Below are 57,671 nucleotides of genomic sequence, written 5' to 3'. Positions count from 1 at the left end.
AAGGAAGACGCGCCCATTGTTCATGACACGATCCGGCCGGCCGGAAGCTTTGCAGATTTAAAGTCGCTGTTGCCGAAAAGCGGAAGTAACATTTGTCTTCATTATAAATTAAGACACGGTGATATTGAGAAAGGCTTTGAAGAAGCAGATCATATTTTTGAAGATACGTTTACGACACCGGCGGCGGTTCATCTACCGATGGAGCAGCATGTCGCACTCGCCTATCTCGATGCCGAAGAGAGAATGAACATTTGGACAGCCAATCAAAGTCCATCGTTTGTCAGAAGTGAGGTCTCTCATGTATTGAAGCTTCCTGAAAGTAAGGTGAGAGTCCGTGTCCCTTATTTAGGTGGCGGGTTTGGCACGAAGCTCTATGTGAAAATTGAAGCGTTGACGGCCGTGTTAGCGCTCATTGTGAAAAAGCCGGTTAAACTGGCGCTGACGATGGATGAAGTGTTTATTACGCTAACGAAGCATGCGACGGTTTTCACGTTGAAGACGGGAGTGACGAATGACGGCAAAATTGTCGCCAGAAAATGTACCGTTGCCTGGGATACAGGCGCCTATGCTGACATCGGCCCGCGCATTACGCAAAAATCAGGCTTCACAGCAGCCGGTCCCTACGACATCCCGCATGTGCAGATCGACTCGTACTGCGTTTATACAAATAACGCACCAGCCGGGGCGTTCCGTGGCTTCGGCATCCCGCAATTAGTCTGGGCCTATGAATCGCAGATGGATATTATCGCCGACAAGATGGGCTGGGATCCGCTCGAATTTCGCAAATCGCAAGTGCTAATCGAAGGAAAAGAGCACGCAACCGGGCAAATTATGAACTCGATTGGCTTCGGCGAAATTTTAGAAAAAATTGATGACCGGCTTGATTGGAAAACGTACCGTAGCACAGCGAAGCAACCGGATCAGCAAAACCCAAGAATCCGTGGCCGTGGGATGGCGATCGGACTGAAGGCCGTACTTACGCCATCGATTTCAGGAGCAGTGGTAACATTGTTTGCTGATGGAAGCGCCTCTGTTTATTCCAGCACGGTTGATATGGGGCAAGGCTCTGATACGATCCTCGGGCAAATTGCCGCAGAAGTACTCGGACTTCCGAGTGATAAGGTGCGCGTCGTTCATCCGGATACGGATGTGACGCCATACGATACGATCACCGCTGCGAGCCGTTCAACTTTTTATATGGGAAATGCGATTCAAAAAGCGGCGGAAGATGTCAAACGTCAATTGTTTGAGTTCGTGAGCGAATATTACGAAGTAAGTTCAGAAGAGTTGGAATTGAAGGACGAAGCTATATTTGTCCGCAACGAGCCGGATAAAAAGCTGGCCATTACCGAAGTGATTAAGAAAATATTTAAGATGCCTGCCGGAAGCATTATCGGGCGCTATGTATTTGAAAGCCACTATCAAAGCCCTGATCCGGAAACCGGTCAATCTGATGATGTGGCGATCTTCTGGTTTGCCGGTGGAACTGCGGTAGAAATCGAAGTTGACCGCGAGACGGGCAAAATTGACATTTTGAATATGGTATCGCTCGGTGATGTCGGAAAGGCGATTAATCCGTTTCAAGTTCATCAGCAATTGTATGGAGCGGCGATTATGCAAATCGGCCAGGCGCTGTTCGAGGAATGTAAATATGATCATGGACAGATGATCAATGCAAGCATGGCAGATTATAAAGTTCCTACTTTCAAAGATTTGCCGGCCCGGTCTGAAACGATTATTGTCGAAGACCCGCATCCGGAAGGCCCGTTTGGCGCAAAAGGGGTGGGAGAAACGGCTTCTTTTGGTGTCCAGCCGGCGATTGCCAATGCACTCCACGATGCTCTCGGGGTGCGGATTAAAGATATGCCGCTCACGCCTGAAAGAGTGCTGGCGGCGATAAAAGAAGCGGAAGAAAGCAGCAACAGCCGTCAGAAGGTCAGTGTGACTAATGAAGCGAAGGGTGAGCGTTAATGAAAAGACAAATACAGTTTACGTTGAATGGAAAGCCTGTGACAGCGGATGTCGCTCCGCATGAAACATTGCTTGATCTATTGCGCGATACATTTCAATTAACGGGAGCAAAGGAGACATGCGGCTTGGGACTTTGCGGCGTTTGTACCGTCCTTGTGTCCGGCAAGCCGGTAAGCGGCTGCCTCCATTTCGCTTCTTCGATTGACGGGGAAGAGATCGTTACGATTGAGGGACTGGAAACCGAAGAAGGGCTTCATCCGATTCAGGAAGCCTTCTATGAACAAAAAGCATTCCAATGCGGGTACTGTACGCCCGGGATGATTTTAATGGCGAAAAAGCTCTTGGAAGAAAATCCAAACCCGACAGAAGACGAAATAAAAGACTATATGGTCGGAAATATTTGCCGCTGTGCCAGCTATGCACAAATTTTCGCAGCGATTCAGGAAGCGGCTTCCCTCCTGAAACAGGAGAAAGTGAAGCTGTGATAGAGAAGGATGTGGGAAGATGATCAAGAAACAGGAAGGCAATCCGCTCGATTTACGCCACTGGTTAGAGGAGATTGAGGCAGAGGGAGAGCTGACGAAAGTCGATGGAGCTGACTGGAATTTAGAAATTGGCGCCATCAGTGAATTGAACGTAAAAAAAGCGCAAAATTCCGCTCTATTATTCGATCAAATTACCGGTTATCGAGAAGGCTTCAGGGTGCTGACCTGCAGCACGAGCAGCCCGAAGCGGTTAGCCTCGATTTTACGGCTCGATGTCGACAGCACGCATAAAAGCCTCGTAACAGGATTAAGAGGCAAGCCGAAACAATGGGAAAAGGAATCTGTTGACTACGAGCCTGTTTATACAGAGGACGGTCCGATTTTTGAAAACGTACAAAGCGGGGAAGAGGTCGATCTTTTTACTTTTCCTTCTCCTTTATGGCATGAAAAGGACGGCGGTCGTTATATCGGCACCGGCTGTTCAGTCGTCACAAAGGATTATGACTCGGACTGGATCAACGTCGGTACCTATCGGGTGATGATTCATGATAAAAACCATGTTGGACTCGATATGGTGCCCGGCAAGCATGGTCATATTCAATATGAAAAATACGAGAAAGCCGGCAAGCCTTTTCCGGTAGCGATTGTCATTGGCGCAGATCCGCTTCATTATCTTATTTCCGGAATTGAGGTTCCTTTTGGAAAATGCGAATATCATTACATCGGTTCGATTTTAAAGGAACCTGTCTCGGTCGTACAGACGCAATTGACTGGACTTCCGGTACCAAGCGCCTCGGAAATCGTGATCGAAGGCTGGATTCATCCCGGGGAGACGAAAATAGAAGGGCCGTTTGGCGAATTCCACGGCTATTATCCTGCCGCGGCCTCGCCGGCTCCTGTTGTCAAAATCGAACGGATTTACTACCGCGACAACCCGATTATTATGGGAAGTCCTCCGGCGAAGCCGCCTAATGATTATTCCTATTCAAAAGCGGTCATGCGCTCAGCGCTGCTGTTCGATGCGGTCGAAGCGGCCGGGATTCCGGACGTAAAGGGAGTATGGGCCCATGAAATCGGCGGCTCCCGCATGTTTACGGTGATTTCGATCAAACAGCGGTATGCAGGTCATGCCCGCCAGGCCGGTCATGTGCTCAGTCAGTGCGGCGTGGGATCCTATTTAGGAAGATATTCGATCGTCGTTGATGAGGATATTGATCCTGCGAATCTGGCTGAAGTGATGTGGGCTGTTTCGACGAGAACGGATCCGGAGCTTGATATCGATATTATTAAAAGAGCGATGGGATCGAAAAATGATCCGATGAAGATTGCTTATCCATATAAAGCGCCCTTCAGCTCAAGAGCAATTATCGATGCATGCCGGCCATATGATTATATAAACGAATTTCCGGAAGTCGCCGAAGCGAGCAAGGAGCTGCAAGAAAGCACGTTAAAAAAATGGGCCCATTTATTTTAGGAGGAGAGCGATGAAAGGAACTATCGGATTTGGCTATAACGAAAAAGTGAAGCGTACCCCGCCTGCCCTGCTTAAACAGCTGGAAGGGGTTGCTTCTTCCACTATTACCGATGCGCAGCGCCGGACAGGAACGATGCATCCGCGAATCAAGCCGATCGCCAAGGGGAGCAGGATCGTCGGGAACGCCCTTACGGTGGAACTGCCACCGGGGGATAATTTCATGCTTTATGTCGCATTAAAGCTTGCTGAACCAGGTGACATTCTCGTCGTCACGACACAAGGGAATCAAACAAAGGCCGTGTGGGGGGAGTTAATGACGCAATCTGCGCAGGCGCTTCGTCTTGGCGGGATTGTGATTGACGGTTTCATCCGCGATAAAACGGCCAATCAGGAAAGAGACCTTCCTATTTTTTGCCAGGGAACGGTTCCGGTCAGCGTTGAAAAAAATGGTCCCGGCTTCGTCAATGGTGAAATCAGCTGCGGGGACGTAACGGTCCGCCCCGGTGATGTGATTGTCGGTGATGATGATGGCATCGTTGTCATCAAGCAGGAAAATGTCGCCGCCGTAATCGAACAGCTTGGCGCGATTGAGAAACGGGAAGAGCAACGGGTAGCGGAGATTGCGGCCGGTCAGGTTCTCCCGGCATGGGTAGAGGATAAAATGAAGGAAGTGGATTTGGTCACGGGAAAGCGAGTTCTTGAGTGAAGGGAGGAATACGGATGAATGAGCTCCGTGGATTGCTGAAGCAGCTGGATGAATGGAAGGAGCAGGGCGAGCGCGTCGCGATGGCTACTGTCGTCGCGATTAACGGCTCGGCCTACCGGCGACCGGGAGCCCGTCTGCTTATTGCGGAGAATGGTCAATCGGCCGGAATGATCGGCGGCGGCTGCTTTGATCAGGATGTGATCGAGGTTGCGCTGCAAGTGATTCAAACTGGGAAGCCGCGCCTGCACTTGTATCACTTAAGTGACACGAGCGTCTGGGGACTCGGCCTCGGCTGTAATGGCAGCGTCTTCATCTTGATTGAGTCACTGGAAACAGCCGAGGGCCGGGAATGGAGAAACGAAGTCACGCAGGCGCTCACGACAAAGCGTGCATTGACCATCAGCCACGCATTTTCAAAGGAGCTTACCTTTTCCCGTCCTTTTATTAATGAAGAAGTGGCGTTTGCGAGGTCGTATCACGCTGGTGAAGCAAAACCGACGCCAGGCGGGTTCTGTGAAAAAATCAATCCGGACGCCCGACTGGTCATCTTCGGTGCCGGACAGGACGCGGTGCCGGTCGTTGATTTGGCCGGCCAATGCGGTTTTGAAGTCGTCGTTGTTGATCACCGGGAGAGCGCTTTGACGAAGGAGCGCTTTCCGAAAGCCGCTGAGCTAATTCTTGCCCGGTCAGAAGACTATCGGCAGAAGATCGTAGCTGAAAAAAATGACTATGTTTTATTTATGACGCACCGCATTGATCACGATGCGCTTGCCTTTGATTTTTATCGAAGCTGTGCACCGGGCTATCTCGGCTTTTTAGGTCCGAAACGAAGAATGGAGCAAATCGCCGGAGAGATTCTTGGTTTAGATAAGACCGAGATGGAAAGGCTATCGCCGTATATCCATGCCCCGGTTGGCCTTGATCTCGGAGCTGAAACACCGGAACAAGTCGCTCTGAGCATTCTGTCAGAAATCATGATCCGAAAAAACAACAGACAGTTGCAATTTCTAAAAGATAAAGCAGGTCCGATTCATGCTGCTGAACAGCTTTCACTACAGACGACAAAATGAGAAGAGAGGGAGTAATCAGGTGTGGGCTTTTTGATTGCGGGTTTGTCAGCGGTCTTTTATTCGTTGAGCAATGTTCTGATGAAAAAAGGAATGAGGCACTCAGCAACAGACAATGGAATGCTGATTACCCTCTGTATCAATATTTGCTTGCTCGGTTCATTGCTCGGGATTTCCCGCTGGTTGGCTCCGGTGAACGGAAACACAGGCGATGAAATGGGACTTTGGTTATTTTTGGCTGCTGGATTTTTAACCGCTTTTTTAGGGAGAATGATGCTTTTTAACGGCATTCGAAAAATAGGATCATCACGGGCGGCGGGGATTAAAAACTCAGCCCCTATTTTTACCGTGATGTTTGCAATTATCATATTAGATGAAACGATTATCGGTGTGACCTGGCTCGGGATTGGATTGATCTTTCTCGGGCTGTTTGTGCAAGGGTATGTGCTGTTTCATAATGAAGGAAGCAAAGTCGATCAATTTGGTTTTCTGATTTCCCTGGGGGCCGCGCTTGGATTCGGGATTGGGCAAGGAGTTCGCAAGCAGGCGCTTGATTACTTTCCCGATCCTTTTGCCGGCGCTTTTTTTGGCGCTTTGGCAGCATTAATCAGCTTTGTGTTGATCACGGCGTTCAAAAGGGAGCTTTTGCAAACGATCAAAAACAATGTTACCTTGCCGAATCGCTACTATATTCTTGGCGGTATTTTCACCAGTCTTGCGCTTTTATCATTTTTTATTTCGATTTCCTTCATCCAGGTCGCCTATGCGGGGGCGATTTTGGCGATTGAACCGATTGTGACGATTATGCTCAGTAAAGTGATGCTCGGTTCTGAAGAAAAGGTGACGGTTCCGCTGCTCGTCTGTGCATGTTTGATCTTTCTTGGCGCCGGAATGATCTCTCTTACAGCCTGAACCGGAAGAAAGAGAAAATGCTGTTTTTCCGGCTGTTTAGTATCTCGTCTATTAAAAAAATGGTAAAATAGAAGCTACATTTAGAATTTTGGAAAAGGAGCTTTGCCATGTCAGTATCTGAGCATAAACAAGAAGCGCCGAAGACGGTAAACTGTTTCGTTCTGACTGTGTCTGATACACGGACGAAGGAGACGGACAAGAGTGGAGCGTTAATGAAGCAATTGCTGGAGGAAGGGCAGTATTGTGTTACCGGCTATGAGATTGTCAAAGATAGTGAACAGGAGATTCAGGCGGTGATTAAGGAGGCGGCCGGACGGGAGGATGTCGAAGCGATCTTAATCAATGGCGGAACGGGGATCGCTTCGCGCGACCGGACATATGAGGCGGTATCTCAGCTGTTGGAAAAAGAGATGCCCGGTTTTGGTGATCTGTTTCGTTATTTGAGCTATGTCGAGGATATCGGCTCGGCGGCGATGCTCAGCCGGGCTGTCGCCGGAATTTACCAGGATAAAGCGATCTTTTCAACGCCCGGCTCATCGGGAGCGGTTCGCCTGGCAATGACGAAGCTGATCGTTCCTGAGCTTGGACATGTAATGAGAGAAATCTACAAGGATGCCAAGGCTCGCTAAAGAACGATAAAAATGAGGCCACTGAAAAAAGCTAGTGAATAAGAATAAAGCGTCCTTTTTCGTAACGTGAAGAAAAGCTAGTGAAAAAGAGTGAAAAACGTCCTTTTTCGTAACACGAAGAAGAGTAATGGCTCCGCGCGTTGCGCGCCATGCTTCGAGAAACCCACTCGTAGCAAGGCTTTCAAAATCGGGCAACGGCTACGCTCATTAATAAAGGCTGCTGAAAAAGTGAAAAACGTCCTTTTTCAGCAGCCTTATGAAAATGGGGTTTTGCTGGAGTGATCTCGCTATTTGGTGCTACAATGAATATAAAGAGGGCTTATCACAGCCTGGGCAGCATCGGCGGAGAGCGCCGGGCTGCTGATTGCTCGTAAATGAGAGAAAGTGAGATGGATGATGGAGTTCACACATTTTAACAGTCAAGGACGGGCGAAAATGGTCGATGTTTCAGAGAAAAAAGAAACGAAAAGAACGGCGGTGGCGCGAAGTGAAATCAAAGTCGCCCCGCTTGTCCTTGAGAAAATAGAGAAGCAGGAAATCGGCAAAGGGGATGTGTTTGCGGTGGCGCAAATTGCCGGAGTGATGGCGGCGAAAAATACAGCGCAGATCATCCCGATGTGCCACCCCTTGCCGCTGACGGGAATTGATATTACCTTCCGTCCCCAACGTTTTGACACCTATGCGGTTGTTATAATTGAAGCAACTGTCAAAACGACAGGAAAAACCGGTGTTGAAATGGAAGCGTTGACGGCAGCCAGTGTCGCGGCACTGACGATCTATGATATGTGCAAAGCTGTCGATAAAGAAATGGAAATCGGTCAGACGTATGTTATGAGAAAAACAGGTGGAAAAAGCGGGGATTATGAAAGACAGTCAGATAAGTAAGCTATCAGGAGGAAGGGTGATCGTATGAAAAAACATATTGTGGATAAGCTGAATCGTCCTCTCCATGATTTACGGATATCGGTTACAGATCGCTGCAATTTTCGCTGCGGCTACTGTATGCCTGCCGAGATTTTTGATAATGATTATCCCTTTTTGACAAACAGCGAGCTGCTGAGCTTTGAGGAAATGGTGCGGCTCATTCGTTCTTTTGCGGAGCTGGGTGTCAACAAAATCCGGATTACAGGGGGAGAGCCTCTGCTGCGCAAAGGAATTGCCGGTCTTATTTCGGATATTGAGCAAATAGACGGCATCACCGATATCGCCCTGACGACAAATGGCGTGCTATTAAAAAAGCATGCCACAGCGCTGAAAAAAGCCGGCTTGAAGCGGGTAAATGTCAGCCTCGACAGCCTTGATGACGAGTTGTTTGGCCGGATGAACGGCCGCGGTTTTCGAACAGGCCCGGTGCTGGAAGGGATTGAAGCAGCGGCTGAAGCAGGACTTGAGGTCAAAATTAATATGGTCGTGCAAAAAGGGGTGAATGACCAGGAAATTATGCCGATGGCCCGCTATTTCCGCGAAAAGGGCCATACGCTGCGTTTTATCGAATTCATGGATGTCGGCAATTCAAACGGCTGGAAGCTGGATCAAGTCGTGCCGAGCCGGGAAATCGTCGAAATGATCAACCGCGAGCATCCGCTTGAAGCGGTCGGCCCTGAGTATTACGGCGAAGTCGCCAAGCGCTACCGTTATGCTGGAACGACGACGGAAATCGGCCTGATCACGTCGGTGACGAACGCGTTTTGCTCGACCTGTTCCCGCGCCCGGGTGTCGGCCGACGGCAAAATGTACAATTGTTTATTTGCCGCCAAGGGCCATGATCTGTTACCGGCTTTACGAGAACAAGCCGATGATGAGCGGGTAAAGGAGCGGATTCGCGAGATTTGGAACGGGCGAACAGACCGTTATTCAGAGGAGCGTTTAAGCCAAACGAAAAAAAGAAAGAAAAAAGTCGAAATGTCACGAATTGGCGGATAAGCTTTGCCAGGAAGAGACAGCAGAGGAGGTTTATCTTTGACAACATCTTTATTTGAGATTACAGCAGAACCAATCTCGATTGAGGCCGTTGTGGCAAAGGTTGTGCACGCCAACGCCGGAGCGGTGAATACGTTTATTGGAACCGTTCGTGAACTGACAAAAGGAAAAAAGACATTATATTTAATTTATGAGGCCTATGAAGCGATGGCGGTCAAACAGCTGCAAAAGGTCGGAGCTGAAATCAAGGAAAAATGGCCGGGAGCAGAAGTGGCGATCTCGCATCGTGTCGGCCGGCTTGAGATTTCAGATATTGCCGTCGTCATTGCCGTCGCGACTCCGCACCGGGCGGAATCATTTGAAGCGAGCCGCTACGCGATTGAGCGCATCAAGGAAATTGTTCCAATTTGGAAAAAAGAGCATTGGGAAAACGGGGAATTTTGGGTTGGTGACCAAAAAGAAACAACCTATTACAAAACTGGGCAGCCGGAGGTGGAATAATGGCAAGTTTATTGCTATTTGCATCATTAAAAGAAAAGCTGGAGACAGATGCTTTAACGATTGATCCGGAGCTGAACACAATCGCCGAAGTGCGTGAATGGCTGATTGAACAGCATCCTGAAGTAAGCGCTGATCTGGAGCAGGTGATCTGGGCGAAAAATGAGGAATATGCCGAGTTGAGCGAAACATTCAGTGATGACGATACACTTGCCATCATTTCGCCGGTAAGCGGCGGGTAAAGGAGCGGGAAGATGGTAGAAATTCGGCAGAGCATTCCTGTAGATGAAGCAATTAGACGGATTATGGAGCGTGTCAAGACAGGAGCGACAGAGCGTATTTCGCTCGCGGAGGCGCAAGGACGATCTCTCGCGGAGGATATCGTCGCCTCGCATGATGTGCCTTTTTTCGATCGTTCGCCGGTTGACGGCTTTGCGATTAAAGCGCAAGATACGAAGGGCGCAGAACCGGATACGCCGCGGCGGCTTGTGGTTGTCGAAACGCTCGGCGCCGGCTATGTCGCCACCCAGCCGGTGGTCGGTGGAAAAGCGGTGCGGATTATGACCGGAGCGCCGATCCCGGAAGGCGCCGATGCGGTGATTATGCTGGAGCATGTGACCGAAACGCTGGAAGGGGACCAGCCGGTGATTGAGGTCACTTCACCGGTGGCGGCGGGAGAAAACATTATCCGGCGCGGCGAGGATATGAAGGAGGGCACGGTTCTGCTTGAAGCCGGCAGACAAATGGCAGCGGGAGAAATCGCCTTGCTGGCGACATTTGGCTACGGCGAAATCAACGTCTTTCAGCAGCCGGTGATCGGTGTGTTTGCGACGGGAAGCGAGCTTGTTTCCGTCGATGAACCGCTTGCTCCGGGGAAGATCCGAAACAGCAATTCACCGATGCTTGAGGCGCAGATTCGGCAGGCAGGCGCGATTCCGCGCTATTACGGGATTCTCGTCGATGACTTCGATCAAAGCTACGCGGCGGTTGTCGGGGCGCTGAAAGAAGTCGACTATGTCATCACCACCGGCGGCGTGTCAGTCGGCGATTTTGATTATGTGCCGGCGATTTTGGACAAGCTTCAGGCCGAAGTGCTGTTTAATAAAGTTGAAATGCGGCCCGGCAGTGTCACGACGGTAGCGACAGTTGGCGATAAATGGTTTTTCGGCTTGTCCGGCAATCCATCGGCCTGCTTTGTCGGCTTTGAACTGTTTGTCCGTCCGATTGTCAAAACCTATTTAGGTTCATCAACACCACATCTTCGCAAAGCAGCAGCGCTGTTGACAACGGATCTCGGCCGGCCGAACGAGTTTGCCCGCTTTGTCCGGGCAAGGTTGACGCTGGAGGACGCGACGCTTTCTGTCACGCCGGTTGGGCTGGAAAAGTCGGGGATCGTGTCGTCTCTCGCCGAAGCGAACGCCCTGCTCGTCGTCCCGCCGCGAACGGAGAAGCTGCGAGCAGGCGAGAAGGTGGATGTCATTTGTTTAGATATGAATCCGGGCTTGCCCGGCGCTTAACATAAAAGCTTTCAGCAGCTCGATTGATTTGCTGTTTCGGGATGTCTTAAAAAGGGAAAAATCGCCCTTTAAGGCATCCTTTTTTTCTCGTTTGCGATTTGATAAACGGACAATCAATGAATGAGAACGAGGGCTGGACGAAAGACTGAGAGTTAGCGGGGGAAATGCGGCAGTGAAAGAGGAACCTCATTCCGTTATCCGGCTTGCACTGCCCTTTTTATTGATAGAAAAGGAACGTCATTCCTCTATTGGTTGCTGCAAGGGGGACTGATCGCTTGTTTTGGTTTATGAACGGAATCTCGTTCCTCTTGTTTGCGAAGAAATGCGTAAAAATGAGCAATAGCGGAATCCTGTTCCGCCTAGCCCCGGTATAAAAGTTTTGCCACACACTGATTGAAATGGAGTACAATGAAAGAAAAAGGAGGGAATCAGAATGGATCAGGAGCAAAAGAGATTGGGTCATTCCCGCATCATTGATCTGGCATACCTCTTTGGCGTTTCGCTTTTAGTGGCTGCTGTTGTTTATTTTTTTGCCGCGAATTGGAGCGCGCTCGGGCACGGAAGCAAAATCAGCTTGATCACGCTCTTGCTGCTTGGCTTCTACGGCATTGCGTTTTTCTTTCGTTATCGCCTGCCATGGCGCCCGTTTGTCGGAAAGCTGTTTTTACTTGGAGGCGTTATCGCCTTTGGCGTTAGCGTTGCCTTGCTTGGTCAAATGTACAATTCACATGCGGACAGTTATCTTTTGTTTCTCGTCTGGCTTGCGCCGGCTTTTTTATTTGCGGTATTAACGAAACTGCAATCTTTTTATCTTTTATCTTATATGCTGCTGCATGCGACCATCGGTTTTTTCTTATTTCCTAGCTCTGTTGCGATTTACCGCTCTGAAGGAGAGCTGGTTGCGTGGCTTGTTTGCCTAGCGTTAGGTAACGCTTTACTCGGCCTAGGGCTTGAAGCAAGGCAAAGTCCTTATCGCGCTTTATCATATTTGTCCTATCTCGTCAGTCAGCTCATTTGGCTAGTGATAACGATGCGCTGGGTGTTTGAATCGTACACCTATCTGCTTAACAGCCTTTATCTGCTTGTTTCGATCGTGTTCTTGTATTGGCTTTGGAAGAAAAGGCCAAACCGCGTTCTATTGCTGCTTACGGTTGGCAGTGTGGCGGTTTACGTGGCGGCGAAAGCGATTCTCTGGATGCTCGAGTACGGGTCTGAGCTGTTTTTTGTTCTTATTTTGCTGCTTGCCGGGCTGACTGTTTTTGCGGCAGGCTTTGTAATAAAAAAGCTGCGGAATGTTTATGAAAAGCAAAAGAATCAGGAGGTGCGCTGGTGGCAAAGTCTGATCGTCCACGCCGTCAGCACGGTTAGTGCTGTCGTGGCGACCACCGCATTCATCGGACTGATGACGATGATTATCCAATCGCTGCTTTCAGCTTTATACGTCCTGCTCGCAGCCGCTCTTCTGGTAACGGTGCTGATCTTTGGCAAAAGATTGGAGGAAGTATGGCGTCATACGATCGTTCATGTAGGCGTCCTTCTTACACTCGCCTTTGTCTGGGATGTCCCGACTTATTTGGCACTCGTCAGTGTCCTGCTGCTTTTGCTGCTATGGTATAAAGAGGAAAGCGTCTGGATGGATCTGCTTCTTTATGGAGCGACTAACGTGGTTCTTCTGTTCATATTCTGGCCTGATCGTTCAACCGAAGCGGTCATGTGGCTGATGGTTGGGCTCAATCTGCTAGCGCTGGCTGGCCGTCTGCTGCTGAAGGAGCCGCTGTTGAAAAAAAGGCTGACCGTGCAGGCGATGCTATACAGCTTGCTGTTCGGCTTTGTACTGACCTTTTTAACGACATCTCACCCGTCGGCCTATTATTTGTATAATGCGCTGTTTTTTGCTGTGACGACTTACCTCGGCTTCCGTTTTGTCCGAAGCAATGAGCAGGTACTCGCACGGACGGTGCTCGTATTTTGGTTCGCCTTTCTTTTTTATAAATATTACGACCTCGTCTGGAGGCTGCTTCACAAATCAGTCGCCTTGTTCCTGCTCGGCCTGCTGTTGCTTGCTGTCGCGATTATGCTTGACCGAAAGAGGAAGGAAGAGAGGGACGACTTGTCACCGGCTCATTTTGCCAATCAATGGGCGCTGGTCGTTGTTATATGCTTACAGCTTGCTTTTATCGGCTTTCAGTATGCGCAGTATGAACGGCAGCTTGCCAATGGAAGCTTGATCAAGCTTGAACTGGAACCGCTTGATCCCCGCTCGCTCTTGCAGGGAGATTATCTGACTTTGCAATTCTCGATCTCGCATATTCCTGAGCTGGAGGGGAAGATGCAACGAGGGGAGAAGCTGAAGCTTGTTCTGTCTCCTGACGACCAGAACGTCTACCATTATACAGGCATTTACCAGCAGAATGGCGCATATAATCAGCCGTATACGCTGCAGGAGGAGGATGTGCTGATGAATGGGAAAGCGACGGGCTATGACCGCTTTTCGTTCGGGATCGAAAGCTACTTTATTGAAGAAGGCAGCGGGAGTGAAGCTGAATCGGAAGCGGAATATGCTTATGTGAAAGTTGCAGAGAACGGCAATGCTCTGCTCGTTGAGATTGAATAGAGATTTCAGGGGAGATTATCTCACATAGAAGTTGATGAAAGCAGAGTGCGCCCACTACACTATAGCCAGACGACCTGAATGACACTTATGAGGAGGGATGAAATGGTCGAGCAATATTTACAGGAGTCCTTTGGTATTATGAGGGAAGACATTTTGATCTCTCCGGTAACGAATAAAAAGGTCGTTGTCAGAGAGCTGCTTCTCCAGGTTGAAAGGGAGGGAAGCTCTGAAAATGTCCTCGGCACACTTCAACAAATAAAAGGACTTGGTCGAAAGGGAGCGATCGTCTATTTAAATGGCTTGTCAGATCAAAGTAAGTAGGGCGCGTGAAAAAAGCTGTTTGACCTTTAGACATAGTCTGTCTTTTTTGAAAGTCAACTGAATTCAGTTGACTTTTTTTGCTGCAGGCGCGTATACTTTAGTTGAGAATGATTATTGATTTTAATTACCTGTCCGCCGGGACGGAAACATGATAAAGGGAGAGAAAGAATGTGGACTACAATCAAATGGTTGCTGAATTAGAAGCGCGTTTTTTTCTCTATACAAAAGATCAGCCAGTCGTTCATCAGGAATTTGTCGTTGAGCAGCTGCTTCTGCAGGAGGAAGCAAAAGCTTTTTTACATAAATACGGAAAACAAATTAAAGCATTGACGCCTCATCCGCCGGCAACCTATTTTTGCAGTAAGCTGGGGATTGCCGCTGCCGGAATTGTGACGATGCTTGCCCGCCAACATCTCCTTTTGCCGATGACGCCGGCTTCGCTAAGCGCGCAATTTTATTGGGATGATACTTATCAGGTAGATGGGATGGTGTTCAAAATCAATTCGCTTAACTGGCAGGAGGGGCCGCGTACGGATGAATGGCGGCGTACTGAAATTGAGCAGCTGATCCACAATCTTCTCACTCCTGTTGTGACGACTTTCTCGCAAGCTGTTGACATTCGTCCGCGCGAGCTGTGGGGTCAGCTTGCCGCCGGGCTGGAATATGGCAAAACGGTCGGGTTGTCGCTTGCAGGGGATGATGAGGAAGCGGAACGGATTGAACGGGACTTTCAGTGGCTGATGAAGGATGCCGATCCAGCCCTGTTTGCCAGCCGGAAAAACGCATTGGACTTCCCGCATCGGCTTGTAGAAAGCCTATCGGAGCCTGGAGTCATGAAGCGGATGAAGCCGACCTGCTGTCTTTACTATCAGACGGAACAGGCGAAACGGAAGTGCGTCACTTGTCCGCGACTGACTGCGGCCGATAAAGCGAAGATAAAGGAAGAGATCGCGATTGGGTAACCGTCGCATCTCTTCTTTTTTAGTATAGAAAAGCCGCTACGCAAGCATCGTGAGCATGGAACTTTTTTTCGAGCCCCTTCAGGTGCAACGCCCGCCTGCGGAAAGCGCGCCCCCCATCGCGGGAGGGCGAAGAGCCAAACCCCGCTAAATAAAAAAGCCATTACGCGGTTTTCTTATCCTGTTTATTTTTTTCTGTTAGAATAGAAGCAAATGGAGCAGAGGTGGAGATGAAATCATGACAAAGAACATTAAGCTTATCGCGATTGATATGGATGGTACTTTGCTAAATGACCGGCAGGACATTTCGGACGGGAACCGCGAGGCGATTCGGGAAGCGCGCGATCAGGGAATTCACATCGTCATTAGCACGGGCAGAACCCGGATGTCCTGTGGCGATCTTGTCGCCTCACTTGAGCTTGGTACATACTTAATTACGGTGAACGGCAGCGAAATTTGGGATGGGGAAGGCAATCTGCTTGAGCGTCAATTGCTCGATCTGGAGCATATTGAACAAATGTGGTCGTTAAAAAATAAATACGAGACAGCATGCTGGGCGGCAACGGTTGATCAAGTGTGGCGCGAGCCGTTTCCGGAGGATCTTTCCCATTATCAATGGATGAAGTTCGGCTTCGACATTGAGGATGACCGGGTGCGAAACATCATTCTCGAAGAGCTGAAAAAAAATAAAGCATTGGAAATTAGCAATTCCAGCCCAACGAATCTGGAAATCAATGCGGCCGGTGTCAATAAAGCCGCGGCGATTGAAAAGGTATGCGAGCGCCTTGGCTTTACGATGGAGAATGTGATGGCGATGGGCGACAGCTTAAATGATTTAGCGATGATCAAAGCGGCCGGCTGTGGGGTGGCGATGGGAAATGCCCAGCAGGTCGTCAAGGATGCCGCTGATTGGGTGACGGAGACGAATCTTGATGATGGAGTAGCCGTCGCGATCCGAAAATTCGCCTTGGCGTGAGGGGCTCTTTCGTTTGTTTAGCTTTGCAGAAAGCAGGGAATAACAAGGGAAACGAGCATAGGAGGCTGTTGTGATGGGGAAATTATCGAAGCTGGTCAAATGGGGCGTGATTGCTTACCCATTTGTGAAGAAATGGATGGCGAAGCGGAATCAGAAGAAGCGTGGTACGTATCCGGCCAGTCGCCAGCGCTAGCATAATAAAGCTGAACAAAAAACATCGGGCTGTCAAAAGGAAATACGATCCTTCTGGCAGCCCTCATTTAATTAAAAAGCTCATACCGGATTTAAAAGATCGTGGCGGTTCTGTCCATTGCTTAAGGGGCAGGGCAAAAGGTTTTTCCTTTTGGCCCTGCCCCTTTTCTACCTATAGATTCATGGACGCCGTTTTGTTTTTGACAACGACGATCACCTTGCCGGCATCGAGTTTCTTTTCGAGCTGCTCTGCTTCTTGCTTGGAGAAGCCAAGCTCCTTGAATTGCGCGCGCAGCTCGTCCCCTTGTTTTCGAAACAGATTTTTTATAGAGGTTCCTACTCCCAATTCACTTGCTCCAACCTGATTTGCCTCGGCTTGTTCGGTCAGGCGCTTCGTCCGGTCATCGTCATGGGTGATCACATAAATATCGTCATCTTTGACCCCGTCAGCCTGCAACCGTCTTACAGCTTGAATCACGTCTTCGTCATTTTGAAATTCCTTATAGAATGGGTTCATGTTTATCGCCTCCTTGGTAGAAAAATACCCGGCTTGCCGAAAGCTAAACATCGAAGTGAATGTTCAGAAAAGAGTTGCAAATCAAAGGATGTGTTGTATACTTGTAATACAAGTAGACGAATTTAAGGAAGGTGGAAAGCGGATGGACATCATTTCACCTATTCAACGGCGTAAAATGTCGGAACAGATTTTAGATGAAATCAAAGCATTAATTAAAGATGGGACATTCCCGGCTGATTCAAAGCTGCCTTCCGAAACGGAGCTGGCCAAGCTGTTTCAGGTTAGCCGTTCGCCGGTCAGAGAAGCGATCAGCGTTCTGGCGGCAAGCGGCATTGTCGAGTCGCGCCAGGGAGGCGGAAATTGGGTTCGCAAAGTAGAGCTGGTCAACATGTTTGAGCCGATGACGATGGAAATGATTGATGCGCAGCAAATTTTTGATCTGCTTGAACTGCGGACAACGATTGAGACTGAAGCGGCGGCATTGGCGGCCGTCCGGCACAACAGAGAGGACATTGAGATGCTTGCCGGGGCGCTGCAAGGCTTAGAAGAGCAGATGCTCGATGATGTGGAGTCAATTGGAAGTGAAGTCGATTACGAGTTTCACCAGACGATTGTCAGGGCGGCGGGAAATGCGTTCTTCGTTCAGACGATGGAAAACATTGCAGATCTTTATCAAAAAGCAATGACCTTTTCCTTGAAGCAAAATGTTGGTTTGCGTTTAAAGCGAAAAAGTGTGTTTGAAGAGCATCAAGCGATTTTCGAGGCGATTCGCCGACGTGAGCCGGAAGCGGCCTCTCGAGCGATGAAGAAGCATTTAGAAACGGCGCGGCTCAAGCTCGGCGATAAACGACTGCAAGACGAGGAGAAACGGGGGAGATAAGCATGAGAAGCACGGTAGAGGGTGCGGTCATTGAGCAGCTGAAGCAGGTTCTTGATGAAAGCAGAGTGTTAACGAAAGAGGAGGATCGCGTAAGTTATTCTTATGACGCCTCCTTCGGCGTTCATATTCCAGAGGTCGTTGTGCAACCGCTTTCAACAGCGGAGGTACAGGCGATTATGAAAATCGCGAGCGCTTATAAAATTCCAGTATACCCACGCGGGCAGGGAACAAGCTTAAGCGGCGGTCCATTGCCGGTAAAAGGCGGAATCGTGCTCGATTTTTCACAGTGGGACAGCAGGCTGGATGTTTACCCGGATGATATGGTGGCAATTGTCTCGCCCGGTGTCAAAACAGCGGCGATTAACGAGAAGGCTAATCAGTTTGGACTGATGTATCCACCTGATCCGAGCAGCTCCAATGTTTCGACGATCGGCGGCAATTTAGCGGAAAACGCCGGCGGACCGAGAGGACTGAAATACGGCGTAACGAAGGACTACGTCATTGGACTGGAAGTTGTGACCGCCGCGGGAGACGTCATTCGGACAGGCGGGCGTACGGTGAAAAATGTGACAGGATATGATTTGACCAAGCTCATCGTCGGCTCTGAAGGGACATTGGGCGTGATTACCGAAGCGATTTTGCGCCTCATTCCGAAGCCGCCGGCGACGGCAACCTTGATGGCTGTTTTTGATGATATTGTCGATTCAGGCAGCTCGATCTCGCGGGTGCTAAGCTCAGGAATTATGCCGGCGAAAATGGAGATTATGGATCAGGCTTCCGTTCAGGCTGTTGAAGACTACCAGCCGCTCGGTTTGCCGACCGATATTGAAGCAATCGTTTTAATTGAGCTGGATGGTCATCCGCAGGCGATTAAAGAAGAAATCGAGCGTGTGCAGACGATTTGTGTTGAAGTCGGGGCGCGGGAAGTCAAGGTGGCGCGCAACGCTGCTGAGGCGCTGGAGCTGTGGAAGGCCCGCAAGCTCGTTTCACCGGCAATCGTCCGGCTGAAACCGACAAAGATCTCTGAGGATGCGACCGTGCCGCGCAGCAAAATTCCAGATATGTTCAAACGGTTAAAGGAGATTCGCGCCAAATATCAAATTGACCTCGTCGTCTTTGGGCATGCCGGCGACGGCAACCTCCATCCGAATATTATTGCCGACCAGCGTGATCAGGAGGAGATGCGCCGCGTCGAGCAGGCGGTTGAAGAAATTTTTCAGGCGGCGATTGAATTGGGAGGGACGTTGTCCGGGGAGCATGGCATTGGCACGATGAAGGCACCGTTTATGGAGCTTGAATTAGGAAAGGTGGGGCTGGAGATGATGAAGCGAATGAAGCAAAGCTGGGATCCGGATAATATTTTAAATCCGGGGAAAATCTTCCCTGAAGAAGGTCAAAGGTTCGTGTTGCGCAGTGAGTAAGCAGAGCTATCAAACAGAACTCGCCTATCATGAAACGTTTAGCTGTGTCCAGTGTGGCTACTGTCTCCCCGATTGCCCGACCTATCAGTCGATGGAAAAGGAAACGCATTCGCCGCGCGGCAGGATCAATCTCGTTAAGATGGCCGCCGAGGGCAAGGTGTCGCTTGATACGTTAAAGGAGCCGATCGACCTTTGTCTCGGCTGTCGGGCCTGTGAAACAGTCTGCCCGACCAATGTTCAATATGGGAAAATTCTCGAATCGGCGAAGGCCGTGCTGCAAAAGGAAAAATACGAGCAATCGAAGCGGACCCGCCTCGTCAATGAAGCGGTGTTTAAGCACACATTTCCAAACGAGCGACTGCTTGATCTTGCCGGCTATGGACTCCGCTTTTATCAGCAAACCGGCTTGCAAAAAGTTGCGCAAAAGCTCGGTGTGCTAAAGCTCTTTCCCGAAAGGCTGGCGGCTTTTGAACGAGTGACGCCGACTGTCGCGAGTCCCGGGCGGAAGAAAAAGCGGCCAATGGAGCTGAAGCCGCAAGGTGAACCGGTCTATCGCGTCGGTTTTTTTAAAGGCTGCATAATGGATACGATGTTTGCCGAGATCAATGATGCAAGCATGAAGCTGTTACAGGAAAGCGGCTGCGAAGTCGTCTTAATCGAAGAGCAGACCTGCTGCGGCGCTTTACAAAATCACAGTGGGGATCGCGAAATTGCGAAGGAGCTTGCCAAGAAAAACATTGCCGCCTTTGAACAGTATGAGTTTGATTTCGTCATTAACAGCATCGGCGGCTGCGGGGCGATGCTCGTCGAGTACGATCATTTATTTGAAGATGAGCCTGAATGGTACGAGCGGGCGAAAGCCTTTGCTGCTAAGAATAAGGATATCAGTTATTTGCTGGCAGAGCTTGAGCTGCCAATGAAAAAGGAAGTGAATAAGGTCGTGACATATCAGCCTTCCTGTCATATGACGAATGTCCAAAAAAATACTGCCGCTCCTTTAGCCCTTTTAACCTCGATTCCAGGCATTACGTATAAAGAGCATAAGCAGCCTCATATGTGCTGTGGATCAGCGGGGATTTATAATTTGGTTCATTTTGATGAATCAATGAAAATACTCGATCAGAAGATGGAGCATGTGAAGGAGACCGAGCCAGAACTGATTGTGACGACAAATCCGGGTTGCCACCTGCAAATGAAAGTAGGGGTGGAGCGGGAAGGACTGGCTGGGAAGGTGAAAGTTGTTCATTTGGTTGAGTTGTTGGCGGAAGCATGTGAGCTAGGCAAGTGAATGAAAGAATGATATAGTAAAAGAATCAAAAAGCTGACAGTCAATGTGAGGATGTCGTAAAGGGTGAGGTACCCCTTTGCGGCATCCTCAAGCAGTGTGTAAAGGCCTGCGTAAAGGATTAAAGGCAGAAAGGGTAAGCAGCGTGGACATTACGATTATCCTAACCTCGATTTCATTAATGGCGATTATTATTCTGATCGGCGTGCTGATTGGCTCAAGGCTGGCTGTTACACTTGAGGCGAAGCAGTTGTTGATGACGATTATCGTCAATGTCGCTGTTCCGGCGATTATTTTTAACGGAATTTTCAATACGGAGATTACAAATGAGCTGCTGGCGGATATGCTGACGATTTTTCTGCTTTCGGTTTCGCTTAACACGATCGGTATTCTGCTTGGCTGGGGAGCTGCTTATTTATTCGGCTTTCGCTCGCTGGAAGCGAAAAAGCTGGCTGTGCTGGCCGGAATTGGCAATACCGGCTTTATCGGCATACCGCTTTGCGCGCAAATTTTCGGACCGGTCGGCGGACTGCTGGCGGCGATTTTTGATTCGGCGCTTGATGTTGTCACATTTTCCTTAGTGATTATGCTGCTTCAGCAGGGGCGGGTTTTCTCATTCCGGCAGCTGAAGGCCCTTGTTAATATTCCGTTTATCGCGATTATGATTGGACTGACAATGGCGATGATTAATTATCAGCCGCCAGCTGTTGCAAAAGATCTGGCCGGCTTTTTAGCCAATTTAGCAGCGCCGCTGGCGATGATTTATATCGGCCTGTTAATTCCGGGATTTTTGCGGAATAAGCAAAGGAAAGTCGCAGCTCGCTTTGTTACGGCTTCCGTGACGATGAAGCTTGTCGTCATTCCGCTCGTCTTAATCGGCTTGTTGCAAACGCTTTCTATTTCTGATCTTTTGAAGCAAATTACGTATATCCAAGTGGCGATGCCAACCTTTATGCTCGCAACGGTATTGATCGCTCGTTACACGAATGACGAAGAATCGGCTGTCGTGACGACGGTCTATTCGACTCTGCTGTCGCTAGTGTCAATCCCGGTCGTCATCTACATCGCGAATCTGCTGTAAAAAAGGGTGACCTCTTCTTTACAGCAGCGTGCTTTCCCAAGAGCTTGTGCGATTAGTCAGAAATAATTGATTTTTGTCAGTTGTTTCAGTATGATAATAAACAATAACGAGTCTTGTACTCATTAAGGGACGTTTTTTGTCCTAAAGGGACTTATTATGTCCCTTTATATTCAGAAAGAAAAAGCTTTGCTTAGGAGGAGAGAAAATGGTAGAAACTGCGGATCATAATGCGTTATTACGGCGTGATGTTAACAAATTAGGAAGCATTTTAGGAGAGATTTTAGTCCATCATGGCGGGAAGTCTCTTTTTAATAAAGTGGAAGATATTCGCACAGCGGCGAAACAGTTGCGCCAGAGCTACAATCAGGATGCGTATGAGGCACTGAAGGCGCAAATTCAGACACTCGTGCCGCCGGAGCGTCAGCAGGTGATCAGGGCATTTTCGATTTACTTTCATTTAGTGAATATTGCCGAGCAGACGCATCGGATTCGCCGTCGGCGTGAGTATCAGCTCCAGGATGAGGAAGGGGTTCAGCCGTTTTCCCTGGAAGAGGCTGTCCTGGCGGTCAAGCAGTACGGCCTACCTGATCAGCAAGTACAGGAAGTGCTTGATGACCTGTCAATTGAGCTGATTATGACAGCTCATCCGACGGAGGCGACGAAGCGGACGGTGCTGGAGACACAGAAAAGAATTTCGCTTATTTTGCAGCAGTTTGACCATCCGTTGCTGACGAAAAAAGAGAAAGAGAGACTGGATGAAAGTCTGTTTAATGAAGTAACGGCATTGTGGCAAACGAATGAATTGCGGCAACGGAAGCCGACCGTGCTCGATGAAGTGAAAAATGGGCTTTATTATTTTAAGGAAACACTATTTGATGTGCTGCCGGACATTCATCAGGAATTGGAGACGCAATTGGATCACTATTTTCCTGGACATGCTTGGAATGTACCGAATTTTCTCCATTTCGGCTCCTGGATTGGCGGGGACCGTGATGGCAACCCGAACGTTACGCCTGAAATAACATGGGAAACGTTAAAGCTGCAGCGCAGGCTCGTTTTGGATAAGTATGAGGAAGCGGTGATCGAACTGATGCGGCGCTTCAGCCAGTCGACGATGCGCGTCGAGCTTCAGCCGGAATTTCTTTCTGCGATTGAACGTGAAGAGAAGACTTATTTGGAGGAAGGGGAAGCATGGCCGATTGAAGCCGAGCTTTACCGGCGGAAATTTGCTGTTATGCTTAAGCGTCTGCGTCATGTCGGCCAATCGGCTGCCGGCTATCGATCAGCCGAGGAACTGCTAAAAGATCTCCAACAGGTTCAAGAAAGTGCTGAAAAGCATCAGCCATCCGGACGCAAGCTGAAAACATTGCGCAAGCTCATTCGGCAAGTCCAGCTGTTTGGCTTCCATCTGGCGACGCTCGATATTCGGAATCATAGCGGCGAGCATGAATTGGCGATTGGAGAAATTTTACGTGTCGTCAACCTTTGTGACAACTATGCCGGCCTGGACGAAGACGAGAAGGTTCGTATTTTGAAGCAGGTGCTAAGTGAGCCGCGGCCTTTAATGCTGCTTCAGGAAGATTATTCAAAAGAGACGCAGGAAATTTTTAAAGTGTTCCAAATGATTAAAAAGGCGCATCAGGAATTTGGCAGCCGCTCGATTGAAGTATACCTCGTCAGCATGACGCAATCAGCGAGCGATTTGCTGGAGGTGCTTGTTTTGGCGAAGGAGGCGGGAATTTATCGCTTGCACGCCGACGGCACGGTTGAGAGCGGGCTGCATGTCGCGCCGCTTTTGGAGACCGTTGATGACTTGATTGCCGGACCGCATATTATGAAGCAATTGTTTGAGATGGATGTGTACAAAAAGCATCTTGAGCAGCGCGGGAATCATCAGGAAATTATGCTTGGCTACTCGGACGGCAGCAAGGATGGCGGGACGCTGACGGCGAACTGGAAGCTCTTTAAAGCGCAGCAGGAAATTCATGAAATGGCGAAGGACTTCAACATTCGCTTGAAGTTTTTCCACGGAAGAGGCGGATCGCTCGGCCGGGGCGGTGGTCCACTTTACCGCAGCATTCTCTCCCAGCCTGTGGAAACGCTCGGCGACGGCGTGAAAATTACCGAGCAGGGCGAAGTGCTTTCCTCGCGTTATTTGCTTGAGGATATCGCTTACCGGAACCTCGAACAAGCGGCATCCGCGCTCTTGTCAGCGTCGGCTAAAGTGAGCAATGAAGCAGAACCGCGTCATTTCCGTGAAAAAGCATGGGAAGAGGCGATGGAGGAAATTTCCCGGCATTCGCTCAAGAAATACCAGCAGCTCGTGTTCGGTGATTCGGATTTCCTCACCTATTTCAAGCAGGCAACGCCGCTCAGAGAGCTTGGTGAGCTGAATATCGGTTCACGGCCGATGAGCCGCAAAAACAGTGAACGTTTCGAGGACTTGCGCGCGATTCCGTGGGTGTTTGCCTGGACGCAATGCCGGCAAATGCTTCCGGCCTGGTATGCGGCGGGAACTGGACTTGAAGCTTTTGCTGCCAAGAGCGACGAAAATCTTACATTGCTGCAGGAGATGTATCAAAAATGGCCGTTCTTCCAGTCCACGGTCAATAATTTGCAAATGGCGCTGATGAAGGCTGATCTATCGACAGCGAAGGAGTATATTACACTCGTCGAGGATGAAGCGATGGCCAACCGGATTTTTGCTGATATTCAAGCCGAGTATAAGCGGACAGAAGACGTATTGCTGAAGATTTCCGGCAGCAAGCAGCTGCTTGATCACACACCGAACATTCAGGAATCAGTGCACCGCCGCAATCCATACGTCGACCCGCTAAACTTCCTGCAGGTCAACCTGATTCAAAAAATGAGAGAATCCGACGAGCAATCAGACGAACTCCTCACCGAAGTCCTCCTCACCATCAGCGGCATCGCCGCCGGACTCGTGAATACAGGCTGATCCTCCCCGGTTTTGGGAGGATCAGCCGAAGCAGTGAGCGAAGTCGCTACCGTTTTTAGGTTCTACGTCAAATGTTGGGGTAGCGAGAGGATGACTCCTTATCCTACCCCGAATGTGATGTCTTTGTATTGATGGTGAAGTAAGATCCGGTTGCGCAACCGATCATATCTTCGAAAGCCAAACGCATTCCGCTTGATGACCTTCGTTTGATTGTTGAGTCCTTCGACAAATCCATTGGTGTACCCAAACGCAAAGCTATTTAAGATTTCAGTTTCCCAGTTCCGGAATGTTCGAATGGCTTTCTGAAAGGCGTCAAGGTGACTCTGTTCCACTTTTTCATAGAACGCATAAAGTCCCTCTTTGACCTCCACCATTTTGCCTTCCTTGCCCCACTCTTTCGCCCGATCAAACCATGCCATATACGCTTCTTTCAGCTCATAGGCCTCTCGTAGAGCGTCAGAAAGGGACAAGTACCGTTCTACGTACCATAGCTGCCTCTCGGTCAGCTCTTCTCTTCGCTTGTAGAAAATGCTTCTGAGTCGCTTGCACTTCTTCCGGTCATAGGGGTGGAAGGCTTTCTGTTCGGTTCGTCGAACCGCCTCTAAGGCCCAAATCATGTAGCGGGAAAAATGGAACCGATCCCCAATAATGACCGGGCTGCCAAGTGCCTTTTGTACGGCTGATTTGAATGAGTAGCTCAAGTCCATCACGACTATTTGCACATGCTCCCCCTTCTTCTCCAAATACCGTTGTAACGTCTTGGCAGAGCGGTCGGGAAGGATGTCGAGAGGGCGGCGTGTTTGAGCATCTGCTAGAATGAGCTGGTAGGTCCCTTCCTGCGTGTCTGCCTTGTATTCATCAATCGCGATCACCGGCGGAAGCTGATCCACTTCCTTTACCAGCGAAGCTGACAGGTGATCGAACCTCCGCATCACCGTCGTCGGAGAGGTATGGAACTGCTTGGCTGTATCCGTAAAGTTCTTCCCTTCGATCACCCTCATACCCAACGCCTGGTTCCACTCGATGGTCTGGCGTTGATACTTTTTCACAAACGATACCGTTTCCGCGAACTTCTTTCCGCATGGACAAGCATACCGGCGCTTTCGATAAAACAAAGCGACCTTCCGCTCAAACCATTTAAGGTGCTGGATCTTTTGGATTCGATAATCATGCACACGCGTCGTCATCGTTTGACAGGCCGGACATTCATGGGGTTTCCTTGGTACCTCCACATGAATCGCCACCATGTCCTCGCGTTCTTCTATCTTTGTCACGTTGACCTCTTTTAATCCTGGGATTTTCATGATAGACTTTTGTTGCACGCAGCTCCATCCTTTCTTTGTTTCTCGTCAATTCAAGGATAACAGGATCAAAGGAGCTTGCGTGTCTTTTTTTGTCCTCATTGTGCGAATACCCCAACATTTATTCTAGAGCCCGTTTTTTAAAAAGCCCGGAGAGGAGCGGGTTTCTCCTCTCCGGGCGAGTAGCGAACGAAGCCGCTGCTAAAGTCGGGAGAGCGCGGCAAGGTTAGGGCGGAGCGGCGCAAGATTTTAAAAAGGGGGAGGTGAAGTGTCCTCCCCCGGGCGCCGAGGAAGCCCGAGCACCCCCCGCCTTTGGGTGGGAGAATCAGCCGAAGCAGTGAGCGAAGTCGCTACCGTTTTTAAAAAGCCCGGAGAGGAGCGGGTTTCTCCTCTCCGGGCGAGTAGCGAACGAAGCCGCTGCTAAAGTCGGGAGAGCGAGGCAAGGTTAGGGCGGAGCGGCGCAAGTTTTAAAAGGGGGAGGTGGGGTTCCTCCCCCGAGCGCCGAGGAAGCCCGAGCACCCCCCGCCTTTGGGTGGGAGGATCAGCTCTCAATGGCTCTGCCCGCTGCCCGTCTGCAAGAAGAACCCCGTTTCTAGCAGACTTTAAAACTTTGCAGTGGCGCCGCTCATTGCTTAGAGGCTGGACAAAAGGTAAAAAAACAACCTTTTGTCCAGCCTCTTAAAATGTCGAGAAGCCGCTCCATTCCTGAAAGCGGTAGAGGAGATGGGCGAGGGTGGAGTGATCGGCATAGGCTTCATAATCGAGGGTGAAGCTTGCCGTTTCATTTGTCCATAACGTCTCAAAATAATTGGCGACTTCCGCGATCAGGCCTTCGTTAATCGGGCCGGTGATTTTCACGTCGGTTTCGAGGTTGAAATCGTCCAGATTACGCTTGGTGAAATTGGCGGAGCCACCGATAACGATTCCTTCTTCTTCTTTTGCTTTTTCAATCAAAGCGAGCTTGCTATGGTACTGCTCGCCGTGTGTGTCGTACCAGCGAATCATAATGCGGTCCTTTGACTTTTTCTTCAGCTCTGCCGCAACAGGACGATTAGGAATTCCGTTCTTTTCATGGCCGAACGCATCTTTATTGGCATCGAGAATCAATTTCACGTCAACGCCGCGTTTTGAGGCGGCAAGCAGGCTTGCGAGCAGCTCGCGATCAGAAAGATAAAAGGCGCCAATTGTAATGGTGTCGCCGTCTGTGGTCGCCTTGATCTCTGCCAGCAAATGCTGTTTGATTCTTCCCTCCGTTACAAGCTGGAGCTGATAGCCTTCGTCAGCAGGAGGGGAAGGGAGTAGCTCAAGCCGGTCAAACAGAGAGCCACGATAGCCGCTGCTTTGGGCGACGGCGCGCTCCGTCTCAATAATGTCACGCAAAATGTTGCCTTCGACGACGAACGCAATATTGGAGTGATAGCTGCTCGCATCATGTGGATTCGCTGAGCTGATCATCGCCTGTTTCTCCGTCACGATGATTTTGCGATGATTCGCTTTAAAATTGACTAACTGCAAATATGAACGCAGGGTGACAGGCGGAGCCACATCGCTGAATGGGTTTGGCAGCCAGCCGTCTCCCTTTGTGCCGAACCATTGAAAAAGGCTGCGGTAAACGCCGGAGTAAGCGGGGTTTGAATCACGCAGCTTCGTCAGGTCGGTGATGATGACGTCTATTCCTTGCTGCTCCAGCGCGCTGAGCAGCGGCGATGCGTATGAGCCGTAAAACGTATTGATCGGGTCCGTAATAAAGATAATATCAAGATCCGGCTGCTGCTGCTTTTTTTCTACTAGCAGGCTGGTGATAGATTGAGAGAGAGCAGGGAATTCAAGCGAGCTGTCGTACTCTTCATTAAAGAGAAACATATCAAGCAGAATAAACTCCTCAGCTTCCTCAATCATCGTATTCATTTTTTGAAAGATCCTTTGTTCCTGATAAGGGACGCCTTCCTTCATATAAGTCAAGTCATAAAGGAATTCAATATGTTCAATGTGATGGACCTCGCTCTCATAGGAAAGCCCGGCCGGCAATGGCTTAAGATAATGGTAGATCGCGACACAGGCCAATAATAAGAGAACAAAGAAAAAAGTTCCAAGCCACATCACTTTTCGATTCCTTTGATTGGACGTAAAGATAATCTGTCTAATCACGGTTGACATAAGATGATTCTCCTTTGTAGTAGCGTGACAGCTGACTATGATGACTTGGGGACTTTCCATTTCTTTGTGAGAAATGTGAGCGCGCTTTTGCGATAGCGTTTAATAATCGTATACGTCAGGAAATAGATAATGAGACCAAATACGAGCATATTCATACACATCCCAATAAAAAAAGCCTTGCCGATTCGGACGCCTACTTTCAGGACTTCTACCGTCTCCTCAATACTTTCACCTAATTCATCAAGCTCAATAGGAATGAGCTTTTCTCCCACGACCATATTTAAATAAAACAAGAGCGGGAACGCCCAAATAATTGATATGCCGCCGATGAAACCGCTCGTTAAATTTCCCCTTACAAGTTTGGCGCTGGCAATGGAGATAATCGGGCCAATTCCGAACGAAGGGACGAAATTAATTAACAGACCAGCAGTAAAACCAATTGCAATGTGATGGGCATTATCTTTAATGCGTAACAAACGGATTAATAAAAATTTGAATTTACGAATATATTTATTAATAGTGTCCACCAGCCATGTTGTCATAATCAATTTGTTCTTATCTGATCATAATCGTTTTTTGACATTTTTACAATTTTTCTTTTTTGAATTCAGCGCAAAGCCATTGCTGGTCTAGCAATTTGTACTTGAATCAACCTGTAATTGTTTTCATCCATAGTAAAGGCTAAATCCCCATGCTATACTAGAGAGATAAAGGATGTCTCTATGGGCGATGAAATTGATGTTGGAAAGTGAGATAGAATATGCGTTGGACAAAAAGCATTCCAAATATGTTTACCCAGGGGAATCTTTATTGTGGATTTCTCTCGATCGGTTTTGCCGCAAACGGTCAATTTAACAATGCGGCGATTTTAATTTTAATCGGAATGATGCTGGACAGTATGGATGGGCGTTTGGCAAGAATGCTGAAGGCGGACAGTCAGCTTGGAAAGGAATTGGATTCATTGGCCGATGTTGTTACGTTCGGTGTGGCGCCATCGTTTTTAATGTATTATACCTACTTTTATCAATTTGGCCTTTTAGGACTGGCTGTCGCCGGCTTGTTTCCGTTGTTTGGGGCGTATCGGCTTGCGCGTTTTAATATCGGTTCTCCTAAGCAGTCAACCAGCTATTTTATCGGTGTACCGATTACGGCTGCGGGCGGAATTTTAGCGTTGCTGACGTTATTCGGTAATCATATCCCGCAAATTATTACGACGGTGATCTTTACCGCGCTTTGCTTTTTGATGATCAGCAAGCTGAGAATTCCAAGCCTGAAGGAAGTTCCTTTGCCGAAATACGGAACGATTGTGACTCTTTTTCTAGGCTGTCTTCTCTTTATCATTTATCGAGGAACGTACAGCTCGTTTCCTTATTTGATTTACATCGCAACGCCGATTTATATTGCTTATCTCGCTTACCGTTTCGTGAAACGGGGCAAGCAGTCAAAGCAGCAGTAAGACGTCTTTCTTGGTTGAGCACTCTCCCCTGCAACCGTGCAGGGGGAAGCTCGGTAAAATTGACTCGTCTCAGGCGGTCATTGTACATAAATAAAAATAATAGAATACTAGAGGAGTGTGCATTTATGAAAAGGTTTTCAATTGCTGTAATACCGGGGGATGGAATCGGAAGAGAGGTTGTGCCTGCCGCGCTTAATGTGCTTGATACAGCGGCCTCCGCCCATGGCGGCATTGCCTTTGATTATACGGAGTTCCCCTGGAGCTGCGAATATTATTTGGAGCATGGCGAGATGATGCCTGAAGATGGGCTGGAGCAATTAAAGAAGTTTGATGCGATTCTCCTTGGAGCGGTCGGGAATCCGCAGCTCGTTCCAGATCATGTTTCCCTCTGGGGGCTGTTAATTAACATCCGCCGCGGCTTTCAGCAATCGATCAACATTCGGCCTGCGAAATATTTTGAAGGGCTGCGCTCGCCGTTAGCTGATCCGAAACAGTTTGATTTCATTGTCGTCCGTGAAAATAGTGAAGGGGAATACAGTGAAGTCGGCGGCCGGATTCACCAAGGGTCCTCGCAAATCGCGATCCAAAACTCGATTTTCACGAGACCGGGGGTTGAAAATGCGCTGCGCTACGGGTTTGAGCTGGCTAAAGGGCGCAAGGGTCATGTGACGAGCGCGACGAAGTCAAACGGAATTGTCCATACGATGCCGTTCTGGGATGAAGTATTTGCCGATGTGAAGGCTGATTATCCGGAGATTGAAGCCGAGAGCACGCATATCGATGCGCTCGCCGCCTTCTTTGTGACGAAGCCGGAAGCGTTTGATGTCGTCGTGGCGAGCAACTTGTTCGGCGATATTTTAACCGATATCGGCGGAGCGGTCATGGGCAGCATCGGTATTGCCCCGGCAGCCAATATCAACTTAAGCGGTGAGTTTCCATCGATGTTTGAGCCTGTCCACGGTTCAGCACCGGATATTGTCGGCAAGCATATCGCCAACCCGATCGGGCAAATTTGGACGGCGAAAATGATGCTTGACCATTTAGGGGAGACCGAGCTTGGCGCCGGGATATTGTCGGCGGTCGAAGAAGTAACGAAAAACGGGGTGAAGACGCCTGATATCGGCGGAAGCGCAACGACGGAAGAAGTGACGGCTGCGATTTGTGAGCAGCTGAAAAAGTAGAAATGGTGGAGGAGACGCGGATGAAGGGACAGGAAGAGATGCTGACATTAAGCCTGGCAGAGGTTGCAGCGCATTTCCAGCAAAAAAAGCTCTCGCCGGTGGAAGTGACGAAGCAGCTGCTTTTGCGGATTGAGGAGGTCGACCCGGAGATTAATGCTTTTATTACGATTGATCAGGAGCGGGTGATGAGCGAGGCGGCAGAGGCGGAGCAGGAAATACAGGCCGGCCGCTATAAAGGCCCCTTGCATGGGGTTGCAATCGGGCTTAAGGATTTGATTTACACAAAGGATATGAAAACAACGATGGGTTCGCCGCTCTTTGCTGACTACGTGCCATCTATTGATGCGTCAGTCGTCGAGAGGCTGCAAGAGGCCGGAGCGATTATCATAGGCAAGCTGAACACGCATCAATTCGCGTACGGTCCTACAGGCGACCGCTCTCATGCGGGTCCGGTTAAGAATCCGTACGATCTGACGAAAATGACAGGCGGATCAAGCAGCGGTTCGGCCGCCGCCGTCTCTGCGTGCATGTGCTTTGGCGCTTTGGGGACCGATACGGGTGGCTCGATTCGTGTGCCAGCGGCTTTTTGCGGGATTGTCGGGATGAAGCCGACCTTTGGCCGAGTGAGCAAGCACGGGGTGTTCCCGCTTTCCTGGACGCTCGATCATGTCGGGCCGATGACGCGGACGGTGACAGATAATGCGCTGCTGTTGCAGGTGCTTACGGGCTACGACCGGTGCGATCCTTACAGCCTCGCTGTCGAAGAAGAGAATGTGTCAAAAAAGATCGGAGCAAGCATCAAAGGAATAAAAGTCGGCCTTCCATCAAGCTTTTACTATACGGATTTGCATCCGGAAGTGAGGGAAAGCATGGAACGAAGCATTGCCGTCCTGCGTGAAAGCGGAGCGGTGATCGAAGAGGTGCACGTGCCGCATATTGAGCAGTTCGCAGAAGCGCATAAAGTGATTCTCCGTTCGGATGCCTATGCAGTTCACCGCGAGCGGCTGGCAGCCCATCCCGACGAGTGGGATGATGAGGTCAAAGAGCGGCTTTTGACCGGGTTGGAGACGAAAGGCTTTGAATACGCTGAAGCGCTGCAAATACGTCAGCAGGCGAAAGAAGAGTTCGCCGCGGCTTTACAGCAGGTAGATGTACTGCTTACACCGACGGTTCCGATTTTAGCTCCTGAAATTAATGGGCGCCATGTTGATATCGAGTCCTATCAAAAGCAGCACATCCGCTGGTCGATTATGAAGCTGACCGCACCGACGAATTTTACCGGCCTTCCAAGTTTATCGCTACCGTCAAGCCGAGCTGACAACGGGCTGCCGATCGGAGCGCAGCTGATCGGCCGTCCTCTGGATGAGGCGTTGCTGTATCAAATCGGCTACGCGTTAGAGCAGGGACTCGCTCTTCAGCCGGCCAAATGGCAAATTGGGCAGAAGCAATCAAACTAAGTAAGCGGCAGTGCCCTCTGAACGATACAGGACAGGGAAAAGCAGGACTGTCTCGCAGGCTGATTTGCAGAAAAGAGATTAAATTTGCGGGAAGATTCCAGAAAGGCACTTCGCACCGCGCTTACGTTCTCCATGAAAGACCCACGCTTTCATGGAGAACGAATACCGTTGTAACGGCTCGGCAAAAGGTAGAAAAACGACCTTTTGTTCCATTCTTTATTAACTGAATAATCAAACGATGACGGGGGCTGATTTATCCATGAGTTATATCGAAGAATTGCAGCAACTCCTTACACCGAAGCAGGTTTCGACCAATGAGACGACGCTTGAGCAGCACGGACGTGACGAAGGCTATCATCCGCTCAGTCTGCCCGACGCTGTTGTCTTTCCCGCTTCCACAGAGGACGTGCAAAAAGTCGTCGCCTTTGCGAATGAACGGCGCATTCCGCTCATTCCGTTCGGACTTGGCACAAGCCTCGAAGGGCATGTCATTCCGTATCAAGGTGGGATTTCACTCGACCTTTCGCTGATGAACAAGGTACTGGATGTCAGGCCTCAGGATTTTCTCGTCAAAGTACAGCCGGGACTGACGCGGACGCAGCTTAATAAAGAATTGAAAAAGCATGGCTTGTTTTTCTCGGTCGATCCCGGAGCTGACGCCACACTTGGAGGGATGGCGGCGACAAACGCGAGCGGCACGACCTCAGTCAAATACGGCATTATGCGGGATCAGGTGAAGGATCTGGAGGTCGTTTTGCCTGACGGTAAGGTCATTCATACCGGGGGGATGGCCGCTAAATCATCCTCCGGCCTCCATTTAAATGGATTGATCGTCGGCTCTGAAGGAACACTTGGAGTGATCACTGAGTTGACCTTGCAAGTGTATGGCATTCCAGAAGCGATCATGGCAGGCCGGGCGACGTTTCCGACAGTTCAAGCTGCTGTGGACGCCGTGACGATGATCCGGACATCGGGAATCTCAATCGCCAGAATGGAGCTGGTCGATGCCCGCTCGATTCAACAGGTAAATAAAATCAACGAGCTGCATTACGCTGAGCGGCCAACGCTTTTTCTTGAATTTCACGGCAATGAAGCCGGGTTGAAACAAGATGTCGCCTTCGCCCAGGAAATAGTGAACGATTTTGGCTGTGAGGAGCTGCAATTTGAACTCGATACGAAAGCTCAGGCGCAGCTGTGGGAGGTGCGCCATAATTTGGCCTATGCCTTTATCCACGGCTCTCCCGGCCGCAAAATGATGGTGACCGATGTTAGCGTGCCGTTAACCGAGCTGGCCGGGGCGATTCAGGATACTCGTGCCGCGATTGAGAAAGAAGGTCTTGATGGTGCTGTCTTGGGTCATGTCGGTGACGGAAATTATCACGCGTTGTTCATGATTGATATGAAGGATGAAGAGGAAGTGGCGCGGGCAAAACGACTCAACGAGCATATCGTTCATTATGCGCTGGCCCGTGGCGGTACATGTACGGGCGAACACGGCGTCGGCGTCGGAAAAGCGATCTATCAGCGTCAGGAACACGGCGCCGCTTTCGAGGTGATGAAGGCGATCAAGACAGCGCTTGATCCAAATGGGATCATGAATCCGGGGAAGATTTTTATCGATTGATAAGAAAGAGGGCAGAACGCAAGAGACATTGCGGATGCTCTTTTTTTGTTAAATAATTTATAAAGGCTACGGTGCAATTTTGTTAGCAGAAAAGAAAAAGGGATAAAAAGCTTCAATCGATTGTCATACTATTGGTACAATCAAAACAAAGTGAAACCATGTAAAAAAGCAATGCGTAGAAAGAACGAGGGGGGTGTGAAGGATGAAAAAGCCGAAAACAGACCGGCTGTTGAAAGGACTGGTCGGGTCCAGCGTCGCACTTTTAGGCGTGACAGGCTGCTCGCAGGGGATTCAGGAGGAGTTCTTTTCTGTTGCTCCGGAAACCGAGGAGGTTGAGCCTGATCCGGCGGCGCTGCCATCACCGGAAGAAGCTGATTGCCAGACATGGACGTGGGATGAAGAAGCGCAAGGCTATCAATGCGCCGAAGAAGGCAACGAGAACTATGGCCATTATTATTACGGAGGAATGTGGTTCCCGACGATCGCTGCTTTTATGGCCGGACGAGCAATGGGCGGTGGCTCGGGGCAGGTGAGACAGCCGGCGCCGAACCGTCCGGATCAAAATGTGACCCAGCCGCCAAGGCAGGACAACGATCAGCAGAGAACGCCAAACCGGGCAACGAATCCACGCTCCGGAATGGGAAGCGGTGGTTCCTTTGGCGGGTAAGCACATGAGCAGCCGGGATCTGTTTTATCAGGAGATCCCCGCTTTTTGGGACCGCCTCTACGGCGAGGAATATGCCTTGTATGATTGCTATTTGCTTGAAGCGGGACAAGTAGCAGAGATTCGTACGGCGACCGAGGCTGCTTATCGGATTTTTGCCAAGATCGCGCCGCTGCTGCGGAACGCTCCTGTCGAGACCTTGCATGAGCTCGGCTTTCCAGTCAAAGCGGTGCCCTTTCTGCAAATGAAAACGATCCCTTATGAGACGGTGATCGGGCGCTTTGATTTTGTCCAGGTGAAAGACGGCTTCAAGCTGCTGGAATTTAACGCCGATACGCCGACCTTTATTCGCGAGCTGTTTGAGGTGAACGGCCGTGTTTGCCGGTCCTTTGCTGCTGCCGATCCGAATGAAGGCGAAGAGGAGCGGCTTGGGCGGGCGATCCGCAACAGCATTTACCACAGTATGACGTCAATCGCTTTGGAACGTCATCCTTATGTTGTCTTTACCGCTCATGCGGATGATATTGAAGATCGGGAAACGATGAACTATTTATTGAAAATCACGCAGCTGAAAGACGCCGCCTTCGTCGCTCTCGATCACCTGCAAATTGTAGAAGGAGTCGGCGTTTTTGATCAAGCAGGGCGCCGAATTGATGTTGTGTACAGACATACATATCCACTTGAAGCGCTGATCGACGACGAAGCAGATGATCGGTTTCCGATCGGGCTTGAATTTATGAACCTCGTCCGGGAAAAAAAGGTGGCGATGCTGAACCCGGCTTCTGCTTTTTTGCTGCAAAGCAAGGCAGTGCTGGCGGCAATCTGGGGAATGCATGAGCAGCAGTCACCTTATTTTACGGCTGCTGAGCATCGGACGATCAGCCGTTATTTTTTACCGACCTATTTGGATGAGGAGCCGTTTATCGAATCAGGTGAACGCTATGTGGCGAAGCCCGTTTTCGGTCGAGAAGGAGATACCGTCGAGATTAAGCAGCACGGCAAGCTTTTGGGCGAAAAACAGGCGGCGAGCTATGAGCATTATGAAAAAGTGTATCAAGCCTTCTGTCAGCTGCCTTCCGGGACGATCCGGACAGAAAAAGGTGAAAAGCAGGCTCATCTATTGTTTGGCAGCTTTATTGTCAATGGAAAAGCAAGCGCGTTCGGCATTCGAGCCGGAGCGCAAATTACCGATAATCTGGCTTATTTCTTACCTTGTGGAGTGAAAGGAGTATAACATGAACATTTCCTATTATTTGGATACTCTCGATCGGTTTCTCATTTATTTGCTTGTCGCCCTCGCCTTATTCGCGATAGCGACGTATATTTTCAAGCTGATCACCCCGTATTCCGAAAGAAAGCTGATAAAGAGCGGCAATATCGCCGTGACGTTAAAGCTGCTCGGAAAAATGGCCGGGGTCGTCGTCGTGCTGCAGTCGGCGATTCGTCACTCGATAAATTTACTTGATTTGATCATTTGGGCTTTTATCGCGATCGTGATTCAAATTGTCCTTCATCTCGTCATTGAATACGGACTGACGCGCAAAACGAATGTAACGAAAGAGGTTGAAAACGGCAACACGGCAGTCGGCCTCTTGCTCGGCGGCGTATCGGTCCTTGTCGGTCTGATCGTCGCTGCGACGATCAGCTATTAAAAGGAGGCTTGCGATGCTACCCTATCAATCATTAACAGAGCCATTTTCTGAGGAAGCGTACCTGAAAAGGTGGCTGGAGCTTGAGCGGAAGGTCGCCAGCGAGGGCTTTACGTGGGCGACATTGTACGAAAACTATGAGGACAATCAATATATGAGCGATTCTTTGCTCCGCGTGCCGGCTTCGCTCGTTCAGGAAGTCGAAAATGCTTCGCGCGCCGTATACGATATTTTGGCGAAAACGTATCAGCGCATTCTCGCCGATCATTCGCTGATCCATCGGCTGGGGATTTCCGTTTATGTTTGGGATCTGCTGTTAGCCGAGGTGAAAACGGCATTTTCCTACTTTTGCCGCTTTGATTTCATCGCTTCGGCAGACGGCTTAAAGGTGATTGAGGCCAATACCGATACACCGGTCGGTCTCGTTGAGGCGGCTGTCGCCCAGGAGGTGATCTGCCGCGAGCATGGAGCGCGCAATCCGAATGCCGGTCTAACAAAAAAGCTGGCAGAAGCGTGGAATCAAGTGATCAAGGATTATCAGATCGGCAGCGGCGATACGCTTTATTTTACTTGTGCCGACTGGCATGAAGAAGACAAGCAAACGGTCGGTTTGCTGATGAAGCATTATCCACAGAAAGCGAGATACATCCCGCTGGAGGAGATCGTTGTGGAAAAAGACGATGTGCGGACGCCGAATGGCGAAAAAATCGAATTTCTCTACCGGTTGTACCCGCTTGACTATTTTCTCGCGGAAAAGAGCCATACCGGGGAATTGATAGGCGAGCAATTTCTCGTCCATTTGCTTGACAGCAAGCTAAAAATCATTAACCCGCCTTCCGCTTTGCTGATGCAGTCAAAGGCAGTATTCGCCTTGATTTGGGAAAAGCGTCACGAATGGTATTCGCGCAGTGAACAGAGGGCGATCGATACGTATTTTTTACCGACCTTCCATACGGCGAACGGAATGTCTTCCTATGTGAAAAAGCCGGTGTTGGGCCGGGAAGGTGGCGGGATTCAGATTGTGGAAAATGGGGCGGTTCTTGATGAGGATGTTGATCATTATCAGGATCAGGAAGTGATTTATCAGCACTATTTTCCGATGCCTGAGCAGACGGTAGCGACATGGGACGGCCCCTATACAGGCAAGCTGCTGATTGGCTCGCATGTGCTGAACGGGCAGCCGGCCGGTTTGTTTTTCAGAGTGGGAGAGGCGATCACCGGCAACCTCTCGATGTTCGTCGCCTATACAGACAGCTAGCTGATTTTTAGGAATGGCTAAAATAAAGATTTCTTTCAAGGGTGTTTTTCGATAAAATAAAAAAATGGGTGCAACAAACACTTTTTTGATTTGGATGACATATAGTCTAAAATGATAGAGCAAAAAGCCCTTGAAAGAAGGCGGACATCATGACGGAAAATCTGCTTTTGGCATTTGGTTTAACTTTAATGGCAGGTCTTGCAACAGGCATTGGCAGTCTGCTTGCCTTTTTTACTTCAACAACAAATACGAAATTTTTGTCCTTTTCCTTAGGCTTTTCAGCCGGGGTGATGATTTATGTATCGATGGTGGAAATCTTTATGAAGGCGCAGGACGCGCTCGTTGCTTCGCTTGGAAATGAGCTTGGCCATTGGCTGACGGCCGCCGGCTTCTTCGGCGGAATGGTGCTGACAGCGGCGATTGACCGGCTTCTTCCAAAGCAGGGAAACCCGCACGAGATCAAGAAAGTCGAGGATATGGAAACAGCAAAGCCGGAGGTGAAGGATCGCCAGCTATTGAAAATGGGGACGTTCACCGCGCTGGCGATTGCGATCCACAACTTCCCTGAAGGCATTGCGACATTCACTTCGGCTTTGCAGGACCCGGCGCTCGGGATTGCCATCGCCGTGGCGATCGCGATTCACAATATTCCTGAAGGGATCGCCGTCTCGGTGCCGATTTATTTCGCGACCGGAAGCAAAAAGAAAGCGTTCAGACTATCATTTCTTTCCGGTCTTGCCGAGCCGGTCGGCGCGCTCGTCGCCTTTTTGTTTTTAATGCCGTATTTAAATGATGTGATGTTCGGCATCATTTTTGCAGCGGTGGCGGGAATCATGGTTTTCATTTCGCTCGACGAACTGCTCCCGGCGGCGAAAAAATATGATGAAGCCCATACATCGATTTACGGCCTGATCGGCGGAATGGCCGTCATGGCGATTAGTTTGCTGCTGTTTATTTAAGCTGCTTTAATAGGCCTTTTGCCTGTTGAAGCGGCTTTTTTTTTAAGGCACTCTGAAACTTTTATCATTCTAATGTGTCTATATAACAGACGATACAAAGGAGTGAGGAAGATGTGGGATGTTTTGTACAGTGTCATTAACCATATCCAGCGTTACATCCCGGTCAGTTTATGGACACTGTTCTTGGTCGGGGTTGCCTTGATGCTTTTAAGCCTGACCGCTTTGGCGGCTCAGCGTCCGTCGGCGAAGAATCGTGAGAAGTGGATGATCAGGGCAGGTGTTATGCTGCGGGCGTTACTGTTTCTCGCGGTCACGCTTGAATTTTTTCATCATTTTCTTATTAGCGGGGAACATGTCAGCTTTCAGTATAATGTTCTGAATCAAATTGTGAATGTGATTTTTTACGGATACATACTAGTCGTCGGAATGCATTATCTCATCACCTTGCCTTTCCGGGCGTTGCACGGATTTTTTTATCTGTTTGATGTGATCGTGCTCTGTATTCCGATCCTTTTGATGCTTCCGAGCCTGACGCTTGCGGATCTGTCCGACGCCTACACGTTGGCGGCTTTGGCGTTGATTGCCGCCAGCTTTGCCGTCATCTACGTGCTGTTTCAGAGCTACTGGCGCCAGAGCATGGTAGTGTGGGCCGTGTTCTTTGTCGTCAGTGGCGGAACGGTGGCCTTTACGAGAATGAGTCAGTTTGAGGCGTTATTTCCACTGACGTTATTTTTGCTTTTGCTCGGCGGATCAGAGTGGGTCAAGCAGCTGCTGGAACGCCGCCCGCTAATCGGAGGGAAGGGGTGGTATGCTGCTGTCGCAAGCATTAGTGTCACCCTAATAGTTATCGCCAACCCATTCTACAATCTATGGCATGTCGTCGAAGCAAAGGCAAACTATTATATTCATACTGCGTATCGCGCGGAAACGGAGATGCCTTCACTTGCCGAGATGCAGGAGCGCGCAAGGCTGCTGATCGGCGAGGAAGTAAGCTTTAATGCTCATTCCTCGATTCGCGAAGATTTTTATAATGCTTATACGCTCGACGGGGGCGGTTATTCGATCAGATTTGACAGTTCGGGCGAATTGTTCGGCTTGTCACGAACCGATCCAGAGGAGGCAGCGTCATCGGCAGCTGTGCCCCCTTCCGAACAGGACGTGCTCCAGCAGACGGAGGGCCTGCTTGAAAGAGCAGAAATTAATTATGATCAAGAACGGTTTGAGATCGCGGTTCAATTTGATGATGCAGCAAAGCAAGCCGTCGTTTCCTTTCTGCCACTCTGGTCTGACGGCGAAAGGGTAAAAGGCGCCGAGGCGAGTAGTGTCGTCTGGAATTATGATTTGCAGCTCATTTCGTTTTCCCCGACTCCGCTCAGCGGTCCGCTCGAGCTTGAAAGCTCTGTCGTCAAACTGACAATGGAGGAGCTAAATGAAAAAGTAGAGGACATTTTGATCGCGCTTGGCCGGCCTTCATCCCCAACGTATATTGACCATGTGTGGAGCTCGTTCACCTACGAATCGCAGCCGACTGTCACGATCAAAACGAAAAATGGAGAAAGGATACACCTCCATGCGGAAACGGGTGAGCTGTTGCAGCTAATGCTAAGAGACGAAGAAGTGACCGATGAGGATGGAGCGTTCGCCGAAGAGGCCAAGGAAGCTGCACGGACATTATCTCCTCAGTTTGCGATGCAGGAGGCGCAATATGAGCAGGGGGAATATGGCGCTTATTCGTGGCAGGATGAGGACGGACTGCTTTCCCACCATGTCCAGGTACATCTTACTGCCGACGGTGAATTGATTTCCTTTCATCAAAACTGGTATCCGACGCAGCATCGTCAGAAGATCGATCAGGCACTGCTCGCTGAAAAAGACGTTTCGATGAGTAAGGCGATGAAGCTTGTCGCCGATGAGTATCCGCCGTTTTCGATTTATGCCCAGCGGGGAGAGCTGGCCTTAATTTATAGCCGCGACGGAGAGGCGGAGCTTGTTTGGATGATTGTCGTCGTTCCATTCGCGAAGCCGCATAAGCAGGTTCATTTTGTTGACATGGAAACAGGGGAAATGACGGATGTGTACGACGATATTGACGGGGTGAGATCATGAAACGGGAATGCGCTGTATTTCGCGACTTGAAAGAAGACTGGCAGGATGGGATGGTGGAAGCGGAAACGGCTGAATGGATGGCAGCTCACCAAATGAGCTGTCCCCTCTGCCGTGACTGGAGTGAGAAGGAACAAAACAGAGCGGAGCAACAGCCGGAGCTGCCGATTGATGAAAAGGAAAGCTTAGAGCTGGAAACGATCAAAAAAGCGAGAAGGTTTTTAGCGGTGGGGATCGGCATGATCGCACTTTTCCTAATATGGGTGTCGATTTGGCTATATATTTAAAAATGACTTCGGTTAGAGAAAGGGCTTTTGAAACATGACCTCGTATTTAGAAAAACTGGAATCGATCTATAAAGCCTATCAGCCGGCAATTTACGCTTACTTGCTCAGACAGACGAAAAACACAGCTACGGCCGAGGATCTCTGTCAGGACGTTTTTTTAAAAGCATTTGAGGCGCTGCCGCATTTTCGCGGAGACGCAACGATCAAGTCATGGCTCTACCGGATAGCCCACAACCACTATGTCTCCTATTTTCGCAAAAAAGACGTGCAGGCCGTGACGGTGATGGAGGATACGAATTTATATCCGCTGCTCAGCGCCGTTCATTCGCCTGAAGACTTTTATTTGCACAAAGAAAAGCTGGACGAGCTTTACCGCATTCTTGATGAAATGAAGCCGGTTTTCCGCGATATTTTAATTTTGCGTGATATGCAGGAGCTGTCCTATCAGGAAATCGCCCATGTGCTCGGCTGGTCGCTTGGCAAGGTCAAGACGACGATCCATCGCGCGCGCCTGCAGTACAAAAAGGAAGCCGGAAAGAAAGGAGTCAGAAGCGATGAAATGCTCAATTATTAGAGATTTGCTGCCGCACTATGTCGAAGCGAAATGCCGCCCTGAATCGGAGAAGCTGGTTGAACAGCATCTCTCGACTTGCCACGGCTGCCAGGAGCTGCTGGCTGAACTGCGCTCAGACGAAACGGTTGCCCCTCTGCCGGTGCCCGCTATCTGTACAGAAGAGGCGGTGCAAACAGACCGCCATGTGTGGCGCAAATATTTTGGCAGGATGATCATCAAAGGAACGCTGTTGTTTTTCGCCGTTTATATCATTCTTTTGATGTTGTTTCATGCCAGTAAATAATAAAAGGGAGGATGGGGGCAAAAGAGAGGATTTGCCCTTTTTCCCACCCTGTCCTAAACACCCCGATCAGTCAAGCTCAAGCTCCACATTGGCTAAAATGTCGCTTCTCAGTTTTTGCAAACGAGGGTTTTGTTCAACCGCTCGTTTTTCTTCTTCATCGTGTTCGCTTAAATCAAATTTCCCTTCGTGGGCGGAGGCGATACCGTATTGCCCCCAGCTTTCCGTCCATCCGAGGAACAGCAAATACTCAGCGCCCTTTTGCAGAGCGGTATAGTCGCCGTAATAGATTTCAGTAACGCCTGGCGCCCATCCGTTATCGACAATATAATATGGTTCACGTATCGTGATCGTAGAACCTTCCAAACTTTCGTCACCCTTGATCACTTTTTGTATGAAAATATCGCTCAAATGGTGGCTGCTGGGGGTAGGTAATCCATCTTCATAGTAAACGACGTTTTCCGGCTCACCATTCAGTACGGCGACTACAGCTAAATCGCTGCCTTCCAGTCGTTCTTCGTAATTATCAAATGTTTCCATGATGCCGAATTGTAACGGAGCCGTTTTAACGACTGTCGCATCGGCGACTGCATAAGCCGCGGCAATCAGTAGGGCAACAATCGCTGAAATCACTATTGCTTTTTTCCGTTTCATCTCTATTACTCCTTTATGATGAATGGCATCTAGTATTTTTGGAATTGGAAAAAGAATCCTACTATCATTATCTTTTTAAAAGCTGTGTTGTCAATGAGAAAATGTCCTTCTCCACTAGTTGAAATCGCCGATTATCCGGTTGATCACAGTGAATCTCTCGTAAGCTGGGAAACAAGGAATGCAGGAAAAAATAGTTGACTTCTATCAGATTGTTACGTACTGTAAAAGAAACATGAAATTGCATATGTTTGGGAAAAGGTGAAAGTCATCGTTGACTTTCTAAAAGGGAAGTTCGGTGAAAAGCCGACGCGGTCCCGCCACTGTAAAAGGAGTGCTGTATGCATGAGCCACTGTCCATAGGACGGGAAGGAGCTGCAGCGTAAGACCTTGAGCCAGGAGACCTGCCTTATCCAACGACACTGATTGACCTACGGGAGATGGGGAGGTGTTAGAGCAGGAGACGACAATGCTGTCTCTGCTGGATTCCTTTTCTGAAGATATAAAAAAGGACTAGCCTCTAACCCTTTTGCGGGTGGAGGCTTTTTTTATTGCCCCGCTTTCCCCGAAGGTTAAAAAGGAGGACATCCGATGGGAGCGAAAGGAAAGCTTTTATTGATCGGCTTCGGGCCGGGCCACGAGCAGCATATGACAGGCCGGGCGAGGGAAGCGATCGCTGAAAGTGATTCAATTATCGGCTACAACACGTACGTGGATTTGGTTAAACCGTTGCTGACGGATCAAGCGATTATCCGGACCGGAATGACGGAGGAAGTGAGCCGGGCACAGGAAGCCGTGCGTCAGGCGGAAGAGGGAAAGACGGTTGCGGTTATTTCAAGCGGGGATGCCGGCGTCTACGGCATGGCCGGTCTCGTCTATGAGGTGTTAATTGAAAAAGGCTGGACGGAGCAGGAGGGGGTCGAGGTTGAAATTATTCCCGGGATATCGGCGATTAACTCCTGCGCCTCGCTGCTCGGCGCGCCGATCATGCATGATGCCTGCACGATCAGCCTCAGTGACCATCTGACGCCATGGGAGCTGATTAAAGCGAGACTTGACGCCGCGGGCAAGGCTGATTTTGTGATTGCGCTCTACAATCCGAAAAGCGGGCGGCGGACGAGACAGATTGAAGAGGCGCAGCGGATTTTGCTGCAATACCGTTCTGCCGAGACGCCTGTTGGACTTGTCAAAAGCGCCTATCGCGAGCGTCAACATATCGTGATGACAACGCTCGGCGAGATGCTTGAGCATGAGATCGGCATGCTGACGACGGTCATCATCGGCAATGGATCGACGTTTATGTACGACGGCAAGATGATCACGCCGCGCGGCTATCAGAAAAAATATACGCTTGGAGAAGCGAAGCAGGCTTTGCGGCCGCATCAGCGCTTAAAGCCGGAGCACGAGCCGTGGGCGCTACATCAAGGTGAAGAGGAAGTTGAACCGGCTTCATCTTCGCTTCAAGAGCTTGCCGAGGAAGCAGGACCCGAACCGGCGCGGGGATCGCTGCGTGAGCTGGCCGAAGAAGCGCTTTCGCTCCTGCACGGGGAGGAAAACGTAGGGAAGCGTGACGTTGAGCCGGCGTCGGAAAGTCTGTTCAGGCAGGAAACGGTGTTTGAATTTGCGATCTCGCCAGGTCTTGCCAACAAAAAATTCAGTGCGGCGCAAATGCAGTTGATTGGCGAGGTAATTGGCGATAAAGGCGAGATTGAATATACGCCCGATCATCAAATGAAGGTGACGATGAAAACGGGGGACGCGGCACAGGTGACGGCCGAGCTTGAGCGGGAGGGGCTGCTGCTGCATCCGGTCGGCGATGTTGTCACGATTAAGGCGTGTGACTTTTGTGACGGTGACAAGGGCGAATCATTGCCGCAGCTTGATGAGATCTTTCGCTCAATTGGCGGCGAACCCGTGCCGAAGCGGCTGACAATCGGCTTCAACGGCTGCGGAATGGCGTGCTACGGCGCGCCGACGAACGATATCGGCATCATTTACCGCAAAAAAGCATTTGATTTGTTTTTAGGGGCGAAAACGACAGGGAGAAACGCCCATGTCGGCCAGCTCGTCGCCGAAGGAATGAGCAAGGAGCAGCTCGTCGCAACAGTCATCAAGGTTGTCCGCGATTTCCAGCAGCGTGGCATGCCGAATGAACGGTTTCACAAGTTTTTTAAACGGGTCCAGGTCGTTGCCGGTTATCAGTACCGTGACGTGCCGGAGCCGATCGCCGTTGACAATGTGTGCGGCGATTAACAAAGGAGGAGATAAGATGGAAGCTGTATTATTTATCGGCCACGGGAGCCGAAAGCCAGAGGGGAACGAGCAACTGCTGGAGTTTGTCAACGGGATGAAGCAGCAGGTCAAGGCTGATATTGTTGAAACCTGTTTTCTGGAGTTTGCTGAGCCGGCGATTGCCACTGGAATTGAAGCGTGCGTGAAGCAGGGGGCGACAAAGGTCGCGCTTGTGCCGATGATGTTCTTCTCGGCCGGACATGCGAAAATCCACATTCCGGCGGAAGTGGACAAGGCGCGCCAGAAGTTTCCGCTCGTCTCTTTTACATATGGCCGGCCGATCGGTTCGCATCCGGGCGTGATTAATATTTTAGCCGACAGGCTGAAAGAAGCCGGCTGGCAGGCGAAGGAAGGGAGTAGCCTCGTGATCGTCGGACGCGGAAGCAGTGACGGTGATGCAAACAGTGAGCTGTACAAAATTTCCCGTCTGCTCAGTGAACGGCTGAATATGACCGATGTCGAGCTGTCGTTTATCGGCGTCACTTCGCCGACGGTGGAACAAGCTGTCGAGCGCTCTTTAAAGCTCGGCGCAAGCTCGGTTTGCCTGCTTCCTTACTTCTTTTTCAGCGGCGTGCTGATGGACCGGATGGAGGAGAAGCTTGAGGGGTTCAAGCGAAGCTATCCGGACTCATCGTTTCTGATGACGAAGTTTTTTGGCTTCCATCCGCTGCTGGCGACGATTTTCAAGGAAAGAGCCGAGGAAGCATTACAAGGATTGGCCGCGTTAAACTGCGATAACTGTCAGTACCGTTTATTCGCGAAGGAGCATCTTGAGCTTGACCACAACCACGATCATCATCACCACCATCATCATTAAAACGCATTTGCTTTCATAGGTGGATGCGGGTCTTGCAAAACAAATCTGCAAAAGAGAGGTGAAAGCGGATGATCTTTATTATGGCAGGAACGAGTGATGCGCGCGAAGTGGCCATCGCCTTAAAGGATGCGGGCTATCCGTTATTGGCGAGCGTCGTGACGGAGAGCGGGGCGGCAAGCATCAGCGAGGCCGGAATTCCGGTGCGCGTCGGCCGCCTGACGATCGAGGAAATGACGGCGCTTTTGCAGGAAAAGCACATTTCTCTCCTTGTCGATGCGACCCATCCTTTTGCCGAGGAGGCTTCAAAAAATGCGCACGCGGCCGCGGAACAGGCAGGCATTCCTTATGTCCGGTTTGAGCGGCAGGCGAGCGAAATTGCCGAGGATGAGCGGATCAGCTTCGTCGCGGACTACGCCGAGGCAGCTGAGCTTGCGAGTCAGCATAAAGGGGTCGTTATGCTGACGACCGGCAGCAAGACGCTCGCTGTCTTCGCGGACAAGCTGCTCGAGCTGCCTGACCTACGGATGATCGCGCGGATGCTGCCGCGCAAGGACAATATGGAGCGCTGTGAACAACTGGGCATTGAGCAAAAAAACATCGTCGCGATGCAGGGTCCTTTTTCAAAGGAGCTTAACAAGGCGCTTTATCGCCAGTTCGGCGTCACCCTCGTCATCACGAAGGAAAGCGGCAAGGTCGGCTCGGTCGATGAGAAGCTGGAAGCCGCCAGGGAGCTTGGCTTAGAGGTGATCGTTATCGAGCGACCGAAGCAGGATGTCCACGATCTCGTTCATACGAAGGAAGATGTTGTAGCAACAGTCACTAAGCTGATGGAGGGAAAATAAATGGATTTCAAAACAGAATTTAAACCGTTGACCGTACAACCGCAGGAGATTGAAGGAAAGAGCTTTCAGATGATTACCGAGGAGCTTGGCGAGCATTCCTTTACCGACGAGCAGTACCCCGTCGTCCAGCGGGTGATCCACGCCTCGGCCGATTTCGAGCTTGGGCGAAGCGTGCTCTTTCATCCTGACGCAGTACGCGCCGGCGTGGCGGCGATCCGTTCTGGCTGCAAGGTAATCGCCGATGTGCAAATGATTCAAAGCGGCATCAGCAAGCCGCGGATCGAAAAGTTTGGCGGAAGCGTTCACGTTCATATTTCCGATCCCGATGTGATCGAGGAAGCGAAGCGGCTCAACACGACGAGAGCAATCGTGGCGACGCGCAAGGCGGTCAAGCTGGCGGAGGGCGGCATTTTCGCGATTGGAAACGCGCCGACCGCGCTGCTTGAATTGATTCGCCTCGTGAAAAACGGGGAAGCAAAGCCGGCGCTGATCGTCGGAATGCCGGTCGGCTTTGTCTCGGCGGCCGAATCGAAGGAGGAGCTGGCGAAGCTTGATCTGCCGTTTATTACGAACGTTGGCAGAAAAGGCGGCAGTCCGGTAACCGTGGCCGCGATCAACGCGATTTCCTTAATGGCGGAGCAGCAAGGCTGAAAAGATGGCAAGCGGGCAAAAGGAAACAAAGCAGCTGCGGCATGGCTATACGACAGGCTCCAACGCAACGGCGGCGACGAAGGCGGCGCTTCTTAGCTTGATTACGCAAAAAGCGGTTAACGAAGCGACGATCAAGCTGCCGAATAAAGAAATTGTCACCTTTCAAATGGAGTCTGTTCAATTTACCGAGCAGTATGCCGAGGCGGCGATCATTAAAGATGGCGGCGACGATCCCGATGCGACACACGGTGCGCGAATCGTGTCGCGTGTCGCCTGGGAGAGCGCGCCTGGCATTAAGCTTGATGGCGGCGTCGGCGTCGGCCGGGTAACGAAGCCGGGGCTACCGGTGGCGGTCGGGGAAGCGGCGATTAACCCTGTGCCGCGCCGGATGCTGTTTGAGGTTGCAGAGGACGTGCTGGAGGAGACCGGCGTCGAGCAGGGCATTTCGATCATCATTTCCGTGCCGGATGGAGAGGAAATCGCCAAGAAAACGTTAAACAGCCGGCTCGGCATTATCGGCGGCATTTCGATTCTCGGTACGAGGGGAACGGTCGTGCCGTTTTCGACTTCGGCGTTTCGCGCAAGCATCGCCCAGGCGCTGCAGGTCGCCAAGGAAAGCGGCTGCGAGCATGTCATCTGCTCGACGGGCGGACGGAGTGAAAAATATGCGATGGAGCTTTTCCCGGATGCCCCGGAAGAAGCGTTTATCGAAATGGGTGATTTTGTCGGCTTTACGTTAAAGCAGTGCAAGGCGAAACGGATGAAGCAGGTGACCCTCGTCGGGATGATGGGGAAATTTTCAAAAGTCGCCCAGGGCGTGATGATGGTCCATTCGAAAAGCGCTCCGGTCAGCTTTGAATTTCTCGCCAAGGTCGCCGCGGAAAGTGGAGTCCCGCCGGAGCTTCAGCAGGAGATTTTGCGGGCGAATACCGCCTCTCAGGTCGGGACGATGCTCGATGAGGCAGGATATGCTGACTTCTTTCAGCGCTTGTGCCGCTATGCATCAGAGGCCGGGTTGCAGGAAGTGAACGGCGGGCTGACGATTGAAACGATTCTGTTGACGATGAAAAATGAGCTATTAGGAAGGGAGGCGGTGAGATGGCCGCGACAATGAAGGTCATTGGCATGAGTGAGCAGGGCCCGGCTGCCTGGCCGGCGCTCTATCAGCAATGGGTAGACGAAAGCGAGAGGCTCGTCGGCGGCGAGCGCCAGCTGGCGTTCTTTCCCGGTTATCAGGGGGAGAAAATCGGACTGAAAGGCGGTTTGAAGGCGACGGTTGAACGCCTGCTCGAAACCGACAAAAAAACGGTCATTCTCGCTTCAGGTGATCCGCTTTTTTACGGGATTGGCGGCTATTTGGCGAAGAAAGTACCGAAGATTGAACTCTATCCGGCGCTTAGCTCGATTCAGGCCGGTTTTGCAAAAATGCAGGAAAGCTGGCATGATGCGACGTTTCTTAGCGTACACGGACGGGCGATGAAAGGACTGGCGCAAAAAATCGACGGGCAGAAGAAGGTTTGTCTGCTGACGGATGAAACGAACAGCCCGGCAGCAATCGCCGCCTATTTGCTCGACTATGGCATGAGCGAATACAAAGCGTTCGTAGCGGAGGCGCTCGGTGGCGCTAATGAGAAAACAGGCTGGTTTGAGCTGGACGAGCTTACGCGCTACGAAGCGCATCCGCTCAATCTTGTGATCCTGAAGCAGACCGGAAAGGCGCCTTCGTTTCCGCTCGGGATCGATGATCATCTTTTCAGGCAGCGCAAGCCGGATAAAGGCTTGATTACAAAAAAAGAAGTGCGCACGCTCAGCATCGCCGCGCTGAAGCTGACGAAAACGAGCACTGTCTGGGATATCGGCACATGTACAGGCTCGGTCGCGATCGAAGCGGCGCGGATTGCGACAGAAGGGCAAGTGTTTGCGATTGAGAAAAACGAAGCCGATCTGGCCAATTGCTATGAAAATATGAAAACATTTCGCACCGATTTTACCGTTGTTCATGGCAAAGCGCCGGCGCAGCTTGACAGCTGGCCCGATCCGGATGCCGTCTTTATCGGCGGGACGGGAGGAGAGCTGCCGGAAATTATTAGAACCTGTGCGGAACGGTTAAAAGCGGGAGGCCGGATTGTGCTGAACGCCGTGACGGTCGAAACGCTGGCGACAGCACAGACCGCTTTCAAGGAGGCAGGACTTGCGCTTGAGATGACACTTGCCCAGCTGTCCCGGAGCAAGCCGATTTTACATATGACAAGATTTGATGCGTTAAATCCGATTTATATTCTGACAGCAACGAAGGAGGAGACAGATGGCAACAGGTGAAGTGTACGGTGTCGGTGTCGGCCCTGGCGATCCGGAGCTAATTACGTTAAAAGCGTATCGGATGCTGCAGGAGGCTGATGTTGTCGCTTATCCGAAGAAAAGAAAGGGCAGTAAAAGCTACGCCCATCAAATTATTGAAGCGTTTGTCGACATGAACAAAAAAGAGATGCTCGGCCTCGTCTTTCCGATGACGAAGGATCAGGCTGTGCTGACGGAGCAATGGCAGCAAATTACCGCTGAGATTTATGCCCATGTGTCCGTCGGTAAAACCGTCGCTTTCGTGACAGAGGGCGATCCGATGCTTTACAGTACATTTATTCATTTGCAGCGGACGATGAAGGCGACCTATCCTGAGGTGCCGATCAAGTCGATTCCCGGCATTTCCTCGGTCAATGGCGTGGCGTCACAGCTTGGCATTCCACTGGCGGACGGCGATGACTGGATGGCGGTCATTCCGGCAACCGAAGATCGCCAGCAGATGAAAAAGGCGCTGCTGGACCATGACGGGCTTGTCTTTATCAAGGTCGCGAAGGTGTTGCCGATGATGATCGAGCTGCTCGAGGAGCTTGACCTCGTGCAGGATGCGGCGGTCGCAACGAAGGTCACTTCGTCCGAGGAATACATTTGGCGTGATGTGACGGAATTAAAAACCGCAGAGCTGGAATATTTAACGCTGATGCTCGTGCGCAAAGGATGTGGCGTTCATGCTTGAAGCGAAAGTGTATATCGTCGGCGCCGGACCCGGTGATCCCGACTTAATTACCGTGAAGGGCCAGAAGATTTTGCAGGAGGCTGATGTCCTGCTGTACACCGACTCGCTCGTCAACCCGGCGCTGATGGAGCAGGCAAAGCCGGAAGCAGCTGTAATCAAGACGGCCGGGATGCATTTGGAGGAAATCATCGAAATCATCGCCTCGGAAGTGGAAAAGGGGCACAGTGTCGCGCGCGTCCATACCGGCGATCCGGCCGTCTACGGTGCGATTTTTGAGCAGATGACCTACTTGAAGGAGCGCGGCATCGGCTATGAGATCATTCCCGGTGTCAGCTCGGTCTTCGCCTCGGCTGCCGCGGCCGGTATTGAGCTGACTATACCGGAGCTGACGCAATCCGTCATATTGACGCGGGCGGAAGGACGGACGCCGATGCCGGAAGGAGAGCAGCTGATCGACCTCGCCAAGCATCAATGCTCGCTCGCCCTGTTTTTAAGTGCGACGTTGATGAAAAAAGTCGTGCGCGAATGCTTGGCTGCCGGCTGGAAGGAATCCGACGCCGTCGTCGTTGTCTACAAGGCGACATGGCCTGATCAGAAAATTGTCCGGGCGACGCTCGGCACGGTGGATGAGGAGATGCGCAAAGCCGGCATCCGCAAGCAGGCAATGGTGATCATCAGCAAGGCCGCGGATCAAGCATTGCTCGAACAGCGTGGCAAATACGAATCAAAGCTCTATGACAAAACATTTACGCACGGCTTTCGGAAAGGGGAGCCGGCCAATGGATAAGATCGCTTTTGTCGCCATCACGAAGCATGGCACCGAACTGATTCGCCAGCTTTGGCAAAAGCGTCCGGATGCCGACCTGTACTATATGACGAAGCATGCTTACGGGGATGAGGAAGAAAAGGGCTTTCAGCTGTTTGAAGGCTCGGTCAAGCTTCAGCTGCCGCGGCTGTTTGCCGAATATGACGGACTCGTGATCGTGATCTCGCTCGGTGCCGTCATCCGGATGATCGCTCCGATTTTGAAAGGAAAGAAAGTCGATCCGGCTGTCGTCGTCGTCGATGAACGTGGTCAATTTGTGATCAGCGCGCTATCCGGCCATGTCGGCGGAGCGAATGAGCTGACGAAGGAGATTGCCGGACTGCTTGGCGCGATCCCGGTTATTACGACGGCTTCCGATGTCCAAAAAACAATTCCGGTCGACATATTCGGGCGGGAATTCGGCTGGACGATTGAGGATGAGCAGGCTGTGACGCCGGTCAGCGCGGCAATCGTCAATGAAGAGCCGGTGTTGATCGTCCAGGAAGCGGGGGAGCGTCACTGGTGGAAGCATGACAAAGCGCTGCCGTCTCACTTTACGCTTGTCTCCTCGTTAGCGGATGCTGAGCCGGGCCGCTTCCAGGCCGCTCTCGTCATTTCAGACCGGCTGCTGTCTGAAGAATGGATGACCATTTTACGGACAAAGGGTGTGCTCTACCGGCCGAAGACACTTTGCCTGGGGATCGGCTGTAACCGCGGAACGTCGGCGGAAGAAATTGAAGCGGTGATTTTCGAGACATTGCAGGAGCTGGAACTCTCACCAAAATCAGTCGCGAGCATTAGCACGATTGATTTGAAAAAGGATGAGGCCGGACTGCTTGCCGTCTGTGAAACATTTCAATGGGAGTTTATTTGCTACAGCCCGGAGGAACTCAATGAAATTCCGTTCCCGAACCCTTCGGAAACGGTGTTTCGCTACACAGGAGCCTATGGCGTCAGTGAGCCGGCCGCGCTGCGGACGGCAAAAAGCAGGCAGCTGCTGCTTGAAAAGAAGAAAAGCGGCAATGTGACGATTTCGATTGCCCGAAAAGGAGAAAAGGGGTGAGGCCGATGCAGCCACGTTTACTGATTGCCGGAACGAACAGCGGCGTAGGAAAAACGACGATTACACTCGGTCTGATGGCGGCATTTCAGCGCCAGGGGCTGACCGTTCAGGGCTTTAAATGCGGTCCTGATTATATTGACCCAAGCTATCATACGGCGTTGACGAAGCGGATTTCCCGCAATCTGGACAGCTGGATGCTTTCGCGTCCGCTCGTGTCCGATATTTTCCTTGAAGGCAGCCGCGGAGCGGATCTTTCGCTGATTGAAGGGGTCATGGGGCTGTATGATGGAAAGTCAACGCTGAGCGATGAAGGAAGCAGTGCCGACATTAGCATTTTGCTGAAAACGCCGGTCGTGCTCGTCGTCAACATTAGCAGCATGGCTCGCAGCGCCGCGGCGATTGTGAAAGGCTATCAGGCGCTCAATCAAGAGGTTACCATTACGGCGGTCATTCTCAATCAGGCAGGCAGTGCCCGCCATGCCGACATGTGCAAGGAGGCGATCGAGCAAGAATGCGGCATTCCGGTCGCCGGCTACTTGAAAAAAGGCGATGTTCCGGCGATTCCCGAACGTCATCTCGGTCTCATACCCGCGTTGGAGCGCGGCGAGCATGATCAGCTGTTTACGAGGCTGGCCGATGTGATCAGCGCTCAGGTCGATTTGTCACTCTTGAAGCAGCAGGCCGAAGCGGCTCCGCTACTCGAACGACAAACGGATTTTTTTCAGCAGGCGATGCCGCAGCCCCGCGTCAAAATCGCAGTCGCCTATGATTCGGCGTTTAATTTTTATTACGAGGAAAACTTCACCCTGCTGCGTCAGGCCGGGGCCGAGCTTGTCTTTTTCAGCCCGCTGAAGCTTGAATCGTTGCCGGAAAACTGTGATGGGCTTTATCTCGGCGGCGGCTTTCCAGAAGAATTTGCAAAGGAGCTTGCCGGTCATACGGGACTGAAGCAGGCGATCAGAGAAGCCGTTAGCAGCGGGATGCCGACGCTTGCCGAATGCGGCGGCTATATGTATTTAGGAGAAAGTCTGACGACGACAGCGGGAGAGACATTTCCGATGGTTGGGCTGATTCCGATGGAGGTGCGCATGCAAGCGCGACTCGCCGCGCTCGGCTATCGTGAGGCGACTTTGCTCGAAGACTGCTTTCTGCTGAAGCGGGGCGAACACATACGCGGCCATGAATTTCATTATTCGACAGCTGCGTTTTCCGGACCGCAAAAGGCGGCTTATGAAACGAACGGTCTCCGCGGCAGCAAGCAGGAAGGCTATCAGATGAAGCAGCTCGTTGCCGGCTATACCCATCTTCATTTTGCTTCGGCGCCGCAGCTTGCGCCAAATTGGGTGGAAGCGTGCGCCGTCTATCAGAAACGCCGCCAAAAGGCAGGGGAGGAAATGGGATCATGAACAAGGCTGGAATCGTCTATTTTGTCGGAGCAGGGCCGGGTGATCCGAAGCTGATCACCGTCCGCGGCCTGGAATGTATTCGGGAAGCTGACGTGCTGATCTACGACCGGCTTGCCAATCCGGAGCTGCTTCGGCATGCGAAGGAAGACAGTGAAAAAATCTACTGCGGGAAGCTGCCCGATCATCATACGCTCAGGCAGGAGGAGCTGAATGAACTGATTCTCGCCTATGCGCGGGCTGGAAAGGTCGTCGTCCGCTTAAAGGGCGGCGATCCGGGCGTGTTTGGCCGCGTTGGTGAAGAAGCGGAGCATTGCCGCAGACACGGCATTCCATATGAAATCGTTCCGGGCATTACCGCCGGGCTTGCCGTACCGTTATATGCCGGAATTCCGGTTACGCATCGCGAACTCGGTCAGTCATTTGCCTGTGTCACCGGTCATACGGCGCGGGGGGAGCTGTCGGCCGAACGGTGGCAGGCGCTTGCGACCGGAATTGATACGGTCATCTTTTATATGGGAGTGAAAAACTTGCCGGACATCGTTGACAGGCTGATTGAGTATGGGCGCAGCCCGGATTCGCCAGCGGCGATCATTGAATGGGGGACGCTTGCCGACCAGAGGGTGATTGCCGCTCCGCTTAATCAGCTTGTCACAGAAGCCAGACAGGCGGACGTCCGCAATCCGTCGATCATTATCGTCGGCGAGGTAGCCTCACTTTATCCAACGTTATCTTGGTTTACAGCGGATGACTTTGTAAAAAAAGAGTTGCAATCAACAAAAAATGAAGTAAAATAAAACGTAATGATTACGATTTTCATAATAATTTTCATAAGGGGAGAAAGAAATGAAGTTGAATATCGTGAGGTACAGCGGGGTGCTCATTAGTCTCGTTTTGCTGCTCGCCGGCTGTAATCAAGGAGAGCCGGCCGCTTCCGAAGAGGAGAGCGGACAAGTCATTGAAATTGAAAATAACGGTATGACGCTTGAAGTGAGCGAATCGCCACAGCGGGCGGTCAGCCTGAATCAGCATGTCACCGAAGTGATGCTCGCCCTCGGTCTTGAAGACCGGATGGTCGGTACCGCTTATTTGGATGATGAAATCCTGCCGGAGTACAAAGAGGCGTATGAACAGGTCGAGGTGTTATCCGACACCTATCCATCGAAGGAGGTGTTTCTCGCGGTCGAGCCTGACTTCGCTTATGCCGGCTGGCCGAGCGCGTTTCGCGAGGACAGTCTTGGGACACAGGAGGAGCTGATTGAATATGGCATTATTCCGTATTTGCACGAATCGTCAATGAAGACGGCGCCAACGCTCGAGGATATTTACACGGATATTCGCCATGTCGCCGAGATTTTCCAAGTGGAGGATCGAGCTGAACAGTTTATTGCTGAAACCGACGGACGGATTGCTGAATTGACGGCTGACATTCCGGAGGTTGACGAAGCGGCGCGGGTATTTGTGTTTGACAGCGGCGACACGACGCCGAAAACAGCTGGACAGAACTTTTTGAATGAGCTGATCACCGTCGCCGGCGGGGAGAACATTTTTTCTGAGCTTGAGCAGCACTGGCCGGACGTCAGCTGGGAGGAAGTGGTTGAGCGTGACCCGGAAATCATCGTCATCATGGATTACGGCACGACATCAGCTGAGGAGAAGATTGATTTTCTGCTTGAAAACCCGATGCTCGCCAATACGACTGCCGTTCAAAATCAGCATTTCGTCGTCATGCCGTTAAGTACGGCGGCGGAAGGGGTGCGGATCGCGCTCGCCCTGGAAACACTTGTGGAAGGATTTTATGACAACGAATAGATAGGAGAGGTATGGTGAGTAAGGAGAAAAATCGGTTTCAAAGCAAAGAAGGGCCAACGAAGAGCAAGCCTTTTCCGCTTGTGGCTGCCATTCTCATTCTGTTTCTGCTGTTATTCGTCTCCGTCACGCTCGGTGTCATGCTCGGCCCGGTGCCGATTCATCCGCTTACCGTCTGGAAAATCGCGCTGAATCAGCTGACGCTGCTGCCGGTCTCTTTCCAGGGGGACTGGACATTGGCGCAGGAGCGGATTATTTGGGATATCCGCTTTCCACGCGTGCTGCTTGGCATCGTCGTCGGCGCGGGGCTCGCCGTCGTCGGAGTCGTCATTCAGGCGCTGGTTCGCAACTCGCTCGCTGATCCGTATATTTTGGGGATCTCGTCAGGAGCTTCCGTCGGGGCGACGCTCGTCATTCTGTTTGGCGCCTTCGGTCTGTTCGGTCAGTATGCTCTTTCGACAGCGGCGTTTCTCGGCGCGCTATTCTCGCTGCTGCTCGTCTATATGCTCGCCCATGTCGCCGGACGGCTGACAACGACCCGGCTTTTGCTTGCCGGCGTCGTCGTCTCGATGATTTTATCAGCGATCACGAGCTTTATCGTCATCTCAAGTCCGAATGAGCGCGGGATTCGCGATGCGATGTTCTGGATGATGGGCAGCCTTGCCGGGGCACGGTGGGATCATCTGGTTATTCCGGTGATCGCCGTCACGCTCGGGCTGATTTGCTTGCTCGTCCAGTTCCGGCCGCTGAATCTGCTTTTATTAGGAGAAGAAACAGCCGGCACGCTAGGTGTTGATATGGACAGGTTTCGCAAATGGATGATCGTTATCACGGCGTTGCTGACGGGCGTCGTCGTCGCGGTGAGCGGGGCGATCGGCTTTGTCGGCCTGATGATTCCTCATTTAGTCCGGCTGACCGTTGGCTCGGATCATCGCCGAGTCCTGCCGATCAGTGCACTTGCCGGGGCGATTTTCGTTATTTGGGCCGATGTATTCGCCCGCCTCGTCGTCGCGCCCCAGGAGCTGCCGATCGGCATCGTCACCGCCTTATGCGGAGGTCCCTTTTTTATTTGGCTGCTGAGGAAAAGCAAGTACTCATTTGGAGGGGAAGGAAAATGAAAATTGCCGTTCAGAACGTAACAACTACGATTCAAAAGCGTCCGATTATTCAGGACATGTCTCTTGACGTTGGCTCAGGTGAATGTATTGGCATCATCGGCCCGAATGGGAGTGGCAAGTCAACGCTGCTGAAATCCATTTACCGTGCCCTGCCATATGATGCGGGAGAAATTTACGTCGACCGGATTGACTGGGCGGCCTGCTCGGCGAAGGAAGCAGCGAAGTATATGGCGGTCGTCAGTCAGGAGGGAGCGGCCCAATTTGATTTTTCTGTCGAGGAAATGGTGCTGATGGGACGCTCTCCGCATAAAAAGTGGTTTGAGGCGGATAGTGACGATGATCGCCGCGTTGTAAAGCGGGCGCTGGAGCAGGTCGGCCTCTGGGAGGACCGTGAGCGCAGCTTTATCACGCTATCAGGCGGTGAAAAGCAGCGTGTGATGATCGCCCGCGCGATCGCTCAGCAGGCGCAAATTCTCGTTCTCGACGAGCCGACGAACCATCTGGACATTCATCATCAGCTGCAGGTAATGGAAATCGCGCGCGAGCTTGGCGTTACCATCATCGCCGCTCTGCATGATTTGAACATCGCCGCGGCCTACTGCGACCGGATTTATGTCGTCGATAACGGTGAAATCGTCGCTTCCGGCACGCCGGCTGAGGTGCTGACCGAGCAGCTTTTGCGCCGCGTATTTCAGGTGGAAACCGACGTGATCATTCATCCGAAAACGAACAGCGTCCACATCACCTATTTACCTGCCCGCTCGGTAGCCGCTGTAGCGGAGGTGAGCCGGTGAAGCAGACGATCTCCGAGCTGGAACAGCTTTGGCTTGACGGAATGAAGGATGAAAACGGCAGGCTGCCAAAACGAATCGAAGATGACGAGGAAGAGGAGCAATTTTGGCGCCGCCACCTCGAAAAAAAGCGGCGTGGCGAGCATGTTGACGAGTATGCGAAGGAAATGACGAAAGCGTTGCTGACCTATATCGAAGAAGGGGATACGGTGCTTGAAATCGGTCCGGGCTGGGGCAATTACACATTTGCTTTGGCCGAAAAAGCAGCGGCTTTGACCTGTGTCGACAGCTCGAAAAGCTGCCTGCAATTTTTACAGCGGCTTAATCAGGAGAAGCAGCTGCCGCTTACCTATGTTCAGGCGAAATGGGAGGACTATCAGCCGGAGTCGCATGATGTGATTATCGGCGTCAATTGCTTTTACCGGATCAAGGAAATCCGCCGCGCGCTTGAACGCATGAACGCCCATGCTAAAAAACGGGCGATCATCGGCATGACGACTGCGCCGATGCGTCCGCATTATTTAGATCTGCAAGCCGCTTACGGCTATCAGCTGAAGTATCCGCGCCGCGATTATATTCATCTCGTTCATCTGTTATATGAAATGGGCATTTACGCCAGCTGCAACATAGTGCCGCTGACAAAAACATACAGATTCGCGAGTGAGGAAGCGTTACTCAAAGATAACAGCAGCCGTCTGCTCGCTGCGGATGTGGATGAAGATGTAATCAGGCAGTCACTCGCGCCGTATGTCCGCAAGAAGGACGGCGTTTTCCTATACGAGCATCAATTTTACGGCGCCCTGATTGATTGGGAGCCGGTGCCGCTAACGAGAAAATAACAGTTTCTGTCGCGCGCAGCTTTCAAAAACAAGGAGGAGTTACACGATGACAACATGGAATTTAACGGGGACGGAGAAGCATGTTTTGATTTGCAACGGCTCGACATGCATGAAGCATGGCGGCGAGGAGGTCACCCAGGCAGTCCGCGATGAAATCAGCCGCCTCGGTCTTGACGAGAAGATTCATACGACCCGAACAAGATGTAACGGCCGCTGCAAGGATGC

Annotated in this window: 56 protein-coding genes and 1 riboswitch (2 of these 57 running past the window's edge); of the genes, 51 read left to right on the top strand and 5 right to left on the bottom strand. The window is 50.9% G+C overall.

Translation table 11 applies throughout. The features are described 5' to 3' along the window. The 17 genes from M3202_RS06960 to M3202_RS22765 form a co-directional block, all read left to right on the top strand. Positions 1 to 1,971: the 3' portion of a xanthine dehydrogenase family protein molybdopterin-binding subunit gene (locus M3202_RS06960; RefSeq protein WP_251222612.1), read on the top strand. The gene continues 405 nt to the left of window position 1, outside the view; the window shows 1,971 of its 2,376 coding nt (coding positions 406-2,376); its start codon lies off the left edge, out of view; it ends in the stop codon at positions 1,969 to 1,971. After that, on the top strand, positions 1,971 to 2,456 hold the full coding sequence (locus M3202_RS06955; protein WP_251192987.1) for a (2Fe-2S)-binding protein: 486 nt from the start codon (positions 1,971 to 1,973) through the stop codon (positions 2,454 to 2,456). Before M3202_RS06960 ends, M3202_RS06955 begins: the two co-directional genes overlap by 1 nt. A 19-nt stretch (positions 2,457 to 2,475) precedes the next feature. Further along, positions 2,476 to 3,930: a UbiD family decarboxylase gene (locus tag M3202_RS06950; RefSeq protein ID WP_251222611.1), complete on the top strand. Its 1,455-nt coding sequence runs from the start codon at positions 2,476 to 2,478 to the stop codon at positions 3,928 to 3,930. Positions 3,931 to 3,940: 10 nt separating this feature from the next. Then, the gene (locus tag M3202_RS06945; protein ID WP_251222610.1) at positions 3,941 to 4,636 is read left to right on the top strand and encodes an RraA family protein; all 696 of its coding nucleotides are present in this window, start codon (positions 3,941 to 3,943) and stop codon (positions 4,634 to 4,636) included. A gap of 14 nt (positions 4,637 to 4,650) precedes the next feature. After that, complete coding sequence (locus M3202_RS06940; RefSeq protein WP_251222609.1) at positions 4,651 to 5,706, top strand: XdhC family protein; 1,056 nt, start codon at positions 4,651 to 4,653, stop codon at positions 5,704 to 5,706. Between the two features lie 21 nt (positions 5,707 to 5,727). Continuing rightward, positions 5,728 to 6,615, top strand: coding sequence for an EamA family transporter (locus M3202_RS06935; protein WP_251222608.1), 888 nt, complete (start codon positions 5,728 to 5,730; stop codon positions 6,613 to 6,615). 107 nt (positions 6,616 to 6,722) lie between these two features. Continuing rightward, a complete protein-coding gene (locus M3202_RS06930) occupies positions 6,723 to 7,244 on the top strand; it encodes a MogA/MoaB family molybdenum cofactor biosynthesis protein (RefSeq protein ID WP_251222607.1) in 522 nt (173 codons plus the stop codon). Between the two features lie 393 nt (positions 7,245 to 7,637). Then, on the top strand, positions 7,638 to 8,129 hold the full coding sequence (gene moaC / locus M3202_RS06925; RefSeq protein WP_251222606.1) for a cyclic pyranopterin monophosphate synthase MoaC: 492 nt from the start codon (positions 7,638 to 7,640) through the stop codon (positions 8,127 to 8,129). A 24-nt stretch (positions 8,130 to 8,153) separates the two neighbouring features. Further along, the gene (moaA, locus tag M3202_RS06920) at positions 8,154 to 9,167 is read left to right on the top strand and encodes a GTP 3',8-cyclase MoaA (protein ID WP_251222605.1); all 1,014 of its coding nucleotides are present in this window, start codon (positions 8,154 to 8,156) and stop codon (positions 9,165 to 9,167) included. A 36-nt stretch (positions 9,168 to 9,203) separates the two neighbouring features. After that, positions 9,204 to 9,665, top strand: coding sequence for a molybdenum cofactor biosynthesis protein MoaE (locus M3202_RS06915; protein ID WP_251222604.1), 462 nt, complete (start codon positions 9,204 to 9,206; stop codon positions 9,663 to 9,665). Beyond that, a complete protein-coding gene (locus tag M3202_RS06910) occupies positions 9,665 to 9,904 on the top strand; it encodes a MoaD/ThiS family protein (protein WP_251222603.1) in 240 nt (79 codons plus the stop codon). The genes M3202_RS06915 and M3202_RS06910 overlap by 1 nt, the downstream gene beginning before the upstream one ends. Before the next feature lie 12 nt (positions 9,905 to 9,916). Beyond that, on the top strand, positions 9,917 to 11,179 hold the full coding sequence (locus tag M3202_RS06905) for a molybdopterin molybdotransferase MoeA (protein WP_251222602.1): 1,263 nt from the start codon (positions 9,917 to 9,919) through the stop codon (positions 11,177 to 11,179). A 433-nt stretch (positions 11,180 to 11,612) separates the two neighbouring features. Beyond that, positions 11,613 to 13,793, top strand: a complete 2,181-nt coding sequence (locus M3202_RS06900) for a GDYXXLXY domain-containing protein (protein ID WP_251222601.1) — start codon at positions 11,613 to 11,615, stop codon at positions 13,791 to 13,793. 102 nt (positions 13,794 to 13,895) lie between these two features. Beyond that, positions 13,896 to 14,114, top strand: coding sequence for a hypothetical protein (locus tag M3202_RS06895; RefSeq protein WP_251222600.1), 219 nt, complete (start codon positions 13,896 to 13,898; stop codon positions 14,112 to 14,114). A 170-nt stretch (positions 14,115 to 14,284) separates the two neighbouring features. Further along, complete coding sequence (locus M3202_RS22545) at positions 14,285 to 15,076, top strand: (2Fe-2S)-binding protein (protein ID WP_251222599.1); 792 nt, start codon at positions 14,285 to 14,287, stop codon at positions 15,074 to 15,076. Between the two features lie 235 nt (positions 15,077 to 15,311). After that, on the top strand, positions 15,312 to 16,049 hold the full coding sequence (locus M3202_RS06885; protein ID WP_251222598.1) for a Cof-type HAD-IIB family hydrolase: 738 nt from the start codon (positions 15,312 to 15,314) through the stop codon (positions 16,047 to 16,049). A 73-nt stretch (positions 16,050 to 16,122) separates the two neighbouring features. Then, positions 16,123 to 16,242: a hypothetical protein gene (locus M3202_RS22765; RefSeq protein ID WP_490715558.1), complete on the top strand. Its 120-nt coding sequence runs from the start codon at positions 16,123 to 16,125 to the stop codon at positions 16,240 to 16,242. Between the two features lie 171 nt (positions 16,243 to 16,413). Here M3202_RS22765 and M3202_RS06880 read toward each other — a convergent pair whose 3' ends face one another. Next, a complete protein-coding gene (locus M3202_RS06880; RefSeq protein WP_251222597.1) occupies positions 16,414 to 16,758 on the bottom strand; it encodes a YflT domain-containing protein in 345 nt (114 codons plus the stop codon). 142 nt (positions 16,759 to 16,900) lie between these two features. Here M3202_RS06880 and M3202_RS06875 point away from each other — a divergent pair, with 142 nt between their 5' ends. The 5 genes from M3202_RS06875 to ppc all read left to right on the top strand — a co-directional run bounded on the left by M3202_RS06875 (position 16,901) and on the right by ppc (position 24,384). After that, complete coding sequence (locus M3202_RS06875) at positions 16,901 to 17,638, top strand: FadR/GntR family transcriptional regulator (protein WP_251222596.1); 738 nt, start codon at positions 16,901 to 16,903, stop codon at positions 17,636 to 17,638. A 2-nt stretch (positions 17,639 to 17,640) separates the two neighbouring features. Beyond that, complete coding sequence (locus M3202_RS06870) at positions 17,641 to 19,059, top strand: FAD-binding oxidoreductase (RefSeq protein WP_251222595.1); 1,419 nt, start codon at positions 17,641 to 17,643, stop codon at positions 19,057 to 19,059. Next, positions 19,052 to 20,347, top strand: coding sequence for a (Fe-S)-binding protein (locus M3202_RS06865; RefSeq protein WP_251222594.1), 1,296 nt, complete (start codon positions 19,052 to 19,054; stop codon positions 20,345 to 20,347). The genes M3202_RS06870 and M3202_RS06865 overlap by 8 nt, the downstream gene beginning before the upstream one ends. A gap of 142 nt (positions 20,348 to 20,489) precedes the next feature. Then, entirely contained in the window at positions 20,490 to 21,425 is a 936-nt protein-coding gene (locus tag M3202_RS06860; protein ID WP_251222593.1) for an AEC family transporter, read from the top strand. A 205-nt stretch (positions 21,426 to 21,630) separates the two neighbouring features. Continuing rightward, positions 21,631 to 24,384: a phosphoenolpyruvate carboxylase gene (gene ppc / locus M3202_RS06855; RefSeq protein ID WP_251222592.1), complete on the top strand. Its 2,754-nt coding sequence runs from the start codon at positions 21,631 to 21,633 to the stop codon at positions 24,382 to 24,384. A gap of 98 nt (positions 24,385 to 24,482) precedes the next feature. Here the strand turns inward: ppc and M3202_RS06850 are convergent, their stop codons facing one another. From M3202_RS06850 to M3202_RS06840, 3 genes are all read right to left on the bottom strand, one after another. After that, positions 24,483 to 25,688, bottom strand: a complete 1,206-nt coding sequence (locus tag M3202_RS06850) for an ISL3 family transposase (protein WP_285890276.1) — start codon at positions 25,686 to 25,688, stop codon at positions 24,483 to 24,485. Positions 25,689 to 26,363: 675 nt separating this feature from the next. Continuing rightward, on the bottom strand, positions 26,364 to 27,842 hold the full coding sequence (locus tag M3202_RS06845; protein WP_251222590.1) for a phospholipase D family protein: 1,479 nt from the start codon (positions 27,840 to 27,842) through the stop codon (positions 26,364 to 26,366). Positions 27,843 to 27,877: 35 nt separating this feature from the next. Then, positions 27,878 to 28,384, bottom strand: coding sequence for a DUF2062 domain-containing protein (locus M3202_RS06840; RefSeq protein WP_251222589.1), 507 nt, complete (start codon positions 28,382 to 28,384; stop codon positions 27,878 to 27,880). A gap of 218 nt (positions 28,385 to 28,602) precedes the next feature. Between M3202_RS06840 and pssA the strand changes: the two genes are divergently transcribed. The 13 genes from pssA (at position 28,603) to M3202_RS06775 (ending at position 41,337) form a co-directional block, all read left to right on the top strand. Then, positions 28,603 to 29,298 carry a CDP-diacylglycerol--serine O-phosphatidyltransferase gene (gene pssA / locus M3202_RS06835; protein WP_251222588.1) on the top strand — a complete coding sequence of 232 codons (696 nt, stop codon included), beginning with the start codon at positions 28,603 to 28,605 and terminating at the stop codon, positions 29,296 to 29,298. Positions 29,299 to 29,423: 125 nt separating this feature from the next. Next, the gene (locus M3202_RS06830) at positions 29,424 to 30,479 is read left to right on the top strand and encodes a tartrate dehydrogenase (RefSeq protein WP_251222587.1); all 1,056 of its coding nucleotides are present in this window, start codon (positions 29,424 to 29,426) and stop codon (positions 30,477 to 30,479) included. A 20-nt stretch (positions 30,480 to 30,499) separates the two neighbouring features. Next, on the top strand, positions 30,500 to 31,936 hold the full coding sequence (locus tag M3202_RS06825; protein ID WP_251222586.1) for an amidase: 1,437 nt from the start codon (positions 30,500 to 30,502) through the stop codon (positions 31,934 to 31,936). Positions 31,937 to 32,195: 259 nt separating this feature from the next. Then, entirely contained in the window at positions 32,196 to 33,560 is a 1,365-nt protein-coding gene (locus M3202_RS06820) for an FAD-binding oxidoreductase (RefSeq protein ID WP_251222585.1), read from the top strand. A gap of 202 nt (positions 33,561 to 33,762) precedes the next feature. Then, positions 33,763 to 34,227: a hypothetical protein gene (locus M3202_RS06815; protein WP_251222584.1), complete on the top strand. Its 465-nt coding sequence runs from the start codon at positions 33,763 to 33,765 to the stop codon at positions 34,225 to 34,227. Positions 34,228 to 34,231: 4 nt separating this feature from the next. Then, complete coding sequence (locus M3202_RS06810; protein ID WP_251222583.1) at positions 34,232 to 35,458, top strand: glutathionylspermidine synthase family protein; 1,227 nt, start codon at positions 34,232 to 34,234, stop codon at positions 35,456 to 35,458. Between the two features lies 1 nt (position 35,459). Beyond that, on the top strand, positions 35,460 to 35,876 hold the full coding sequence (locus M3202_RS06805; protein WP_251222582.1) for a DUF350 domain-containing protein: 417 nt from the start codon (positions 35,460 to 35,462) through the stop codon (positions 35,874 to 35,876). A gap of 13 nt (positions 35,877 to 35,889) precedes the next feature. Beyond that, positions 35,890 to 37,131, top strand: a complete 1,242-nt coding sequence (locus M3202_RS06800) for a glutathionylspermidine synthase family protein (RefSeq protein ID WP_251222581.1) — start codon at positions 35,890 to 35,892, stop codon at positions 37,129 to 37,131. Between the two features lie 149 nt (positions 37,132 to 37,280). Further along, complete coding sequence (zupT, locus tag M3202_RS06795) at positions 37,281 to 38,090, top strand: zinc transporter ZupT (protein WP_251222580.1); 810 nt, start codon at positions 37,281 to 37,283, stop codon at positions 38,088 to 38,090. A 111-nt stretch (positions 38,091 to 38,201) separates the two neighbouring features. Continuing rightward, the gene (locus tag M3202_RS06790; RefSeq protein WP_251222579.1) at positions 38,202 to 40,196 is read left to right on the top strand and encodes a hypothetical protein; all 1,995 of its coding nucleotides are present in this window, start codon (positions 38,202 to 38,204) and stop codon (positions 40,194 to 40,196) included. Beyond that, a complete protein-coding gene (locus tag M3202_RS06785; protein WP_251222578.1) occupies positions 40,193 to 40,480 on the top strand; it encodes a hypothetical protein in 288 nt (95 codons plus the stop codon). The genes M3202_RS06790 and M3202_RS06785 overlap by 4 nt, the downstream gene beginning before the upstream one ends. A gap of 34 nt (positions 40,481 to 40,514) precedes the next feature. Then, positions 40,515 to 41,054 (top strand): RNA polymerase sigma factor, encoded by a 540-nt coding sequence (locus tag M3202_RS06780; RefSeq protein ID WP_251222577.1) that lies wholly within the window; start codon positions 40,515 to 40,517, stop codon positions 41,052 to 41,054. Then, a complete protein-coding gene (locus M3202_RS06775) occupies positions 41,035 to 41,337 on the top strand; it encodes an anti-sigma factor family protein (protein ID WP_251222576.1) in 303 nt (100 codons plus the stop codon). Before M3202_RS06780 ends, M3202_RS06775 begins: the two co-directional genes overlap by 20 nt. A 66-nt stretch (positions 41,338 to 41,403) precedes the next feature. On the opposite strand, the gene M3202_RS06770 is transcribed toward M3202_RS06775, so the two are convergent. Further along, positions 41,404 to 41,988: a hypothetical protein gene (locus tag M3202_RS06770; protein ID WP_251222575.1), complete on the bottom strand. Its 585-nt coding sequence runs from the start codon at positions 41,986 to 41,988 to the stop codon at positions 41,404 to 41,406. A 239-nt stretch (positions 41,989 to 42,227) separates the two neighbouring features. Then, a riboswitch (cobalamin riboswitch) is annotated at positions 42,228 to 42,411 on the top strand. A 165-nt stretch (positions 42,412 to 42,576) separates the two neighbouring features. On the opposite strand from M3202_RS06770, the gene cobJ reads away from it, so the two are divergent. From cobJ to M3202_RS06690, 16 genes are all read left to right on the top strand, one after another. After that, positions 42,577 to 44,238 carry a precorrin-3B C(17)-methyltransferase gene (gene cobJ / locus M3202_RS06765; protein WP_251222574.1) on the top strand — a complete coding sequence of 554 codons (1,662 nt, stop codon included), beginning with the start codon at positions 42,577 to 42,579 and terminating at the stop codon, positions 44,236 to 44,238. 16 nt (positions 44,239 to 44,254) lie between these two features. Beyond that, the gene (locus M3202_RS06760; RefSeq protein ID WP_251222573.1) at positions 44,255 to 45,094 is read left to right on the top strand and encodes a sirohydrochlorin chelatase; all 840 of its coding nucleotides are present in this window, start codon (positions 44,255 to 44,257) and stop codon (positions 45,092 to 45,094) included. Between the two features lie 68 nt (positions 45,095 to 45,162). Continuing rightward, on the top strand, positions 45,163 to 45,936 hold the full coding sequence (gene cobK / locus M3202_RS06755) for a precorrin-6A reductase (RefSeq protein ID WP_251222572.1): 774 nt from the start codon (positions 45,163 to 45,165) through the stop codon (positions 45,934 to 45,936). Next, entirely contained in the window at positions 45,937 to 46,587 is a 651-nt protein-coding gene (locus M3202_RS06750) for a precorrin-8X methylmutase (RefSeq protein ID WP_251222571.1), read from the top strand. Positions 46,588 to 46,591: 4 nt separating this feature from the next. Beyond that, a complete protein-coding gene (locus M3202_RS06745) occupies positions 46,592 to 47,701 on the top strand; it encodes a cobalt-precorrin-5B (C(1))-methyltransferase (RefSeq protein ID WP_251222570.1) in 1,110 nt (369 codons plus the stop codon). Next, positions 47,686 to 48,906 carry a precorrin-6y C5,15-methyltransferase (decarboxylating) subunit CbiE gene (gene cbiE / locus M3202_RS06740; protein WP_251222569.1) on the top strand — a complete coding sequence of 407 codons (1,221 nt, stop codon included), beginning with the start codon at positions 47,686 to 47,688 and terminating at the stop codon, positions 48,904 to 48,906. Before M3202_RS06745 ends, cbiE begins: the two co-directional genes overlap by 16 nt. After that, positions 48,893 to 49,618, top strand: a complete 726-nt coding sequence (cobI, locus tag M3202_RS06735; RefSeq protein ID WP_251222568.1) for a precorrin-2 C(20)-methyltransferase — start codon at positions 48,893 to 48,895, stop codon at positions 49,616 to 49,618. Before cbiE ends, cobI begins: the two co-directional genes overlap by 14 nt. Beyond that, positions 49,611 to 50,405, top strand: coding sequence for a precorrin-4 C(11)-methyltransferase (gene cobM, locus M3202_RS06730; RefSeq protein ID WP_251222567.1), 795 nt, complete (start codon positions 49,611 to 49,613; stop codon positions 50,403 to 50,405). Before cobI ends, cobM begins: the two co-directional genes overlap by 8 nt. Then, positions 50,398 to 51,486 carry a cobalt-precorrin 5A hydrolase gene (locus M3202_RS06725; RefSeq protein ID WP_251222566.1) on the top strand — a complete coding sequence of 363 codons (1,089 nt, stop codon included), beginning with the start codon at positions 50,398 to 50,400 and terminating at the stop codon, positions 51,484 to 51,486. The genes cobM and M3202_RS06725 overlap by 8 nt, the downstream gene beginning before the upstream one ends. Positions 51,487 to 51,491: 5 nt before the next feature. Continuing rightward, complete coding sequence (locus M3202_RS06720) at positions 51,492 to 52,892, top strand: cobyrinic acid a,c-diamide synthase CobB (RefSeq protein WP_251222565.1); 1,401 nt, start codon at positions 51,492 to 51,494, stop codon at positions 52,890 to 52,892. Then, on the top strand, positions 52,889 to 53,686 hold the full coding sequence (gene cobA / locus M3202_RS06715; protein WP_251222564.1) for a uroporphyrinogen-III C-methyltransferase: 798 nt from the start codon (positions 52,889 to 52,891) through the stop codon (positions 53,684 to 53,686). Before M3202_RS06720 ends, cobA begins: the two co-directional genes overlap by 4 nt. A 49-nt stretch (positions 53,687 to 53,735) precedes the next feature. Further along, positions 53,736 to 54,701: an ABC transporter substrate-binding protein gene (locus M3202_RS06710; protein ID WP_251222563.1), complete on the top strand. Its 966-nt coding sequence runs from the start codon at positions 53,736 to 53,738 to the stop codon at positions 54,699 to 54,701. Positions 54,702 to 54,712: 11 nt separating this feature from the next. Further along, positions 54,713 to 55,816, top strand: coding sequence for a FecCD family ABC transporter permease (locus M3202_RS06705; RefSeq protein WP_251222562.1), 1,104 nt, complete (start codon positions 54,713 to 54,715; stop codon positions 55,814 to 55,816). Then, positions 55,813 to 56,610: an ABC transporter ATP-binding protein gene (locus M3202_RS06700; RefSeq protein ID WP_251222561.1), complete on the top strand. Its 798-nt coding sequence runs from the start codon at positions 55,813 to 55,815 to the stop codon at positions 56,608 to 56,610. The genes M3202_RS06705 and M3202_RS06700 overlap by 4 nt, the downstream gene beginning before the upstream one ends. Then, positions 56,607 to 57,446 (top strand): class I SAM-dependent methyltransferase, encoded by an 840-nt coding sequence (locus M3202_RS06695; RefSeq protein WP_251222560.1) that lies wholly within the window; start codon positions 56,607 to 56,609, stop codon positions 57,444 to 57,446. The genes M3202_RS06700 and M3202_RS06695 overlap by 4 nt, the downstream gene beginning before the upstream one ends. Before the next feature lie 46 nt (positions 57,447 to 57,492). Next, positions 57,493 to 57,671 carry the 5' portion of a (2Fe-2S) ferredoxin domain-containing protein gene (locus M3202_RS06690; RefSeq protein ID WP_251222559.1) on the top strand. 220 nt of this gene lie beyond the right edge of the window, so 179 of the gene's 399 nt are visible here — the first part of the coding sequence; it begins with the start codon at positions 57,493 to 57,495; its stop codon lies off the right edge, out of view.

Origin of the sequence: Halalkalibacter oceani (genome assembly GCF_023715605.1) — a bacterium.
Taxonomy (GTDB): Bacteria; Bacillota; Bacilli; order Bacillales; family Bacillaceae_D; genus Halalkalibacter; species Halalkalibacter oceani.
The sequence above is the reverse complement of the archived record's forward strand: the minus strand, read 5'-3'. Positions and strand labels throughout refer to the sequence as shown.

Coding starts and splice junctions, on each gene's coding strand:
- M3202_RS06930 (WP_251222607.1), top strand. CDS start 6,723: ATGTCAGTATCTGAGCATAAACAAGAAGCGCCGAAGACGGTAAACTGT.
- cobI (WP_251222568.1), top strand. CDS start 48,893: ATGGCAACAGGTGAAGTGTACGGTGTCGGTGTCGGCCCTGGCGATCCG.
- M3202_RS06950 (WP_251222611.1), top strand. CDS start 2,476: ATGATCAAGAAACAGGAAGGCAATCCGCTCGATTTACGCCACTGGTTA.
- pssA (WP_251222588.1), top strand. CDS start 28,603: ATGCGTTGGACAAAAAGCATTCCAAATATGTTTACCCAGGGGAATCTT.
- M3202_RS06900 (WP_251222601.1), top strand. CDS start 11,613: ATGGATCAGGAGCAAAAGAGATTGGGTCATTCCCGCATCATTGATCTG.
- M3202_RS06720 (WP_251222565.1), top strand. CDS start 51,492: ATGCAGCCACGTTTACTGATTGCCGGAACGAACAGCGGCGTAGGAAAA.
- ppc (WP_251222592.1), top strand. CDS start 21,631: ATGGTAGAAACTGCGGATCATAATGCGTTATTACGGCGTGATGTTAAC.
- moaC (WP_251222606.1), top strand. CDS start 7,638: ATGATGGAGTTCACACATTTTAACAGTCAAGGACGGGCGAAAATGGTC.
- cbiE (WP_251222569.1), top strand. CDS start 47,686: ATGGCCGCGACAATGAAGGTCATTGGCATGAGTGAGCAGGGCCCGGCT.
- M3202_RS06880 (WP_251222597.1), bottom strand. CDS start 16,758: ATGAACCCATTCTATAAGGAATTTCAAAATGACGAAGACGTGATTCAA.
- M3202_RS06875 (WP_251222596.1), top strand. CDS start 16,901: ATGGACATCATTTCACCTATTCAACGGCGTAAAATGTCGGAACAGATT.
- M3202_RS06700 (WP_251222561.1), top strand. CDS start 55,813: ATGAAAATTGCCGTTCAGAACGTAACAACTACGATTCAAAAGCGTCCG.
- M3202_RS06775 (WP_251222576.1), top strand. CDS start 41,035: ATGAAATGCTCAATTATTAGAGATTTGCTGCCGCACTATGTCGAAGCG.
- M3202_RS06745 (WP_251222570.1), top strand. CDS start 46,592: ATGGCAAGCGGGCAAAAGGAAACAAAGCAGCTGCGGCATGGCTATACG.
- M3202_RS06805 (WP_251222582.1), top strand. CDS start 35,460: ATGAACATTTCCTATTATTTGGATACTCTCGATCGGTTTCTCATTTAT.
- M3202_RS06770 (WP_251222575.1), bottom strand. CDS start 41,988: ATGAAACGGAAAAAAGCAATAGTGATTTCAGCGATTGTTGCCCTACTG.
- M3202_RS06850 (WP_285890276.1), bottom strand. CDS start 25,688: ATGAAAATCCCAGGATTAAAAGAGGTCAACGTGACAAAGATAGAAGAA.
- M3202_RS06815 (WP_251222584.1), top strand. CDS start 33,763: ATGAAAAAGCCGAAAACAGACCGGCTGTTGAAAGGACTGGTCGGGTCC.
- M3202_RS06845 (WP_251222590.1), bottom strand. CDS start 27,842: ATGTCAACCGTGATTAGACAGATTATCTTTACGTCCAATCAAAGGAAT.
- M3202_RS06825 (WP_251222586.1), top strand. CDS start 30,500: ATGAAGGGACAGGAAGAGATGCTGACATTAAGCCTGGCAGAGGTTGCA.
- M3202_RS22765 (WP_490715558.1), top strand. CDS start 16,123: ATGGGGAAATTATCGAAGCTGGTCAAATGGGGCGTGATTGCTTACCCA.
- cobM (WP_251222567.1), top strand. CDS start 49,611: ATGCTTGAAGCGAAAGTGTATATCGTCGGCGCCGGACCCGGTGATCCC.
- cobA (WP_251222564.1), top strand. CDS start 52,889: ATGAACAAGGCTGGAATCGTCTATTTTGTCGGAGCAGGGCCGGGTGAT.
- moaA (WP_251222605.1), top strand. CDS start 8,154: ATGAAAAAACATATTGTGGATAAGCTGAATCGTCCTCTCCATGATTTA.
- M3202_RS06810 (WP_251222583.1), top strand. CDS start 34,232: ATGAGCAGCCGGGATCTGTTTTATCAGGAGATCCCCGCTTTTTGGGAC.
- M3202_RS06870 (WP_251222595.1), top strand. CDS start 17,641: ATGAGAAGCACGGTAGAGGGTGCGGTCATTGAGCAGCTGAAGCAGGTT.
- M3202_RS06820 (WP_251222585.1), top strand. CDS start 32,196: ATGAGTTATATCGAAGAATTGCAGCAACTCCTTACACCGAAGCAGGTT.
- M3202_RS06705 (WP_251222562.1), top strand. CDS start 54,713: ATGGTGAGTAAGGAGAAAAATCGGTTTCAAAGCAAAGAAGGGCCAACG.
- cobK (WP_251222572.1), top strand. CDS start 45,163: ATGATCTTTATTATGGCAGGAACGAGTGATGCGCGCGAAGTGGCCATC.
- M3202_RS06785 (WP_251222578.1), top strand. CDS start 40,193: ATGAAACGGGAATGCGCTGTATTTCGCGACTTGAAAGAAGACTGGCAG.
- M3202_RS06760 (WP_251222573.1), top strand. CDS start 44,255: ATGGAAGCTGTATTATTTATCGGCCACGGGAGCCGAAAGCCAGAGGGG.
- M3202_RS06940 (WP_251222609.1), top strand. CDS start 4,651: ATGAATGAGCTCCGTGGATTGCTGAAGCAGCTGGATGAATGGAAGGAG.
- M3202_RS06910 (WP_251222603.1), top strand. CDS start 9,665: ATGGCAAGTTTATTGCTATTTGCATCATTAAAAGAAAAGCTGGAGACA.
- M3202_RS06725 (WP_251222566.1), top strand. CDS start 50,398: ATGGATAAGATCGCTTTTGTCGCCATCACGAAGCATGGCACCGAACTG.
- M3202_RS06905 (WP_251222602.1), top strand. CDS start 9,917: ATGGTAGAAATTCGGCAGAGCATTCCTGTAGATGAAGCAATTAGACGG.
- M3202_RS06790 (WP_251222579.1), top strand. CDS start 38,202: ATGTGGGATGTTTTGTACAGTGTCATTAACCATATCCAGCGTTACATC.
- M3202_RS06895 (WP_251222600.1), top strand. CDS start 13,896: ATGGTCGAGCAATATTTACAGGAGTCCTTTGGTATTATGAGGGAAGAC.
- M3202_RS06780 (WP_251222577.1), top strand. CDS start 40,515: ATGACCTCGTATTTAGAAAAACTGGAATCGATCTATAAAGCCTATCAG.
- M3202_RS06955 (WP_251192987.1), top strand. CDS start 1,971: ATGAAAAGACAAATACAGTTTACGTTGAATGGAAAGCCTGTGACAGCG.
- zupT (WP_251222580.1), top strand. CDS start 37,281: ATGACGGAAAATCTGCTTTTGGCATTTGGTTTAACTTTAATGGCAGGT.
- M3202_RS06945 (WP_251222610.1), top strand. CDS start 3,941: ATGAAAGGAACTATCGGATTTGGCTATAACGAAAAAGTGAAGCGTACC.
- M3202_RS06710 (WP_251222563.1), top strand. CDS start 53,736: ATGAAGTTGAATATCGTGAGGTACAGCGGGGTGCTCATTAGTCTCGTT.
- M3202_RS06800 (WP_251222581.1), top strand. CDS start 35,890: ATGCTACCCTATCAATCATTAACAGAGCCATTTTCTGAGGAAGCGTAC.
- M3202_RS06840 (WP_251222589.1), bottom strand. CDS start 28,384: ATGACAACATGGCTGGTGGACACTATTAATAAATATATTCGTAAATTC.
- M3202_RS06830 (WP_251222587.1), top strand. CDS start 29,424: ATGAAAAGGTTTTCAATTGCTGTAATACCGGGGGATGGAATCGGAAGA.
- M3202_RS06750 (WP_251222571.1), top strand. CDS start 45,937: ATGGATTTCAAAACAGAATTTAAACCGTTGACCGTACAACCGCAGGAG.
- M3202_RS06885 (WP_251222598.1), top strand. CDS start 15,312: ATGACAAAGAACATTAAGCTTATCGCGATTGATATGGATGGTACTTTG.
- cobJ (WP_251222574.1), top strand. CDS start 42,577: ATGGGAGCGAAAGGAAAGCTTTTATTGATCGGCTTCGGGCCGGGCCAC.